This window comes from Xenorhabdus vietnamensis (assembly GCF_002127535.1).
Taxonomy (GTDB): domain Bacteria; phylum Pseudomonadota; class Gammaproteobacteria; order Enterobacterales; family Enterobacteriaceae; genus Xenorhabdus; species Xenorhabdus vietnamensis.
The window spans coordinates 1-57,671 of the sequence record NZ_MUBJ01000018.1 but is presented as its reverse complement, the minus strand read 5'-3'; the positions used below and the strand labels follow the sequence as shown (position 1 = coordinate 57,671).

The following is a 57,671-nucleotide window of genomic DNA, read 5'->3' as shown; positions in this document are numbered from 1 at the left end:
AATATGGTTCCAGTTTTGAAAAGAATGAAGAGATTAGAATTGACACCAGATATGATTTTTTCCATATCTGGTGTCAAAGAATCGACTATTTTAAGGTCTTTCTGCTTTTACTGTTTTTCCGCGTAATAGTTTCCTGACCCAAAAGCGGTTTGGATGTAAAGCCGCTAATGTCTCATCATCAAGTGGCAGGGCTTCTCCAAAAATCTGACTAGCCAGTAATTCTGCACTTAAGGGGGCGGAACATAAGCCCCGCGAACCTAATGCACCAAGAACAAATAAACCAGAATAACAAGGAGATTTTTCAATAACCTTATTAGCATTTATTTGCTGAGATAAGTTTGCATATTTATCCATAAGTTCACTGAAAACAGGAACGTTCCCAACCATTGGCATATGATCCCGAATGACACACCGTATACCCTGACGGGATTTTTCTTCTGAAATATCAACTTCCTGTGTCCAGTCAACATCAGGAAAACATTTTAGTAAACGCTCACGGTTTTCTTGTTGTTCGATAGAAGAATATTGTGTATCCAACTGATTGCGCTGATAACTGGCGCCGATACAGTGATATTGAGTATGAGGATTAACGGGTGTCATATAGCCATCGTAACACAGCACGCTTTTCAATTGGCGCAGGCTATTTGTGGTTGGAATATGACTCACCTGACCCCGGACAGAGGTAACAGGAAGTTTTTTAGTTTGTTCAAATTGTGGCAGGCAGTGACCATTGGCAATAATGACAACATTGTGATTTTTGCACTGTAGGTTTTCCTTGTCTTCAATTTGTAACTGCCAGCCGCTTTCACTTTGAATGAGTTGCGTTACTTTATGATTAAAATAAATCTGCATTCCACGCTGTTCAGCAAGTTTAATTACTGCTTGGGTGAGTTGTGCTGGGTATAACCACCCTCCTTGTGGATAGTGAATACCATCATAATTCACATCTAATCCACTTACGTGGCTTAATTGGTTGCGATTCATACCAAGTGCGATTTCTTCTGGCCATGCTGTTCGTAGCATTTTGCTAATTTTACTCGCACTTTTTTCATCATAAGCCAACTGGCTGACACCACACCATTGATAATCAAACAATACATTTTCGTCAATTAATTGCTCATACTGACGGCGAGCAAAAGTAAATGCTGATGTAAAAAAACGTTCTAGTGGATCATCATTTCCATTCAATAAGGGATAAATGGCTCCTTGTTGATTGCCTGATGCATTCTGAGCTGGCTGATCATCCTGACAATATAGCGTGACTTTGGCACCGCGGCGTAATAGAGCAAGTGCGGTCAGTGCGCTGGCAACACCGCCGCCAATAATTGCAATATCATCGGTATGAAGAGCAGCTTTGCGAGAAAACCATGGTGTGTCGGTTAAGGGAGTTGGGTCATTTAATGGAGATAAGATACCAGTCAGCATCTCCCTTTTACGCCCGAATCCTTTGATTTTGGTGACATTGAAGCCTGCTTCCTGTAATCCCCGACGGACTATACCAGCAGATGTGAATGTTGCAAATGTACCTTCAGGGCGGCAAAATTTTGCCATTGCAGCGAACAACTGTTCACTCCACATCTGTGGATTTTTGGAAGGAGCAAAACCATCTAAAAACCAGGCATCAACTTTGCCTGTCAGGTTTGAACTTATCTTCGGTAATAAATCATTTACATCTCCAAACCAAAGATCCAGAGTGATAGCTCCATTAGCCAGAATCAATCTATGACAGCCAGCTAATGCCAAAGGCCATTGTTGGCATAATTGTGCAGAAAACTCTTTAAGTTCAGGCCAGCGTTGGTGTGCTGTTTTCAGGTCATCTGGTTTTAATGGATATTTTTCAAAACTGATATAATGGAGTCGTTTTAATGCAGCTTCAGGGTGTTGTTGCCTAAAATGTGAAAAAGATCGACAAAGTGTCAAAAAATTCAATCCAGTACCGAATCCTGTTTCTGCAATAACACACTCTGAACGAGAGTGTGTATTAAAGCGTTGAGGAAAATGATTACCTTTCAAAAATACATATAAAGTTTCTTCTAAACCATCTTGATTTGAAAAATAAACATCATCAAACTGCTCTGAAATGGGGGTGCCCTGCTCATTCCAGCTTAAAGTTGCGCTGTTGATAGTACGGTTTTTCACAATAATGCCTGTACTGTTGATAACAATAATATGAGGATTTTAATGGTCTTCATTTGTTTGTACCACCTATGATAGGGCTTCAGAATTGAGTCCAGATCAATTTTTTCGTGAATTTTTAACCTGATCGGACTTGTTCAGCGTACAAGTGTACGCTAAAGTGCGGATAAATAAATCCCGCAGGCAAACATATTGATGAGGTAAGCAATGAAACGTGCAGTAATCACTGGTCTGGGTATTGTTTCCAGTATTGGTAATAACCAGAAAGAGGTGCTGGAATCTCTGAAAGAGGGCCGTTCCGGGATAACTTTCTCAGAAAAATTTAAAGAAATAGGAATGCGCAGCCATGTTTGGGGAAATGTAAAGCTGGATACTACCGGTTTGATTGACCGCAAAACCCTACGTTTCATGAGTGATGCATCTATTTATGCTTATCTGGCAATGGATGAGGCGATCAAAGATTCAGGCCTGTCCGATGAACAAGTTTCTAACTTCCGCACTGGCTTAGTTGTTGGATCAGGAGGCGGTTCTCCTTATAACCAAGTCGCTGGCTCAGATGGTATGCGTGCTCGTGGATTGCGTGGCGTTGGCCCTTATATGGTCACGCGTGCAATGGCTTCTGGCGTATCAGCTTGTTTAGCAACACCATTTAAAATCAAGGGAGTCAACTACTCCATCAGTTCTGCCTGCTCAACTTCTGCACACTGTATCGGTCATGCCGTTGAATTAATTCAGCTTGGCAAGCAAGATGTCATTTTTGCTGGAGGTGGTGAAGAATTAAGCTGGGAAATGGCTTGTGAATTTGATGCAATGGGAGCACTTTCTACTAAATATAATGAAACACCAGAACAAGCCTCCCGTACTTATGATCAAGATCGCGATGGTTTTGTGATCGCTGGCGGTGGCGGTATTGTTGTTGTTGAAGAGTTAGAGCATGCATTGGCACGTGGCGCGCATATTTATGCTGAGATTGTTGGCTATGGGGCAAATTCAGATGGTGCAGATATGGTCGCTCCTTCTGGGGAAGGTGCTGTGCGTTGTATGAAGATGGCCTTAGATGGTATTGAAGGTGGAGTCGATTACATCAATACCCATGGAACTTCGACACCAATTGGTGATTTGAAAGAACTGGAAGCCATTAGAGAAGTTTTTGGCGACAATACACCTGCCATTTCTGCCACTAAAGCGATGACAGGACATTCATTGGGTGCAGCGGGTGCCCATGAAGCGATTTACAGTTTATTGATGTTGGAGCATGGAATTATTGCACCAAGCATCAATATTGAAAACTTGGATGAAAAAGCACAGGGCATGGATATTATCACTGAACCAACCGAACGCGAGCTAAGAACAGTAATGTCCAATAGCTTCGGGTTCGGTGGTACAAATGCATCCCTAGTGATGCGCAAGTATTCAAACTGATTTTTATGTACTGAAAAATTTATTAATTGTAATGAAAGCCAATCCATTGATTATGTGGATTGGCTATTTTAATTAGGGTGTCATGACATTATTGCGATGTTTCTTAATGATGCGTAAAACCGGTGGGATAACAATCACCATTACCGCCAGAACCAGCAAAATTTGAGCAATATTACTACTCCACAGGATCTCAAAATCTCCATTGCTGATTGATAATGCCCGTCTTAGGTTTTGTTCCAGCATTTCACCTAAGACAAAGCCTAAAATCAGTGGTGACATCGGAAAATTCATTTTTCGGAGTATGTAACCGAAAACGCCTAATCCAACCATCAACATAAGATCAAACGTGGTACTGTGGACGGCATATACTCCGACTGCGGAAATGATGGCGATTGAAGGAACCAGAAACCACGTTGGAATATGCAGCATACGCGTGAATAACCCAATCATCGGGATATTCATAATCAATAATAATACATTGGCGATCAATAAAGCAGCAATAAGCCCCCAGACGATATCAGGTTGTTCTGTGAACATAGTGGGACCGGGAGTGATGTTATAAAGCGTCAAAGCTCCTATCATTACTGCTGTTGTACCTGAGCCGGGTACACCGAGAGTCAGCATGGGAATGAATGAACCACAAGCTGACGCGTTATTAGCGGCTTCTGGCGCAGCTACACCTCGGATATCACCTTTGCCAAATGAATCACTGTTACCACTGATTCGTTTTTCTGTCATATATGTGATTGCGCTGGCAATTGTAGCGCCCGCACCGGGTAATATCCCTACGAAAAACCCAATGAGTGAAGAACGTAAGGTTGGCCCCACACAAGTTGCCGCTTCTTTTCTATTGAATAGTAAGCGTCCTGTTTTTTTAATTACTTTTTGACCTGCTGAAGTACTTTCCAGCATTAATAATATTTCACTGACTGAAAACAGCCCGATAACGACAACGATAAATTGAATGCCATCGGAGAGGTGTACGTTATTAAAGGTGAAACGATAAACACCTGTATTGGAATCTACACCTACAGTTGCCAAGCCTAGGCCAATTAAGGCTGCAAATAGTGATTTTACGGGATTCTGGCTCATCATGCTGCCGAGACAGGCGATAGCAAAAACCATCAATGCAAAATACTCAGCAGGCCCAAATGCCAAAGACCATTGTGCAAGAAGGGGGGCAAACAAAATAATTCCAATAATGGCCAAAAGTGAACCACAAAATGAACTGACGGCGGAGATAGAGAGGGCTACCCCTGCTCGTCCCTGTTTTGCCATTGGATAGCCGTCAAGGGCTGTCATGATAGCGGCCGCATCTCCTGGTACATTCAGTAAGATTGAAGATATTCGGCCCCCATATTCGCAACCAATGTAAACGGTTGCCAGTAATATTAAGGCAGATTCGGCAGGCAATTTTAGTGCAAAAGCCAGAGGTAGCAAGATCGCCACCCCATTTATGGGGCCAAGGCCGGGCAATAATCCAACAACAGTACCGATAAAACAACCAATTAGCGCAATGAACAAGTTTTTGGGCACTAATGCGACTTCAAAACCCTGGCTCAGATATACCCAAGTATCCATTGTTGTCTCCTTAACTAAGCCAACTGCCAATTGGCAGAGTGACATCTAACAGGCGATCAAAAACAAAAAAGAGTGAACTACCGAGGAATAGACCAGAAATAATTGCTGCAAAGAGTGTGGCGTTAAAGAGTAAAGCCACACAGATAGTCAATAATGTGGTTGCTAATGGAAAACCCAGCCACTCAAATGACCATGCATAAATGGCTAATGAGGCAATCAATAAAACTAAGCGACGTAATACTTGTAGTGCCGGCCAGTGGGCGGTATCAGGTTTTTTCAATAGCAACAGTAAAGCACAGAGTGCCATTAATGAAATAATAGCGATTGGAAATGGGCGGGGGCCCAGAGGCTCGTAACTGTATTCGCTATGGATCCCCCATCCAATGACCAGCCCTATTCCACATAGCACTAGCCATACGGTAGCAAAGATACGATCACTCATGATGCCACCCCTGTTATTTTGCTAAACCAAAGGATTTAGCCATTTCATGGTATTGAATAACTTGTTTTTTCACATAGTCATCCAGCTCTTTGCCGGTCATATTGAATTCAAATAACCCGCGCAGTTCACGTTGTTTTTTGAATTCATCAGTTTGTTGGAGTTTTTTAAAGGTATCCACCCACCATTCATATTGTTCATCAGAAACTTTTGGCCCCATATAAAAACCACGAATGACAGGCCAGACAAGGTTATAACCCTGCTCTTTTGCTGTTGGAATATTTGCTAGATCACCGCCTAAGCGTTTATCTGCATAAACAGCGAGTACGCGGATTTTATCGCCATTGAGATAAGGTAACGTTTCACTCAGATCACCGGATACGACTTGAATATGATTACCCAATAGAGCAGTAATCGGTTCACCGCCACCTTCGAACGCGACATAGCGCATTTTGCGGGGATCAATACCAACCTCTTTTGCCAGTAATGCTGTTTTCATCCAGTCTTGACTGCCGATAGAAGCACCTGCCCCAAACACAATACTACTGGGAGCTTTTTTAAAAGCATCCATCAAATCTGTCAGGGTTTTGTAAGGAGAATCATGGCGTACAGCAATCATACCGTAGTCTGTACCGACACTGGCCAGCCAGCGCACATCATTTACGTTGTAGCGCCCAAACTTTCCTTGTGCAAGATTCAATAAAGATCCCCCGGAAAAGGCAACGATAGTACCGGATTCAGCAGGTCGTTGGGCAATAATGGCATTATAGGCAACCGCACCAACACCTCCGGGCATGAATGTCACCCGCATGGGAGACTCTATGGTTTTGGTTTCCAATAGTGAAATTTGGACGAGTTTGCAGGTTAAATCGAAACCACCACCGGGTTTGGCTGGTGCAATACATTCAGTTCTGTTAGGAGCAGAAGTTGCAAAAGCGCAGGCACAAATAAGCAGGTTTGCAGCGGTTAATAATGTTTTGAAAGTTTTCATTTTGATTCCTCACATAGCACCAGTAAAGGATATGAATGACAAGTTTCCGGCGCATATTTACTTATAAAATTGAAACCTTTCAATTACCTTTCATTAACAAAAAGAATTGTCTGGATGTGACTTTAGTCGCTTAATTTGCGTAGAGTTTCGCATAGTTGTGTTAATAAATTGTTTGCAATCATGTTTTTTGTTAACTCGTGTACAATTGTTAAATCTTAATATTGCAATTGAGTAATATCTCCGCTTTATTCCTCTGGTTGATTTTAACAATAGGCATTATTCATGCGTCTTTTATTGGTTGAGGATCATCCGGAGTTATCACATTGGTTACAGAAGGCCTTGAATAATTCTGGATTTGTGGTTGATTTGGCTGAAGATGGCATTGTGGCAGATCAGTTTTTACAGACTGAAAATTATGCTTTATTGATTTTGGACGTTGCTTTACCCAGATTGGATGGGTTATCTCTGCTATCACGCTTACGTAAGCGTGGTCAAAACTTACCTGTATTGTTATTGACCGCCAAAACAGATGTTACGGATCGTGTGAAGGGGTTGAATTCCGGTGCTGATGATTATCTGACCAAACCCTTTGATTTTCAGGAGTTGGAAGCCCGTATTCGCGCGTTATTGCGTCGTGGTACAGCTATACAGCAAGAAACACAAAAATTCGGTTCATTAGCTTATGAAGACAAAGGGTATTTCATATTGAATAATGCCCCATTGGTACTGACACCCAGAGAATTATCTGTTTTAACAGCATTATTTCATCGTCGAGGGCGTCAGGTCTCTAAACAACAATTGTTTGAGCAGGTGTTTTCTCTATCGGATGAAGCGAATCCACAAAGTATAGAGCTTTATGTCCACCGGTTACGGAAAAAGTTACTTAATAGTAATGTAGGGATCAGAACATTGCGTGGGTTGGGATATCAGTTGGAGCTGCTGGAATAATGAATTGTCTGAAAATACCACGGTCGTTATTTCACCAATTGTTGCTGTTCTTTGGAGTACCGTTACTATTACTGGGCTGCGCTTCTGTTTATAGCCAGTATGTCAGTGTAAGTAATGCAGCAATGTTGGCTTATGATAGAACACTGCTTGCATCAGCAAGAACAGTCGCTGAACGTTTGACTATCCGGAATCAGAATTTGATCGTCGATGTGCCTTATGTTGTCCTGGACAGTTTTGAACGCAATACGAATGATCGCCTGTACTATCAAGTTATATCTCCCGAAGGAAAAACGATTTCTGGTTATAGTGACCTTCCTCGAATACCGCAGCATATCCAGCGTTCACCCTTGTATACGGCACTGGCATATTTTTATGATGCGGAATATCAGGGGCAACCTATACGTGTGGTGGGCTTATATCAGCCCATCAATGAAAGCGGTACAATGGGGATGGCATTGATATTGGTGGCAGAAACGGTAATTTCCCGCCAATATATGGTTCATCAATTACTGTTCTCTTCGCTGGTTAATCAAGGGGTTGTCATATTACTGGCATTGTTCCTTGCTTATATCCTGCTCAAGCTACTGCTTAAACCACTGCGAAAACTCTCAGGCCTGATTATCCGTCGTTCTGCTAATGATTTGACACCATTGCCAAATGTTTTACCGTGGTCTGAACTGTCTCCATTGCTTCAGTCATTTAACCAATATATCGAGAGACTGAAATTAATGGTCGGACGCCAAGAGCGATTCAGTGCGGATGCTTCCCATCAATTAAGGACACCTTTAACGGTATTGAAAACACAGGTTGCTGTAGCGCGTGGTGATCAAAATCAAGACCAAAGGGATAACATACTGACGGCAATTGATAAGAGTTTGGATAACATGATCTTGCTGACTAATCGCTTATTACAACTTTCACAGCTTAAAGTGCATGAAAAAGAAGCAATACAAAATTATCAGCCAGTTAATATCGTGGAATTGTTGCAACAAACCTGTTTTTCCCGCTTACAACAAGCAGAAAGTAAAAATATTGACTTAGGCTATGAAGGGGAAGATGCCTTGTGGATCAAAGGTGATCCTCTATTGCTAACTGAAATGTGCGCCAATTTGCTGGATAATGCCATCAAATATACCCCACAAATGGGAATGGTGACGGGAAGGGTTAGCATCATGCCGGATAAAAAATACGGCTGCCTTGAGATCGATGATTCAGGGCCGGGTATCTCCCAAAAGGATATTCATCAATCGTTCATGGCGTTTAATCGCCTGGACAATTCAGCCGGGCTGGAGGGCGCAGGATTAGGGCTGACCATAGTTAAAGAAATCAGCCTCTATCACGGTGCTACTCTCCAGCTTTTACCCAGTGAAGTATTGGGCGGTTTACTGGTGCGAATTTTGTTCAGGCTTTCTGCGAGTGAGCGGGATGCGTAATTGTTGTGCGAGTATCACTCCCGCCAGAACAATGATCCCCCCGATTAAGTGATAACTGTGCATCTCTTCATGGAGAACCAGAATAGCAATGATGGCAGTAAATACAGGAGCCAGATTCATAAAAATAGAAGTCATGTTTGCACCAATGCGAACGAGACCCTGTACCCATAAATAGGGGGCAATAATTGATGCAGGAATACCAGCAAACAGAACAAGGGAAATATTATCGGTCGTTAACTGAATATTGTCGGCCATCATAAAATTGGGCAAAAGCAATAAAACGCCAAACCCAATTTGTACATAGAGTGATTGCCAATTAGGTAATGGAATTGCCCAGCGTTTGGTTAAAACTCCATACAGGGCGTAAGAAGCTGCTGCGATAAACATCATTATTTCTCCGATGCTCATACCATGTTGCAATAGGAAAGAGGGTTCTCCTTTGCTGACCAGCCATACAAGGCCGAATAAAGACAGAACAGTGCCAAGGGTAATACCAACAGTGGGGGCAACCCGCAAAACAAAGATGCTGATAATGACGGTTAATAATGGTATCAATGAAGTGAAAATTCCAATGATTGTTGCATTGACAGTACAGGCTGCGTAGTACGCCAAACTTTGGTTAAGCACCATGCCCAGTGATCCCAGAATCAATAATTTCCACCAATATTGAGCAACAATTTTCCGCTGCTTCAGAACCGGCAATAAGATAAAAGGCGTTAAAACCAGAAAGGCAATGAACCATCGATAGAAAGCAATTGCAGCAGGTGCAATAAGGGTGGCTGCCGCTTTACTGACAACGGCATTGATTGACCAGATCAGTACAGCGACGAGGGGAAACAATAGATTCTTCATTGAGCTAGACTATTTGTGTAAGAGTATCGTCCATTTATTTTAGCAATGACCGATTTATTATATATATTGATAATCAGACAACAGATATGGCAATTAAGACAAGATTTATATCCTTTACTATTTTATGGATAAAAGATTACGGGAGTAAAAATGATAGGGTAGATGGAGGTAACCAAGCTATGTTTCAGCCAGTGATGCCGGATACACTCTCTTTTCGTGATGAAACATTGAATGCTGATACTGAATGTCGGTTACATACACATTCTTTTGGTCAACTAATTTATGTCGTTTGTGGCGTCATGGAAACACAGGTGGAAAAGCAACGTTTCCTTGCCCCTCCGGAATTTTGTATCTGGATACCGGGAAATATTGCTCATTCGAGTTATAACCGGAAGGCGTTAAGATTTTGGATAATTGATATTTCTTCTCAATGGGCTGATATCTTACCGCAAGAGCCTTGTATTATTCGATTGAGCGGTATTTTCAATGCCATTATGGTGGACTTTTTTGAACGAAAAATCCGGCAGCCGGAAACAGAAAAAGATCGACGTTTAGCACAAGTATTGGTTGATCAGTTGGAGTTGTCACCAAGGCAATGTACCTATTTACCTTCCTCAAAAGATAAGTTGCTCGCTCCTATATTACAGGTACTAGAATGCAATCCAGCGGATAATACCCCTTTAGCTGAATGGGCAAAAAAACGTTATACCTCAGAGAGAACTTTATCACGGCGTTGTAAACAAGAGTTGGGGATGTCATTTAGTGAATGGCGGCAGCGGCTGCGTTTTCTGCATGCCATATCCTTATTGGAACAGGGTAAAAGTATTAATGAAATCGCATTTGATGTGGGCTATGGCTCATCATCGGCTTTTATTGCTATGTTTCAGCAGATTGCAGGTACAACTCCCGAACGTTTCAGAAAAGGCTGACCTGATAAAAACTATATAGCCGTTAACGATGGGTTAAAAAAGCGATGATTTGAAAGATGAAGGTATATAGGTTTTATGTGGATAAAGTGGCAGAATAGCGGATCACGCCCATTTAAGCTATTGGATGAGAAAAGTGAAAATTCTGGTTGATGAAAATATGCCTTATGCTGAACAACTCTTTCAGCAATTGGGTGAAGTGCAGGTAATTCCAGGGCGGCCAGTGCCTGAGGGAGTTCTGGAAAATGCCGATGCCTTTATGGTTCGATCTGTCACTAAAGTCAATGAATCCTTATTACAAGGCAGTTCGGTGAAATTTGTGGGAACTGCCACTGCGGGAATGGATCATGTTGATCAGCAATGGTTGTCTCAGGCTGGGATTGGTTTTTCCGCAGCCCCGGGGTGTAACGCAATTGCTGTGGTTGAGTATGTATTTTCAGCGTTGATGTTATTGGCTGAGCAAGATCAATTTCAACTCAAAGATAAAACTGTCGGTATTGTTGGTGTTGGCAATGTCGGAGGACGCTTGGCTGATCGACTGGCAGCTTTGGGTGTGAAGACTCTATTGTGCGATCCGCCCCGTGCAGATCGTGGCGATGAAGGGGATTTTTGGCCTTTAGAAAAATTGGTGAAAGAAGCGGATATTCTGACTTTTCATACACCTCTTAATCAATCTGGGCCATATCAGACTTATCATTTGGCTGATGCAGAATTATTTTCTGCATTACCGGACAACCGAATTTTAATTAATGCCAGCCGAGGTGAGGTGGTTGATAATCAAGCATTACTTTCCGTACTGCAAAATGGGAAAAAATTACGTGTAGTGCTTGATGTTTGGGAACCTGAGCCTAACCTTTCTTTACCTTTGTTGGCTTTAGTTGATATTGGTACTCCTCATATTGCCGGTTATACCCTGGAAGGCAAAGCACGTGGTACAACTCAGGTTTTTGAGGCTTATTGTGAGTTCTTGGGAGAACCTCGCAAGACTGAGCTGGCTGATCTGTTGCCAACACCTGATTTCAGTCAAGTTACGGTGCAGGGAGAAGTGACACAAAGCGTCCTCAAGCGTTTGATGCATTTAGTGTATGATGTGCGCCGTGATGATGCACCCTTACGTCAGGTTGCGGATCAGGAGGGCGCTTTTGATCAATTACGCAAGCACTATCCAGAACGGCGGGAATGGTCTTCCCTGATAGTGCATTGTAATTCAGCAGAGAGCGCTCAATTACTGTCCAGAATTGGATTTAATGCAAAAGTAATTTAATACAGGCAGGACCCTGCCTGTCAGCAAAATAAGAGAAGTGGAGAAAACCAACATGTCAGAAGGTTGGAATATTGCGCTTTTGGGTGCAACAGGCGCAGTAGGTGAAGCGATATTGGCGTTATTACAGGAGCGTCAATTTCCGGTTGGTGAACTGCATCTTCTTGCCAGTGAACAAAGTGTCGGAAAGATTCAGCGTTTTAACGGAAAAAATTTTACTGTTTGTGATGTGGCAGAATTTGACTGGTCACAGGTACAACTCGCTTTTTTTGCCGCGACGATGGAAATAACAGCACAGCATATTGAAAAAGCAACAGAATCTGGTTGCTTGGTGATCGACAGTAGTGGCTTGTTTGCGACAGAGCCGGATGTGCCTTTGGTTGTTCCTGGCGTTAACTCACACGCATTGGCTGAATATCGTAACCGTAATATCATTGCGGTGGCAGATAGTTCAACAAGTCAGGTTCTGACCGCCATCAAGCCATTGATCGATGCGGCTGGAATTGCCCGTTTACAGTTGACCAATATATTGCCGGTTTCCGTCCATGGCAAAGCAGCTATTGATGAACTGGCAGGGCAGAGTGCTCGCTTATTAAATGGCATTCCACCGGATGAAGGGCGTTTCATTAAACAATTGGCTTTTAACTTGTTGCCTTTATTACCTGATGCAGAAGGTACAGTGCGTGAAGAACGCCGTATTGTCGATCAGGTTCGCCGGATATTGCAGGATGAAGGGTTGCCTGTTTCTGTAAGCTGTGTCCAGTCTTCTGTTTTCTATGGAATAGCACAGATGGTAAGTGTGGAAACACTGCGCCCGGTTGGTATAGAAGAAGCTCGTGGTGAATTTGAACGCTTTGAAGAAATTAAAGTCTCAGAAGAAGGTGATTATCCGACTCAGGTAACAGATGCTTCAGGCAATGATGGTTTGAGCATAGGTTGCCTGCGCAATGATTACGGTATGCCCGAAATGCTGCAATTTTGGTCAGTTGCCGATAATATCCGTTTTGGTGGCGCATTAATGGCGGTTGAAATTGCAGAAAAACTGGTGCAGGAGCAATTTTACTGATGTCTGATACAGAGCTGAGTCAGTCTGTGCCAGAGGCAAAGAAAGTGAAAATTGCACTGGGGATTGAATATGACGGCAGTCGATATTATGGTTGGCAACGCCAGCAAGAAGTGAAAAGTGTACAGGAATGTTTGGAAAAAGCCCTGTCGAAAGTAGCTAATGAGCCAGTTGCAGTTTTCTGTGCGGGCAGAACAGATGCAGGGGTACACGCAACCGGGCAGGTCGTCCATTTTGAAACCTCAGCGCAACGCAAAGATGCTGCATGGACAATGGGGGTGAATACGCATTTACCACCAGCTATTGCAGTACGTTGGGTCAAAACGGTGGATGATGAATTTCATGCTCGTTTCAGCGCAACAGCTCGCCGTTATCGCTATGTGATTTTCAACCATCGCTATCGTCCGGCGGTATTGGCGAGGGGTGTTACACATTTTCATTATCCATTGGATGAGAAAAAAATGCATGAAGCTGCACAGAGCCTGTTAGGAGAAAATGATTTTACTTCTTTCAGGGCGGTGCAGTGCCAGTCCAATTCACCGTGGCGTAATATAATGCATATTAACGTTAGTCGGCACGGGCATTATATTGTTGTGGACATTAAGGCAAATGCTTTCGTTCATCACATGGTACGCAATATTGTCGGCAGCTTGCTGGAGATTGGCTGTGGTAATCAGGACATTGGCTGGATGGCTGAATTATTGGCACTGAAAGATCGAACAAAAGCGGCAGCAACAGCTAAGGCTGAGGGCTTATATTTAGTTGCCGTGGATTATCCTGCGTGTTTTGGTTTACCTGAACCCATTATGGGGCCGCTATTTCTGGAAAATGATTTAGCTTCTGGCGAATGATTTAATCTGACATTTTCGGATAATGACAAGGATGTTTGGTCATAACGAGGAATATTATGGAGTTTTTGACTCATTTTGTTGATTTTGCGAAATTCATTGTCGATTTTATTTTACACATTGATGCTCACTTGAAGGAATTGGTTAGGGATTATGGTAGTTGGGTATATGGCATTTTATTCCTGATCGTATTTTGTGAAACAGGTTTGGTAGTTACGCCATTTTTGCCGGGAGATTCCTTGCTATTCGTGGCTGGTGCACTATCCGCATTAGATTCCAACGATCTTAATGTACACATCATGGTAGCCTTGATGATTACAGCCGCGATTATTGGCGATGCTGTAAACTATACCATCGGTAGAATTTTTGGTGAGAAACTGTTCACTAATCCAAATTCAAAAATTTTTCGCCTGAGTTATTTAGAGAAGACTCATGAGTTTTATGAAAAACATGGCGGGAAAGCAATAATTTTGGCTCGGTTTGTGCCAATTATTAGAACGTTTGCACCGTTTGTTGCAGGGATGGGGAAAATGTCTTACCGCCACTTTGCTGCTTATAATGTAATCGGTGCATTTATCTGGGTGCTATTATTCACTTATGCGGGTTATTTATTCGGTGATATGCCAGTTATACAGGAAAATCTGAAATTATTGATTGTTGCAATAATCTTTATTTCTATTCTGCCCGGTGTAATAGAAGTTTGGCGTCATCGCCGTGCTGCATCAAAAAAAGCGGCAGGTAGTACAGTAGATAGATAGTAGATAACCGTAAACAGGTTTGAGCAGTTTTTTATCCACACTGCAATAGCATTGTGGTTTAATGGCACGTAAAACAAAAGCTGGCAGCAGCCAGATTCAGACGGAAAGGTTCATTAATGAGCTGGATTGAAAAGATTCTAAATAAAAGCAAAATTATGCAAACTCGTAAGGCAAACATACCTGAAGGAGTTTGGACAAAATGCGATAGTTGTGGTCAGGTACTTTATCGTGCTGAATTAGAGCGTAATCTTGAAGTGTGTCCCAAATGTGACCATCACATGCGCATTTCAGCCCGTAATAGATTGAATTCATTTTTGGATGAAGGCACTGGCACAGAATTAGGCAGTGAGCTGGAACCTAAAGATATCCTGAAATTCCGCGATATCAAAAAATACAAAGATCGCTTAGCTGCTGCTCAGAAGCAGACGCAAGAAAAAGATGCGCTGATCGTGATGAAAGGTCAGCTGCATAATATGCCTGTTGTGGCAGGTGCCTTTGAATTTAATTTTATGGGCGGTTCAATGGGTTCTGTTGTTGGTGCCCGTTTTGTCCGTGCTGTCGAACAAGCACTGGAAGATAGCTGCCCATTCGTCTGTTTTGCTTCCAGTGGTGGGGCTCGTATGCAAGAAGCCCTGATGTCACTGATGCAGATGGCAAAAACCAGCGCTGCGCTGGCGAGAATGCAAGATCGTGGTTTACCTTATATTTGCGTTCTGACCAATCCAACAATGGGTGGGGTGACAGCAAGTATGGGAATGCTTGGTGATATCAATATCGCTGAGCCTAAGGCATTGATTGGTTTTGCGGGTCCTCGCGTAATCGAGCAGACCGTGCGTGAAAAATTGCCGGAAGGTTTCCAACGCAGTGAGTTCTTATTGCAGAAAGGCGCGATTGACATGATTGTACCTCGTACGGAAATGCGTGATAAAGTTGCCAGTCTGCTTGCAATGTTGACTCACAAACCGCAGCCGGGCACAAAAGCAGAGTCAGTAGAAGAAGACGTTGTTGAATCTACTGAGGTCGAAGCTGATATAAACATCAATCCTAATAAAGAAGATGTCTGATATTTTGCAAATTCCTCAAGCCACGTCGCCGCTGATGGTGTGGCTTTCCTACTTAGGAAACCTGCATGCCAAAGCCATTGATATGGGGCTTGAGCGTGTAGGTAAACTTGGTCGCCAATTAGGCTTATTGAACCCAGCACCCAAAATCATCACGGTGTCAGGCACCAATGGCAAGGGAACTACTTGCCATACCCTTGAATCTGTTTTTCTGGCAGCAGGGCTTAAGGTCGGTGTATATAGCTCCCCACACTTGGTTCGCTACACTGAGAGAGTACGTATTCAGGGTAAAGAACCAACGGAACAAGATTTCTGTCGTGTATTTGCAGAGATTGAGGCCCAGCGTGGCGACATCTCATTAACTTATTTTGAATACGGAACATTGGCAGCATTACAGCTGTTTAAAGAAGCTGATCTTGATGTTGTGATTTTGGAAGTTGGGTTGGGTGGTCGTCTGGATGCCACCAATATCGTTGATGCTGATATTGCAGCAATCACCAGCATTGCATTGGATCATACCGATTGGCTGGGTGCTGATCGCGAACACATTGGTCGTGAAAAAGCCGGCATCTTTCGTCGCGGGCATTTTGCTGTTGTAGGTGAGCATGATATGCCTCAGTCAATTGCTGATGTTGCGGATGAATTGGGGGCGAAGCTCTTTCGTCGCGATGTTGATTGGCACTTCTCACAAAATAAAAATAGCTGGAATTGGCTAAGCGATAACCGGCATTTCAATGAGTTGCCTTTACCCAATCTTCCGTTGGCGAATGCTGCAACTGCGATGGGAGTGATCCACTGTTTGTTGCAGCAGGATGACAAAGTCAGCCGAGCCATTAATGAACAGGCAATCCATGCAGGACTGAGAAATGCCCAATTGCCGGGGCGTTTCCAAATTGTCAGGGAAAACCCGCTGATCATTTTGGATGTTGCCCATAATCCACATGCAGCAGGCTATCTGGTACAAAAATTGGCAGAACTGCCTCGTTCAGCAGACAGTAAAATTCGTGGTGTAGTTGGCATGTTGGGAGATAAAGACATTGCGGGTACGCTTGCTTGTCTTTCTCAACAGATTGATGAATGGTACTGTGCATCATTACATGAACAGAGGGGAGCAGAAGCTGGAGTCTTGTCTGGGCATCTTATGCTCGCCCGCACATTCTCCAACGTGGAGGCAGCGTGGCAGCAGGCCATAGAAGATGCATCGGTGCAAGATATCATAGTGGTTTGTGGCTCTTTCCACACTGTCGCGCATGTTATGGAGACATTGGAGGGGGGCAAGGAAGATGGCCAGTAAATTTCAAAATCGCTTGGTTGGAACCATCGTTCTTGTTGCATTGAGTGTGATTGTCCTGCCTATAGTTTTTGATAGCGACAAGAAATATAACGACGGTAAATTTGCTTCGATTCCTTTGGTGCCAAAATCGGGTAATGAAGAGAATATTGACTCGATCCCACCATTGACACAAAACATGCCGCCCACACCGTCTAAAGGTGCTGCGGAAACAATGCAACTACAGGATCAAGCGTCAGACACAGGCATGCCGTCTACGGTGAAATCCGAAATATCTCCTCCACGAGAGGTACTTCCTCCACGAGAAATACCGCCTCAGCGGAAAGAGGAAATTAAACCACCGGTCAAACCTGAACCTCGTATTGAAAATAAACCAGAAACTAAATTGAAGTCAGTAGAGCAAGCTCCTCAGGCAACAGCATATGTTGTTCAACTTGGCGCATTAAAAAATGCGGGTAAAGTTGATGAGATATTGGCGAAATTGCGCCTTTCGGGGCATCAGGTATATACAGTCCCTTCTTCTCCGGTACAGGGGCAGTTAACACGAATCTATGTTGGGCCGAATGCGTCAAGGCAGAAGCTGGAATCCATTTTATCCGAATTAAGGGAAATCACGGGGTTACAAGGACAGATCAAAAACTATAAGCCATAACCAATTGGCGCTTCGTGGGGAGCTGAAAGCTTCCCATGATCACACCACAAGCTCTACCATGGAGTTTATAAGGGTTAAGTATGACAGGTGATTTTCCATTGTGGAAACAGCAGTTAAAGATTGACCCATCACAGCGAATGCAGTTTGTTTACTTACCGAAAATAATTTTCAGTGGAGTGATAAATCTACTACGCAAACGTTTTCGTTTTCTGTTAGAATGCGCCCGACCTGAATGTTGGGAGCCTGTTTTTGGATTAAAATATGGTCTGGATTGATTATACGATTATTGCCATCATTGGTTTCTCGGCACTGGTTAGCTTGATCCGTGGTTTTGTTCGCGAAGCGCTCTCCCTGATAACGTGGGGCTGTGCTTTCTTTGTCGCAAGCCACTTCTATACTTACTTGGCGGCGTATTTTACCCGTCTTGAAGATGAACTGGTGCGTAATGGAATAGCGATTGCTATCTTATTCATTGCAACACTGATTGTTGGCGCGGTAGTAAACTATGTAATTGGTTCACTTGTTCAGCGAACTGGCCTGTCAGGTACTGATCGGGTTCTGGGGATCTGTTTTGGGGCCTTGCGCGGCGTCTTGATTGTGTCTGCTATTTTGTTTATTGCAGATTCTTTCACGCCACTTCCCAAAAGTCAGGATTGGCAACAATCACAATTGATCCCACAATTCAGTCAAATCATCAGGTGGTTTTTTGACTACCTACAAAGTGCGTCGAGTTTCCTGCCGGAGAGATAATGCTCTCCGCTTAGCTGATGAGGAAAGGCTACATGTGCGGTATTGTCGGTATCGTCGGTTTTACACCGGTTAACCAGTCGATTTATGATGCATTAACGGTGCTTCAGCACCGTGGACAAGATGCAGCAGGCATTGCAACTATTGATGGTAACAATGGGTTTCGTTTACGTAAGGCTAATGGGTTGGTCAAAGATGTGTTTGAAACGCGGCACATGTTACGTTTACAGGGAACCATCGGAATTGGACATGTTCGTTACCCTACGGCGGGCAGTTCCAGTGCATCTGAAGCGCAACCTTTTTATGTGAATTCTCCTTTTGGTATCACGTTGGCGCATAACGGCAATCTTACAAACGCACATGAATTAAAAAAAATGCTGTTTGAAAATGCCCGCCGTCATGTCAATACCACTTCAGATTCTGAAATCCTACTGAATGTTTTTGCTAATGAGTTAACCCAGTTTCCATATTTTCCATTAGAGCCTGATGATATTTTTTCAGCAGTCGCAAAAATGCACAAAAAAATTTGTGGTGCTTATGCTTGTGTTGCCATGATCATTGGGCATGGATTAGTCGCTTTTCGTGACCCGCATGGTATTCGTCCTCTGGTGCTGGGCAAAAAAACCTTGGAAGATGGTCGTAATGAATACATGGTGGCATCAGAAAGTGTGGCACTGGACACATTGGGTTATGAGTTCCTGCGTGATGTGGCTTCTGGTGAGGCGATTTATATCACTGAAAACGGGCAATTGTTTACTCGCCAATGTGCAGAAAATCCATCATTAACCCCTTGTCTGTTCGAATTTGTTTATTTCGCTCGTCCGGATTCCTTTATTGACAAAATTTCGGTATATAACGCACGATTACGGATGGGAAGGAAACTGGGTGAAAAAATTGCCCGTGAATGGGAAGACTTGCATATTGATGTTGTTATTCCCGTACCGGAAACGTCTTGTGACATCGCCCTGGAAATCGCCCACATTCTGGATAAACCCTATCGCCAGGGCTTTGTCAAAAATCGTTATGTCGGGCGTACTTTTATTATGCCGGGTCAACAGGAACGACGTAAATCGGTTCGTCGCAAACTGAATGCCAATCGTGCTGAATTCCGGGGTAAAAATGTTTTGCTGGTGGATGATTCCATTGTGCGTGGAACCACGTCTGAACAAATTGTTGAATTAGCGCGTGAAGCTGGAGCCAAGAAAGTCTATTTTGCTTCGGCAGCACCGGAAGTTCGTTTCCCGAATGTTTATGGCATTGATATGCCGAATGCCAATGAATTGATTGCCCACGGGCGGGAAGTGGATGAAATTCGCCAGATCATTGGTGCTGATGCTCTGATATATCAAAACCTCCAAGATCTTGTTCAGGCTGTACGGGAAGAAAACCCTGATATTGAAAAATTTGAATGCTCCGTATTCGATGGTATTTATGTCACGAAAGACATTGACCAGATTTACCTCGACTATCTGGAAAACTTGCGTAAAGACGATGCCATGAAAGTACGTGGACAGGGCGAAATAGAGAATCTGGAAATATATAATGAAGGATAATATTCTTATTATCATTTAGTTATAGTCAGAATCTCAGAGGAAAACATGAAGAAATTGATTGTCGGGCTGACCGGGGCAAGTGGTGCGATTTATGGTGTCAGGTTACTGCAAGTTTTGCAGCCAGTAAAAGGCATTGAAACGCATTTAGTGATCAGCCAATCAGCTCGGCAGACACTGGCATTGGAGACAGACTATTCCCTGCGAGATGTACAGGCGTTGGCTGATGTTGTGCATGATAATCGTGATATTGCTGCATCCATTTCCTCTGGTTCCTTTAAAACATTGGGGATGGTGATTTTACCTTGTTCAATAAAAACCCTATCAGGGATTGTGCATAGTTACACTGACGGTTTAATCACCCGTGCCGCAGATGTTGTTCTGAAAGAAAATCGCAAGTTAGTGCTGGGGGTGAGAGAAACCCCCTTACACTTGGGGCACCTGAGATTAATGACGCAGGCCGCAGAAATCGGGGCGGTGATAATGCCGCCTGTTCCCGCCTTTTATCATCGCCCTGAACATATTCAGGATATCATTGACCAAACGGTTAATCGTGTGTTGGATCAGTTCAATATTGATTTGCCAGAAGATCTGTTCAGCCGCTGGCAGGGTGCTAGACCCATTGGGTATAGCACTTAACCTCAGTAATCTTAGTTACAATCTTAGATAGGAATAACGTTTAATCTATTAGAATGATTTCTATTCGATTAATCCCTCTTCCTTTGTTTTTCCTTGAAATTTTGATCTTTCCGATTTCTTTAGTATTGGAAACATGAGTGCCGCAACATAACATTTTTATGTTACGGCATTGCCAATACCTTAGCTCATCTTCTGTCGTGAAGGTAATTTCATTTTCCAAGAAAATGAAATTATTGACTTGCTCTTCAACACGAACTTTATAATTATTTTCAGGGTCACTCTATCCCTTATTGATCTTCCAAGATTATAAGATTCCAGTTTAATTTTAATATCCCGGCATTGTTTTTATCTGAATGCGTTTTTATCTAAATAAACTGTTCTCTTAATAATAAGAAGAAATGCTGCTGTAAACAGAACACAGCAGCACCTCATCAAATCGGCAGATATATCAAATTAGCAAGGATTGTTTTTTGCTTTTATCACATCTTGCAAGGCTTCTTCTAATTGAAAATAACGGAAGCCAAATCCGGCTTTTTCCAGTTTCTCTGGAATGGCTTGTTGGCCACCTAAAACTAATTCTGCGGCTTCCCCCATCATTGCTTTCAATACAAATTCAGGAATGCGCATAAAGGCAGGGCGATGTAAAACACTTGCGAGTGTGGAACTGAAATGCTCATTATGAACAGGATAAGGGGATGTCATATTAAAAGGACCATATAACTCAGGTGATGCCAGTAGGTAATAGATACCATTAACCATGTCATCAATGTGTATCCAGGGCATGTATTGCTTGCCACTACCGATTGCCCCACCTAAACCTAACCGAAACAGCGGCAGCATTTTTTGCAGTGCCCCACCTTCCGGAGCCAGCACGATACCTGTACGTAACAAGCATACACGGGTTTTGTCGCTTTTGGCTTGTAAAGCAAGTTGCTCCCAACGTTCACAAAGCTGATGGGCAAATTCATTGTGAGGAGGATCATTTTCGGTAACCACCGATTGTCCCTGATCACCGTAATAGCCGGCGGCTGAACCAGAAATAAATACAGATGGTGGAGATTCACTGGTTTTGATTAGTTTGCTCAGCTGTTCTGTGAGTAGCCAGCGGCTTTGGCAAAGTATTTCTTTTTGCTTCGGTGTCCATCGTTTATTGACAATAGGTTCGCCGGCAAGATTGATCACGGCATCAAAACCGTTTAGATCGCGCAGCTCATTTAGCGTTGTCCAACATTCAACGCGATCAGAAAACAGAGAATAGACCTTTTGTGGTGAGCGACTCAAAATGGTGATGGAGTGGGGGAGCGAAAGTAATTGGCGGGTCAAGCGACAACCAATCAACCCTGTTCCTCCCGTAATTAAAATACGCATAGCCACCCCCTGAGATAATAATAGACAATTGCATATTGACTATAACAAGGAATGGCTTAAATGGTAGCGAAACATGCTGTTATCTGTTAACAATGTCAAGTTTTGTGGTGAAATATATCGCCATTAACTGAATTTTTTACATGTATCTGATTCAGGCATCTTTATAGGCTGTTTGGGTCGCAGGGCGTTGACTGATCTTATCCAACCATTTTGCAACCGCAGGATAATCCTGCAAATCGACTTTTTGGTGTTCATGGCATTTCGCCCATGGGTAAGTAGCAATATCTGCGATGCTGTATTCATTTCCTCCAAGGTAGGCCGTTTTTTCCAGTTGGGTATTTAGCACCTTATATAAACGTTTTGATTCTTCCACATAGCGTTGAATGGCGTAAGGTACAACTTCTGGGGCATAGCGATTGAAGTGGTGATTTTGACCGAGCATTGGGCCGAAGCCAGCAACTTGCCAAAATAGCCATTGCAATTGTTCGGTACGTTCACGTAAGTCTTTGCTTAATAGCCGATCTGTTTTGTTTGCCAGATAAAATAAAATGGCCCCTGATTCGAAGATGGAGACAGGTTCTCCGCCGTCGGCGGGTTGATGATCGACAATAGCCGGGATCTTGTTATTGGGTGCAATGGCAAGAAATTCAGGTTTGAACTGCTCTCCAGTGCTGATATTGATGGGATGAAGAGTGTAAGGAATACCGGTTTCTTCGAGAAAGAGGGTAATTTTATAGCCATTTGGAGTAGGGGCATAATATAGGTCTATCATATAAACTCCGTTAATAATAACTCACTGAAAAATATAGCGGTATTACATTACCATCGTTTGTCTGTAAAATGTTATAAATTTCTTGTGATAGCGTTGGTGGATTTATTTTAGTCAATTATGGTAATTCTTATCTGTTTTAGCCTCCTTAACCGGGGCATTACAGTAAAAACTGGCATACAACTCATTAATAAAAGGTTTTTAGGATGGTGCAAGAAAAATCAGCAAATATTGAATGGATTGACATCGTTAATGAAGACAATCGAGTGATTGCGCAATCGACTCGCCAACAGATGAGAGCGCAGAACTTGAGGCATCGCGCTACTTATATTGTAGTGCATGATGGTATGGGAAAAATTCTGGTTCAGCATCGTACAGAAACAAAAGATTTTTATCCGGGAAAATTGGATGCAACGGCAGGTGGGGTCGTTATGACAGGGGAAACTCTGCTGGATGCCGCTCGTCGAGAAGCTGAGGAGGAGCTGGGGGTTGCAGGTATTCCTTTTGCCGAACATGGCATTTTTTATTATGAAGAGCAAACTTGTCGTATATGGGGTGGCCTGTTCAGTTGTGTGACTCATGGCCCATTTGCATTACAGGAAGAAGAAGTAACAGCGGTTTACTGGTTAACACCAGAAGAAATTACAGCCCGTTGTGATGAATTTACTCCGGATTCTTTGAAAGCACTGTCCCTTTGGTTATCGCGTAACAAGCAAACGGAACTGTCCTAGTATATTTTATCGTTTATATGACTCTCTTTATAGAGAATTAAACAATGATTTAAAGAGGGAGAGATATATTTAAAATATATCTCCCTTATTTTTAATTATTTTTATTTTATGAGTCTATCTATTAAAATAATGTGACAGATAAAATAAATTAACAATGGTAACTTTGCTTAATAAAATGCATTAGATATGATTTCAAATGAAATCATATGCAAAGACACAACGGAAATTGATTTAAATTATATTGCAATTGCATAAAAATTAATTTCTTTCAATTCATTTATATAATTCAATAAGTTACTTTTATGATTTTTTATTTTTAATGATAAACAATAAAAAATAAATTTTAAAATAAAATAAAAAATCAAATACTACTCGTTGCAAGATGAATGAATCCATTCATTACTCCGTTAAGATTAATAGCACTAAGGGAGTTACCATGTCTTATTATGACAATTTCAAAAGACTTGATGATTTAACAATCGCTTTTACTGGAAGTACATCTAATAATGCGAAAATTTACGGTAATGGATTAAATCAGGTAGAGATTATTGTTGGTGTTAAAATAATCGATGAAAATGATAAACCCGTGACGATGACACAGGATGATTTGAAAAACAGCATTTTTTTATGCGACTATACGACTGGTGATGGGATTAGCAATAATGGAAGCAGCAGCACCTGGAATTACTCTTATAATGAAAATGATTATACAACCGCAGTGAATTATTCTAATGCCAGTAGTTTCTTTACACCTTCTGATGACGGCTCTGTCGGTTATAATTATCTTAAGTTATATATTTATTCTAAAAGTCCCAGTGATGGAAAAGTATTTGCCGCAGGGATTAATATTCCTACTATTGGTACATTCAATACAACGAAAACTGGCACCAATACACCAAATGGACCAAATGGTACAGGTTCGAAATTTGTTAAACCTGCTAATGTTACCGTTTCTGCTTTAACACCTTATAGTTATCAGACAGGTGATTTTTCATTTAATCTAGACGACCAATCTTTAAGTAATTCAAGTGATCAAGGTGCAATTCTTTATAATGTAGTGTGGCGAAATTTTTACTTAGATATCCAGAAAGAAGGCTATCGTATCGTCAAAATAGAATCTAATAACAGCTCTGGATATCGTTTCACGAGTGATTATAGCGGCTGGTGGGTTTGTCAGGGGTTTGATTTTTCTGCCGAGTATGGAAAAGGCGAGATGAAAAAATCAGTCAGTATTGTTTTTGGTAAATATACATTTGGTGTTTCTGGAAATATAAATAGACAAAAAGGTATTTGTTTTTCCGCGATCCATGCTACCTGTACCGTTCCTACCGGATATTCCTCGAAAGGCACTACGTCAGTCACTATCTACGATCAATATGGTAATAAATCAAAGCCTATTATTGCCCAAGATGGGGATAACCTAAAAATACAAGGTATGGGTTAATAAAAATATAAAACAAAGAACATGCAAAGGAAACCTAAGAATGAAAGACGATATCTGTATTCAAAATCACTTACCACAAATGGTATGTGAAGAAATTGAAAAAAATCTTCCTTTAATGACTTGTGGCTTGATTATCAATTTACATACTGAAAGTGAAGTTGATACATTAAATATTCATTATGAATTTTTTGAAAATAAAGCACTAAACCAGAAAGAATCTTCTTTGCTTCCTGAAAATGCCCTAAATATAGGGAGCAGCATGGGAGTTGTCAGTCATATGATTTTTACTCATTGTGATGACAATGCTGACGATTTATCAATGTATCAGGAACAGAGTAATCAGCTGGGTCTTTGTTCTATTGTCGTATTATGGCCAAGTGGTCGCTGTGTAAATATTGATCCAGAAACGCATTTTTCTTTTGAAGGCCGTCCTTATATTTTGGGAAAATACGATTGTTATTCTTTAATTCGCGATTATTATCATTCCAAAGGAATTATCTTATCTGACTATTTGCGAAATGATTATTATAGCAATCCCAATATTTTTGCTGATAAATCGCCAAACGAAGGATTTATTCAAGTCAATATTGATGATATTAAAATTGATGATATGCTGATATTTGATATTCCTGATTCAATATTAAAACATGCGGGTATCTATACTGAAGATAACATGCTTCTTCATCATTTACCACCGGGTAAGAGTGTCTATATGCCTTTTACAGAGAAATGGAGAAAAAGAATTGATTCTGTCTGGCGGCATAAACAATTAGTTAAATGATATAAATCATCTCTCATTTGAATCGTAATTGAAACATCATGCTCTTTGTATAAAGAGCATGATTTATTAAAATTAAAAGTTAAGGTATGAAACATGAATAATAGTTTTAACACTCAAGCTTTTAACTTCCTCAGTGCCTCAGAAGGTGGCGTTGATCCTCGTACAGGGTTATATAATTTAAGCCTTCCTCTAATGAAAGTGACGGCAAATAATTTATTAGGGCCTGAATTAAAATTATCGTTAAATTATTCTCCTCTGGAGAATATGAATCAGGGATTAGGAATTGGTTTTACGTTAGGGCAAACGATTTTTAATAGCAGCACGAATCAATTACAGCTAAGTACAGGGGAAAACTATAAAATCGTCCCCGGTACAACTGATGCCCGTGATAAAAAAATTGATAACTTCCAATTCTCGTTTACCAATGGTGAAAATGAAAGTGCAGGTTATGATATTCAATATAAAAATGGGACTTATGAGCATCTGTCCTTAATCGGGGGCAATTTTTATGCCGCGGATCTGATCCAATCCCCCATCGGGCGGAAAATTACACTTAACTGGTCATACACCGGGCAATTTATTCAGTTATTCACCGTAAAAGATGAACTTAGAACGTTATGCTCTTTCAATTATGATAATTCTGTCATTTTAACCTTATGGCCTGAAACACCTGATAGTTATCAGCTAGAATTTGTTTTACTGGGAAGTGAACAACTTACTGAAGTATTACTTCACGATAATGATTCTCCTCTTTCATGGCAATTCGGTTACGAATATGTTGGCCCCGGAGGAAGTATCAATGCCATTACTTCAGTAAAATATCCGACGGGTAAAGAAGAAAAAGTGGTTTACAACTCGACGGAAGGAATGCAATTCCCGGATAATTCCGGCTTGGCGCCTTTACCTTATGTGATTGAATTTACGCAGCTACCGGGAGGTGGTCAGCCCGCTAATATTAAAAATTATGAATATACCACAACGAATTATTTAGGTTATGCCGGTGATTTTGGTCATTGGAGTGCAGATAGTGATTATACCTATACAACATTGACAGATTATATTTATGGTTCAACAGAATATTTTCTCGATGAACAAGGAAAACCGGCTATTTCAATTCAGCGTTCCTATAACAACTATCACTTATTAATCAATGAACGCCATGAACGTCAGGCGTGTGTAACAGAAAATACGACTGATTATTACGCTGAAAAGGGGGTTTTCTTTGATGATCAACCTAAACAGTTTCTTCTGCCTAAACAGAGCTCGATCATTTATATCGATGCTGATCAGAATCAGCGAACAGAAATTACCACAACTGAATTTGATGAATATGGCAACCTTACGCTGAAAATTACGCCTGATGGTACAAGAACAGAAGTCAGCTGGTATAAAGCCGAAGGTGAAGAAGGATGCCCGCCAGAACCCAATAACTTTGTCCGGTTTATGAAAAGTTCTGCCACTGTTTCTATGCAAATACCCGGTATACCCACTCCACCTATACAGGAAACCCGCTATACCTATGCGACAATAGGTGATTCCTCTTTTATTGTTCAGATTTCGGAAGCATTTTATAGCGATAATAAACGTCTTCATCAGAACACGACTGAATATCAGTCTCAGCTCAATAGTCAGGAATTCGGCAGAATAACCGGAACAAATAATATTATTTATTCTGAATCGAGTGATAGCTATCAATCGTCCCAACATATTGATTCTCAGGTCAGTGAAGATGTATTAGCTCAAACCAGCACATTGACAGGCTATGACAATATCCAAACTTCATTTTCACGCAACTATTGTGCGAAAAAAGGACTTTTACTCAATGAAAAAAATGTGCAGCAAGTTGAAACCCATTATGAATACGATGTATTAGGGCGGATTATCTCCCGTACTTATAACCCTGATTCATCCTATGAAAATAAAACACGCTGGCAATATGAATTCTCAAATCAATCGCTGTTAACAACGGAAATTGATGCGAAGGGAAATGCCATCCGTCACCATTTTGATGGTTTAGGGAACCTGATTCAGCAACAAAAAATGGAAGTGAACGAAGGGAAGTGGTTTGAGATCAAAAATTACCAATTTAACTCATTGGGTGAAATCAACACGGGCACCGGCTACGACTGGCCTGATGATGCGCAGCCAAAAAACAGCCATTCTGTGACAGCAGAAAACCAATATGATGGCTGGAGTAGCCTCGCTGTCACGCAGTATAGCGATGGCACAACCAATCATCAGATCAATCATCCGGTTGATATGCAAAGTATCGTTTATAAAACAGGGCAATCAAATTCGGAAAATAGTGAAAGTGGCCATGTAACAATTACTTATGATGTTAACCATAGGCCTTTAACCCTCTCACGCACCACAGTTTCAGGTACAGAAGACGGGCAACGGCACTTTGTTTATGATGGCTTAGGGCGTTTATATCAGGAAATCAATGAAGTCGGAGCAGTTGTAACGCGTATTTATGATGACTACCATCGCGTCATAAAACAGATTCAACCTGATAACACCGAAGTGAACATCACTTATGCACCGTATTTAACCGGAAATTATATTAGTGCTATTTCAGTGAAAGGCAAAAATGCGCAGAGTGAAATTAAAACCTGGGATTTGGGTACACAGCAATTTGATAGCCTTGGCCGACTGACTGAGCGTGTCAGTGGAGGACGATTATATCAATATCATTATGAAGGCGGGGCAACAAAGCCTGCGCAAGTCATCACACCAGCCGGTGAGCAATTAGAATACACTTATATTCCCGAACTGAATAACGTCGTTAATCAGTTTACGGCTAATGGTATAACACAACAGTTTACTTATGATCGCATCACCGGGCTTTGCGTATCCGCAGATGTATCAGGGGGGCAACGCACTGTTAACCATTGGAATGGTGCCGGAAAACTTTCTGCGGAACAATTTTATAATCAGACAGAGACGTTAAAAGAAACCGCTTATCAATGGACTCTGATGGGGCAGCTTATAAACTTTACCGATATTTCACAAAAAACCACTTATTACACTCGAAACTCAGTCGGCCAGATCACTCAAATACACGATGATAGCTTGAACTGTGCGCTGGGTTATGATCCTTTAGGGCAACAAGTGTCCCAACTCACTCAAAATACACAAACACAAGAGAGTTTACAGACCATATTGGGTTACGATGACTTTGGGCGAGAAATCAGCAGGGAGATACTGAATAATCAGGGAAGTAGTATCAAACTCTCACAATCATGGCGTGAAAATGGTCAATTGGCGACAAGAGAAACCTCTCAGGACGGAAACGCTGTTCGTACAGAAAACTGGGAGTATGATATTTGTGGCCGAATGACCCGCTATCAGGCCAGCGGGCAGTACCTCTCTGATAGTTACGGTATGCCGATTGCTGAACAAACGTATAGCTACGATGCTTTGAATAATGTGTCGCAAGTTGTCACAACACAGCCTGATGATTCAAAAGATATCGCAAGTTATTGGTATGAAAATACTGATGACCCAACCCAGCTAACGAGAGTCACACATTCCCACCCAGGCTATCCGTCTGAAATTGCCTTATCTTATGACGCTAATGGCCGTATGCTCAAAGATGAGGCCGGACGCACACTGACTTATGATGCTTTAGGGCGGCTGACTCGTGTTCAGCAGGATGATACTGGCTGTGAATATGGTTACGATGCGTTCAACCGCATGGTGACACAAAATATTAATCAGAATAATCTGCATGAACTGTATTATCGCGGCACTGAATTAGTTAACGAAGTGCAGGTTGAGCAAAATGAAACATCTCGTCTGGTTAAGCTGGATCAACAGTGTCTTGGCGTTGCCGCGAATGATGAGTTAACACTGTTGAATGGTGATCAACACAACAGCCTGTTATGGTCCCAACCAACAGGACAAGGTGGAGAACTGCACGGCTGGACACCTTATGGTGAAGGAAGCAGCGCATCGTTACCTGTCGGATTTAATGGTCAACGTGCTGACCCTGTCAGTGGCATGTATCACTTAGGTAATGGTTACCGTACTTATAATCCGGTTTTAAGGCGCTTTAACAGCCCGGATAGTTTCAGCCCATTCGGTGCGGGAGGGATTAACCCATATGCCTATTGTCTGAATGACCCCATTAATCGCCTTGATCCAACAGGTCATATCAGCAGTCAGGCAATTGCCGGGATCGCGATGGGTGTTATTGGCTTATTGGCGACGATATTCACTGCCGGTGCTGCCATTGCGGCTGCCGGTGGCGTGATGGCGGCTGTCGCGGCGGCGAGTACAACCTCTCTTGTCACCGGCTCAGTAGCGGCAGTTTCCGATGTCACGGCAATTGTCAGTGGTGCATTAGAGGATGCCAGCCCGGAAGCCTCTTCTGCATTAGGCTGGGTATCGATGGCGACCGGTTTCGTCGGATTAACCACTGATCTGGCAAAAAGTGCCGGTAAGTTCGCCAAGAATACGAAAAATGCCATTCAGGAAGCACGGGGTCGGTTATATCGGATCCAGCAGGAAGGGTTATCGGGACGCGGAGCCCCCGCAGCAGCCAAAGCCTGGAAAGCCGAAGATGCAATGACTTTCTATCGGGCAGATGACAGAAGCCCTGACCAAATCCGCCAAGCAGGCGGTTTTTATCCAAGAAGCGCAGATTCAGCAGACACAATCAAAGATAGATTCAAAACAAATTTCAGCCAAGATGGCGGGACACTATCTCAAAATCATGTGAGATCACCAAACCCTGATTTTGTTTCATTTGGTACAGATCTTGAATCAGGTGGATATGCGGGAACACGTAACTACCTTTATAAAGTAGAAATTCCGGGAATGAAAGAAATGCCGATTACGCCGGGGGTGATGGGAACAGCAACGGTGGGGAGGATTATGCCAGTAAGTGCCCCCAAATTACTGCTGACAGGGGATAATGTGGCTTCTTCACAATTTATTGCAATGATGCCGAAGAGAACATCTGAAGCAACATTCGCAACCCCGGTTCCATCAGACTATATTACGGGTTATCGTGCCAGAGGGGCAGAAGGGTCACAATTTTTAGACTTCAAGATTTGATATCTGGCGGATTTGACTAATAAGAGCACCCGTATAAACGGGTGCTCTTAAATATCTTAAGCGTCTTTTTTGCTTGTTATTTCATTAAGCAATGCTTTACCAACAAATTGAATATCAGGTTGTTGCATAATGGAGAGATGAGTACCCTTGATATCAATAATGGTTAACTGTGCTTGTGGAATGACCTTATGCCAGCCGAGACTGACACTATTTGCAGTGTCAGTTTCTTGTTCTGTTGCCCTGAATAGGGTGATGTTAACGTTGGCAGGGCATACCGATGGGACATGATAATTAGCCGCAACCGAGATATTGTGATACAGGAGCAGGTGCTGTCTGACATTTTCAGGAGTAATACCATTTGGCAGCAAATTGTTCTCTTGCGCCAATATTAATAATGCCTTGAAATCACGTTTAAGCACCAGTTCATCGATTGCCTTTTGCAGGTTATCAGGGAGGTTTTCTGGTATGTTTTCCACGAAAAGGATTGTTTCATCAAAAACAAATCCAGCCTCTTTATCCGCCTGTGTGAAGGTATCTTCGTAGCTGGCATGGGAGTCAAGAAGCCCAACAAAACGCACGGCTTCACCTTCCGCAATCATTTGGCAGGCCATTTCATAGGCGATAGACCCCCCAACAGACCAACCAGCGAAGCAGTAAGGCCCCTGAATCTGTGCCTGACGGATGCATTCAACATATCCTTTAGCTCTGTCTTTCAAGTTGATTGGGGTATCTTCTTCCTCTGGTACAATATTGGCGACAAGTCCATAAATTGGTATTTCTTTGTCATTAATATGAGGGGCAAGATCGTAAGCATAATCAATGTTTCCCCCGACAGGATGAACCAAGAACAGTGCAGGTTTGGCGCTGTCTTTATGATTACCTTTGTGATCCTTTTTACGATTGTCTTTGCGATTATCTTTGCGAATAGTCACTAAATTCGTCTGTTGGGTAAGGGTGTTATCTGACTGAATAAACGCGACGAATTCACTAATGGTTGGATATGCAAGAAAATCCCGCATTGCAACATCGATATCCAAGACTTGGCGCAAGCGTGCAACAATTTGTAAGGTTAACAGTGAGTGACCACCCAACTCGAAGAAATGATCATGGCGTCCGACCCGTCCTATACTGAGGCACTCTTGCCATACTTTGGCCACAGTATTCTCCATTTCTCCTATCGGAGCCTCATATCCTTGCGTAATGATGGCGGATTCATCCGGTGCAGGCAAAGCTTTACGATCCAGTTTACCGTTGGCGGACAGCGGGAAGGCATCCAATATCACAAACGCACTGGGGAGCATGTTTTCCATCAGGCGTGTGCTCAGGTACTCACGCAGTTGGGAAGGGGTGAGAGTGACGTCTGATTGCGGGATAACATAGGCCACCAGACGCTTGTCACCACTCTCTCCTTCCCGGGCGATAACGACCGCATCACTGACATTTTCGCAGGTCGCCAATTGCGCTTCGATTTCACCCAATTCAACGCGGAATCCACGGATCTTAACCTGAAAATCATTACGTCCCAGATACTCAATCATGCCATTTGGCAACCAGCGTCCCAGATCACCTGTTTTGTACATGCGCGCATCTGGTTGCCTGCTGAATGGATCAGAAACAAATTTTTCTGCCGTCAAATCGGGACGGTTTAAATAACCACGGGCAACGCCGGCTCCACCAATATGAATTTCTCCACCCACACCAAGAGGAACCGGTTGTCCGAGTGTATCCAGAATATAAATGCGGGTATTGGGTAATGGGCGGCCAATCGGAATATTATCGGTGATATCCCAGGACTGCTTGTTATCCGGTGTTGATGCTTTATCCAGCGTTAATGTTGTGACGATAACCGTCGTTTCCGTCGGGCCATAGGAGTTAATCCAACGGCAAGACTGTGTTTCCGGCATAGATTGCCAGCTCAACAAATGGCGTAACTCAGCTTTTTCACCGCCGACGATAACTGTGTGCAGATATTGGCCGAAACCACTGCGTTCCATCATCATCTCTTGTACCCATTGATGCCAGAAAGCCGTCGGCATATCCATGATGGTGATTTTCTGCTCATTCAATAGATCGACAAATTCTTCATCCGGCACGCGGATATGAGCAGGACGCAGAACCAACGTTGCACCGGAGGCAAGGGTCGGGAATATATCCGATACTGAGGTATCAAATGCCACGGTTGCAAATTGCAGGATGCGATCACCCGGTTGAGGCTCGCTGGTCTTGCGCTGGGCATGAATAAAGTTCACCACATTGCGGTGTTCCAGCATGACGCCTTTCGGTTGTCCGGTTGAGCCAGAAGTATAGATGATATAAGCCAGATGATGTGGCTGGAGTCCTGTTTGGCTGGCATCAGGGTTGTGTACTGGCTGTTTTGCCACGCTATCACGATGAATTTCCTCATCCAACAACCAGACATTCACACCCTGTATCGGTAAGCGTGCCTGTAAATGTTGCTGGGTCAACAGTAACACGGGTTTGCTGTCCGATAACTGATAGGCCAGACGATCGACAGGATATTCTGGATCGAGTGGAACATAACCTGCACCCGCTTTGAGAATACCGTACATGCCAATGATCATGTCCAGACTGCGGTCAGCACAGATAGCGATGCGATCATCCGGACGCACACCCGCAGCAATCAGTTGGTGTGCCAATTGGTTGGCATGGCGGTTCAGTTCCGCATAACTCAGTTGCGTATCATCAAACACCAGTGCAGTGGCATCCGGTGTACGTTCTGCCTGTTGTTCGAACAGTTGATGGATCAACATATCCTGCTGATAATCCATCTCAGTCTCGTTAAAATCCTCCAATAATTGGCGACGTTCTGCCAGTGGCAGGATGTCGATTGATTGGATTGGTTGTTCAGGGGCATGTTGCAGTGCAGCCACAATACCTTTCAGGGCAGCATTGACATAAGCATTGATGCGTACAGGATCAACTTTCTGGCTGCATTGCGCCGTGAGTTCGAATCCGTCATCAAAATCATCTACGTCCAGTGATAACGGATAATTACTACGCTCCTCACTTTCCAATTCCTGAATACCTTCCCAGGCTGGTGAATCTGATTGCTCTTCATCACGTGGGCTATGACGGAAATTAAGCAAGCTGTTAAACAGTGGCAATGATGCCTGAACGCTACTGCAACGCTGAGCAATCGCCAGCGGTGTCTGTTCATGATCCAGCAACTCGCTCAGGCGTTGATAAGTTTCCTGTATCGCCTGCTCAACTGTGCGCCCTTGTAATTGAATACGGACTGGCAGGGTATTGATAAACATACCAAGCACTTGAGAAGCACCCATGCCACCCTGTAACCGGCCCAGCAGAACCGTACCAAACACCACATCATCACGACCACAGCATTGTGCCAATACTTGTGCCCAAGCCACATGGAACAGAACCGCTGAACTGATGCCTTGCTGGCGGGCGCAATCACGGATCTGCTGTGCCAGTTCGTCATCCAGCGTGAAAATATTTTCCACTATTTTATCGTGTTCATCGTATTCATCGCGGTTATTCCCCTGTACATCAAGCAATGCGAACGGCAGGGTCGGCTCTTCCACATCGCCCAGTAACTGCTGGAAATAGGCTTTATGTACTTCAATCGGAACTTTACGAATTTGGGCAATAAAATTGCGGTAAGGCAGGGGAGCCGGCAGGCTATCTTCTTCACCCAAGATCAATGTTTGCACTTCGCTGAAAATGATTTCCAGCGACAGATGGTCACAAACCAGATGGTGATGCAGCAGGCCCAGCCACCACAGACCAGATTCAGGATCTTTGGCAATGTGAGCTGCCAACAGTGGCGCTTTGGTAATATCCAACCGTATTGAATCAGGATCAGTCAGGCGCTGTAACTGCGTTTCGGCACTTTCTCCGGCTGATAATGTGACTTCAATAATCGGCAGTGGTGCATGGCGATGGACAACTTGCACGGGTGCAGGCAGTTCTTGCCAGTGGAAAGCGCTGCGCTGAATATCATGGCGATTAATGACCTGTTGGAGCGCCTGCAAGAAACTATCCAATCGCGTGCGGCTGTCAAAGTTCATCAGAATGTTTTCGAGATAGGTATCGCCTTTTTCTTCCAGTAAATGGTGGTAAAGAATACCTTCCTGCAATGGCCCAAGTGGATAAATATCCTGAATATTGGCGACGCCGCCCGGTACACGGGCAACAATTTGGTCAATTTGTGTCTGAGTTAATTCCACCAGAGGCAGCATATCCGGGGTAATGTTCTGACTGTCTTCGTGGATCAGGTTAGGTGGAATAGCCAGTGGATCAGCATCTTGATCACTATCCTGATTCAAGCGGGCGCTCATGGCAGCCAGTGTTGGCGCAGAGAAGACCGCGCTGACATCAATCGATAGCCCTTGCTGACGCAACTGTTCAATCAGGCTGACAACCAGCAATGAATGGCCGCCCAGTTCAAAGAAATTATCATGGCGTCCGACCTGTTCTAATTCCAAAATAGATTGCCAGACTGCTGCCAGTTTCTGTTCTGTTTCTCCTTGCGGTGCTTCGTACCCACGGCTGACGGTGGCTGAGCGATCTGGCGCAGGCAGTGCCTTGCGATCTAACTTACCGTTGGCAGACAGCGGGAAGGCATCCAGCATAACAAACGCACTGGGTAGCATGTATTCCATCAGGCTGGAACTGAGTTGTTCGCGTAAATCTGCCGGTTTCAGAGTGATGCCGGTTTGTGGGATCACATAAGCGATTAAACGTTTGTCACCGGTTTTTTCCTCACGGGCAATGACTACAACATCTTTAACGCCTTCACAAGCAGCCAGTTGCGCTTCGATTTCGCCCAACTCAATGCGGAAGCCGCGTATTTTGACCTGAAAATCATTGCGTCCCAGATATTCGATATTACCATCAGGCAGCCAGCGTCCCAGATCGCCGCTTTTATACAAGCGGGCATCGGCTTTTTTGCTGAATGGGTCAGGTACAAAACGCTCTGCCGTCAGATCCGGACGATTCAAATAACCGCGGGCAACACCGTTACCTCCAATATGAATTTCTCCGCTGACGCCAATGGGGGCAAGTTGCCCTGATTTATCCAGAATATAGATTTGAGTATTGGCGTGTGGATGACCAATCGGAATGGTGTCGGTGATGGGGTAGGTATTATCACTTAAAATCAGATTCGTGGCCGTAACGGTGGTTTCAGTCGGGCCATAAGAGTTGATCCAACGGCAGCGCTGTGTTTCTGGCAGAGATTGCCAACTTACTAAATGACGAGATTCTGCTTTCTCACCGCCAACAATGACCGTATTCAGGTAAGGGCTAAAACCCATGCGATCGGCTTTCATTTCCTGTATCCATTGATGCCAGAAAGCAGTCGGCACATCTATGATGGTGATCTTATGCAGGTTTAGAAAGTCGATAAACTCTGCATTTGGTACACGGATATGTGCAGGGCGCAGGACTAAAGTCGCTCCCGAAGCCAGTGTCGGGAAAATATCAGACACTGAAGTATCAAACGCAACGGTTGCAAATTGCAGGATGTGCTCGCCTAATTTAGGTTCGCTTATCTGGTGCTGGGCATGGATAAAGCTCGCCACATTGCGGTGTTCCAGCATCACGCCTTTAGGCATTCCAGTAGAGCCGGAAGTATAGATGATATAGGCCAGATGATGCGGTTCAAGTCCCAATTGGTGAGTATCCGGATTATGGACTGGCTGTTTTGCCACGTTATTCTGATGGGTTTCATCATCCATCAACCAGATGGGTAAGTCGTGTGTTGGCAAGAGTCCTTGCAAATGTTGCTGGGTGAGCAATAAAGCAGGTTTGCTGTCCGATAGCTGGTAGGTCAGGCGTTCGACGGGATATTCCGGATCGAGCGGAACGTAACCAGCACCCGCTTTAAGAATACCGTACATGCCAATGATCATGTCCAGACTGCGGTCGACACAAATTGCCACGCGATCATCGGGACGCACGCCGGACGCAATTAGCTGATGGGCCAGTTGGTTGGCCTGCTGGTTCAGTTCGGCATAACTCAATTGGTTTTCACCAAAGATCAGCGCAATGGCATCAGGCGTTCGTTCCACTTGCTGTTCAAATAATTGGTGAATTAAGGCATCTTGCGGATAATCGACGGCGGTATTGTTAAATGTTTCCAGCAATTGGGTACGTTCAGTCAGTGACAAAATGTCGATTGACTCAATGGCCCGTTCTGGTGCCTGCCGCAGTGCGGCGACAAGACCTTCCAGAACTGTATTCATGTAGGCATTGATACGGGCCGGATTAATTTGCTGGCTGCATTGTGCGGTAAGCGAGAATCCATCGTCAAAATCATCCACATCCAGCGACAATGGATAGTTACTGCGTTCTTCGCTCTCTAGTTCGTCAACACCTTCCCAGGCGGTTGAGGCCGTTTGTTCATCATCACGTGGGCTATGGCGGAAGTTCAGCAGGCTGTTAAACAGCGGTAATGGTGCCTGAATACCACTGCAACGTTGGGCGACGGCCAGAGGTGCCTGTTCATGTTCCAGCAATGCACTTAACTGCTGATAAGTTTCCTGTACTGCCTGTTTAACGGTACGTGCCTGTAATTTAACGCGGATAGGTAAGGTATTGATAAACATACCGAGCACTTCGGATGCGCCAACTCCACCTTGCAGTCGTCCCAACAAAACTGTGCCAAATACGACATCGTCTCGTCCACTGCATCGCGCCAGTACTTGTGCCCATGCAACATGGAAAAGTGCGGCAGAACTCATACCCAGTTGACGGGCGCAATTACGGAGATTGTGGGCGAGTTTGCTGTCCAAAGTGAAGACGTTTTCCACTATCTCATTGAGGTTGCTACCTTGTACATCAAGTAATCCAAACGGTAAGGTAGGCTCTTCCACATCTCCCAATAATGCACGGAAATAATTTTGGTGAACTTCCAGCGGCACATTGCGGATCTGCGCGATAAAGTTCCGGTAAGGCAATGGCGTTGGTAGATTCTCGCTTTCTCCCAAAAGCAGGGCTTGTATTTCACCGAATATCATATCCAGTGATATGTGATCACAAACTAAATGATGATACTGCAAGGAAAGCAGCCACTTATCGCAGGATGGTTCTTTAGCAATCTGAGCTGACAATAATGGTGCTTTGGTAATATCCATCCGTATTGAACGGGGATCGGTAAGGCGACGCAACTGTGCTTCCGGAGTTTCTGTTGTGGATTCGTCTGTCGATTCTGCCGATAAAGTCAGTTCGGTAATAGGCAGTGGAGCATGACGGGAGACAACCTGCACGGGTTTGAGAAGTTCTTTCCAATAAACAGCACTGCGCAGGATATCGTGTCGGTCGATAACTTGCTGGAGTGCCTGTAAGAAACTATCCAACCGTGTCCGGCTGTCGAAAATCATCAAATGGTTGTCCAGATAGAGGTCACCTTCAGTTTCCAGCAAATGGTGGAATAAAATACCTTCCTGCAATGGCCCTAATGGATAAATATCCTGAACGTTGGAAACACCGCCCGTGACATGGGAAACGATTTGGTCAATCTGGTTTTGGGTCAATTCCACCAGTGGCAGCATGTCTGGCGTAATGACAGAACTGTCTTCTTTGATCAGATTAGGTGGTACTTCCTGTATGGTGGTAGCCTGGTCACTATTATGATGAATGAGTGCGCTCATTGCGGCCAGTGTCGGTGCAGAAAATACCGCGCTGACATCAAGGGACAGACCGTGTGGGCGGAGTTGCTCAATCAGATTGACCACCAACAATGAATGCCCGCCCAGTTCAAAGAAATTGTCCTGACGTCCGATTTGTTCCAAATTCAGCAGAGATTGCCAGATTTCTGCCAGTATTTGCTCGGTTTCTCCTTGTGGTGCTTCGTACTCGCGGCTGACGATAGCAGAATGATCAGGCGCCGGCAGCGCTTTGCGATCCAGCTTGCCGTTGGCGGACATCGGGAAAGCATCCAAAATAACAAACGCACTGGGCAGCATATGATCCATCAATCGGCTGCTCAGTTGCTTACGTAATTCAGCAGGGCTGAGTGTAACCCCCGTCTGTGGAATCAGATAAGCGACCAGCCGCTTGTCACCCAGGCCTTCTTCACGGGCAATCACCACGACGTCGCTGACGCCTTCGCAGGCAGCCAATTGCGTCTCAATTTCTCCCAGCTCAATGCGGAAACCGCGTATCTTGACCTGAAAATCGTTGCGTCCCAGATATTCAATCATGCCATTGGGCAGCCAGCGCCCCAGATCGCCGGTTTTGTACATACGGGCGCCTGCGTGTTCGCTGAATGGATCAACAACAAATTTCTCTGCCGTCAAATCAGATCGTTCCAGATAACCCCGGGCAACACCTGCGCCACCAATATGGATCTCGCCACTGACCCCGACAGGAACGGGCTGACCGTGAGTATCCAGAATATAAATTCGGGTATTGGGCAGCGGGTAACCAATCGGGATGATGCCTTCGAAATGCAAGGGATTTTTGTTGTCCAGTTCCAGTGTCGTGGCAATCACGGTGGCTTCCGTCGGGCCATAGGAGTTAATCCAGCGGCAGGATTGGGTTTCCGGACTGGACAGCCAATTCATTAAATGCCGGTATTCTGCTTTCTCACCACCCACAATAATGGTGTGCAGGTAAGGGCTGAAACCACTGCGGCCGGCCATCATCTCCTGTACCCAGTGATGCCAGAAGGCGGTCGGCATATCCATGATGGTGATCTTCTGCTCGCGCAAGAAGGTGACAAATGTCATATCCGGAATTCTGACATGCGGCGGACGCAGAACTAGCGTGGCGCCAGATGCAAGGGTCGGGAAAATATCAGACACTGAGGTGTCAAATGCCACGGTTGCAAATTGCAGGATGCGATCACCCAATTCAGGCTCGCTGGTCTGGTGCTGGGCATGGATAAAGTTCACCACATTGCGGTGTTCCAGCATCACGCCTTTAGGCATTCCGGTAGAGCCGGAAGTATAGATAATATAGGCCAGATGATGCGGTTCAAGACCCAATTGGCTGGCATCCGGATTATGCTCTGGCTGTTTTGCCACGCTATCCCGGTTATTTTGATCATCCAGCAGCCAGACCGGCGTGTCCTGTATTGGCAAGCGTGCTTGTAAATGGTGTTGAGTCAGCAATAACACCGGCTTGCTGTCTGATAGCTGATAGGCCAGCCGTTCGGCGGGATATTCCGGATCAAGGGGAATATAGCCGGCACCCGCTTTCAGGATACCGTACATGCCAATGATCATATCCGGGCTGCGCTCAGCACAGATTGCGATGCGGTCATCGGGGCATACGCCGGAAGCGATCAGGTGATGAGCCAACTGATTGGCATGGCGGTTCAGTTCCGCATAACTCAGCTGGCTATCGCCAAACACTAACGCGGTGGCATCAGGTGTCTGTTCTGCTTGTTGCTCGAATAGCTGATGAATCAGCATCTCTTGCGGATAGGCCAGTGCCGTATCGTTGAAATCCACCAACAATTGATGACGTTGTTGTGGTTGCAGCAGTGGTAAATCTTCCACTCGCAGAGAATCATCCTCAACCATTGCAGCCAGAAGGGTTTGCAGGTAACTGGCGATACGTTCAACGCTGGCATGGTCAAATAAATCACTGGAATATTCCAAATCCCCCACTAAGCCATTTTCAGTATCATTCATGGAGAGGGACAAATCGAAATGAGAGCTGTCTTCGGTCAGATTGATTTCACTGATAGTCGCATCCGGCAACTCTATACTTTGCTGTCCCGGCGTATTATCTACTGACATCATGACCTGAAAAATCGGGCTATGGCTGAGACTGCGCGGTGGTTTCAGCGCTTCAACCAACTGTTCGAATGGTAGATCCTGATGTGCGTAAGCTTTCAGTGCATGAGCTTTAATCCTAGCCAGCAAAGTACTGACCGTTGGATTGTCGTCCAACTGTACCCGTAGAGCCAGTGTGTTGACAAAAAATCCAATCAGCGACTCTAATTCGCGGTATTGCCGATTGGCTACCGGTGTGCCTATCACCAAGTCCTTCTGCCCGCTGAGGCGTGAAAGCAGGGTGGCCCATCCTGCCATCAGGGTCATAAACAATGTTGTCCCGTGGCGTTGGCTGAGGTGTCTTAATCCTGCACTCAACTCCAATGGCAGGGCGATATCAACGCGTCCTCCTGTGTAACTTTGTTTCTCTGGGCGTGGCCTGTCAGTTGGCAGTTCCAAAAGTACGGGAGCACTCTGTAATGCATCACGCCAGAAATTTACTTGTTTTTCCAGCACTTCTCCCTGTAACCATTGTCTTTGCCACAGCGCATAGTCAGCATACTGGAGTGTCAGGGCAGGCAGAGGGTCATCCTGACCTTGGCTGAATGCATGATAAAGCGAGGAAAGTTCATGCATCAGAATATTGAGAGACCAGCCATCAGAAATAATATGATGCTGAGTTAACAGCAGGATATGTTCATTTTTTGCCACCCGCAGCAGACGGCCCCTGATCAGGGGGCCTTGTGCAAAATTAAATGGTTGACTGGTTTCACGCTGCGCTGTTTCTTCAATAACGATCTGTTGCTCTTCCGCAGGTAAGTGACTGAGATCTTCTATTGCCAGAGAGAAGCCGCTATCTGGCTCGCCGATGATTTGCTGGGCCTGGCCTTCTACCATCTGGATGGTTGTACGCAGAATTTCATGACGAGCGACAATTCTGTCCAGTGCTATTTGCAGGGCATCCAGATTCAGATAGCCTTGCAGGCGCAACCCCCCCGGAATGTGGTATGCCGTTTGTGCTGCCGGATCTAACTGCGCCAAGAACCACAATCGTTGCTGTGCCCAAGACAGGGGGAGAGTCTGCTGGTCTGCGCTTCTCGGTGCAATTTGCCTTTTTTCCCCGGCCTGACTATTTTTGATGCGTTCATTAATTTTTTTCTGGAGTACCGCTTGTCTTAATTCAAGCAGGCTTAGTTCTTTGTTACTCATTTAATTAATTATCTCCATTTAACAGGGCACGCAGTTCATCTTCAGACAAGTTCTCCAATTCTTTTTGCAGCGATTCGATATCTTCTTGTGCGAAAAAGGTTTCGATTTGTCTTGACGCGATAAGCTCAGCGAGCTCAGAAAGTTCTGGATGGGCAAATATGTCTTGGATAGACACTTCAAGATGGAATTCATCACGCAATCTTGCCATTAACTGGATGATTGATAAGGAGTTTCCACCCAAATCAAAGAAGCTGTCATGGCGTCCTATTTGTTCCAACCCCAACAAACCCTGTAGGATAGTGGCGATCTGCTGTTCGATTTCACCCTGAGGTGCTTCGTATTCACGGCTGGCGATAGCTGATCGATCCGGTGCTGGTAGTGCTTTGCGATCTAATTTGCCACTTCCGGTCAATGGGAAAGATTCCAGCATGACAAACGCGCTGGGCACCATATAGCTGGCCAGATGGGTGTTCAGTTGTTCACGCAGGCTATTGGCATCTGGCGTGAAACCGGATTGCGGTATGACATATGCCACCAGACGTTTGTCACCGGTTTCTTCTTCACGGGCGATGACCACAGCATCCCTGACGCTCTCACAGGCTGCCAGTTGTGCCTCAATTTCTCCCAACTCAATACGGAAACCGCGTATCTTGACCTGAAAATCGTTGCGTCCCAGATATTCGATATTACCATCTGGCAGCCAGCGTCCCAGATCGCCCGTTTTGTACATACGGGCTCCTGTTTGGTCGCTGAATGGGTCAGAAATAAATTTCTCCACTGTCATCTCTGGCTTGTTCAGATAACCCCGTGCGACGCCCAAACCACCGATGTGAATTTCACCACTGACACCAACAGGGGCAGGCTGACCAAGGGTATCCAGAATATAAATCCGGATATTGGGCAACGGGCGACCAATCGGAATGTTGTCATTGGTATACGGAACTTGCCTGTCATCTATCGTCAATGTGGTGACAATGACAGTGGTCTCAGTCGGGCCATAGGAGTTGATCCAGCGGCAGGAATGAGTGTCAGGGCTGGAGAGCCAGCTCATTAAATGGCGATGTTCTGCTTTCTCACCACCGACAATGATGGTGTGCAGGTAAGGGCTGAAACCACTGCGGCCTGCCATCATCTCCTGTACCCAGTGATGCCAGAAGGCGGTCGGCATATCCATGATGGTAATCTTCTGCTCGCGCAAGAAGGTGACAAAAGTCGCGTCCGGTACTCTGACATGAGGCGGGCGTAGAACCAGTGTGGCACCCGATGCAAGGGTCGGGAAAATATCCGATACTGAGGTGTCAAATGCCACGGTTGCAAATTGCAGGATGCGATCACCCAATTTAGGTTCGCTGGTCTGGTGCTGGGCATGGATAAAGTTCACCACATTGCGGTGTTCCAGCATGACCCCTTTGGGTTGTCCGGTTGAGCCGGAAGTGTAGATGATATAGGCCAGATGGTGTGGCTGGAGACCCATTTGGCTGGAATCAGGGTTATGATTGGGCTGTTTTGCCACATTAGTGCGGTGAATTTCGTCATCCAGCAACCAGACCGGCATGTCCTGTGTTGGCAAAAGCCCTTGTAAGTGTTTCTGCGTCAGCAATAGTGCTGGTTGGCTGTCCGATAGCTGATAAGCCAGACGTTCAGTCGGGTATTCAGGATCGAGCGGAATATAACCCGCACCGGCCTTGAGGATACCGTACATGCCAATGATCATATCCAGACTGCGGTCAACGCAAATTGCCACACGATCATCAGGACGCACGCCGGATGCAATTAACTGATAAGCCAGTTGGTTGGCCTGTTGGTTCAGTTCGGCATAACTCAATTGGTTTTCACCAAAGATCAGCGCGGTGGCATCAGGCGTTCGTTCCACTTGCTGTTCAAGCAATTGATGGATCAAGAGATCCTGCGGAATTTCGACGGCGGTATCGTTAAAGGTTTCCAGTAATTGAGTTCGCTCTTCTGGAGACAGAATATCGAGCAACTCAATTTTTTGTTCCGGTGCATGTTGCAAGGCAGTGACAATTCCTTTCAAAGCCATGTCCATATAGGCATTTATGCGTGCCGGATTAATCTGCTGATTGCATTGTGCAGTGAGTGCAAATCCATCGTCAAAATCATCCACATCCAGCGACAATGGATAGTTACTGCGTTCTTCACCACTGAGTATCTGCATGCCTTCCCAAGCCTGCGATTCAGATTGTGACTCATCATAAGGACTGTGGCGGAAGTTCAGCAGACTGTTAAACAACGGCAATGGTGCCTGAATTCCACTGCAACGCTGGGCAACGGCCAGCGATGCCTGCTCGTGATCGAGTAATTCACTGAGTTTCTGGTGGGTTTGCTGTACAGCCTCCTTAACGGTGCGATCCTGTAATCGAACGCGAATAGGCAGGGTATTGATAAACATACCGAGCACTTCTGAAGCGCCGACGCCACCCTGTAAACGTCCCAGAAGAACCGTACCAAATACCACGTCATCCCGTCCGCTGCATCGCGCCAATACTTGTGCCCATGCAACATGGAACAGTACTGCGGAACTCATGCCCAATTGACGGGCACAATTACGCAGATTGTAGGCGAGCTCGCTGTCCAGCGTGACAGTATTTTCTACTATTCTGTGAATGTTTTGTTCATTAATATCTTTTTCATTAATACCTTTTGCATTAACGTCTTTTTCGTTGAGATTACTTTCATTGAAATTGCTGCCTTGTACATCAAGTAACCCAAAGGGCAGGGTCGGCTCTTCGACATCCCCAAGCTGTTCGCGGAAATAAGTTTGATGAACTTCCAACGGCACGCTGCGGGTTTGGGCGATGAAATTACGGTAAGGCAGAGGCGTTGGCAGACTGTCGTTTTCTCCTAATATCAATGCCTGAATTTCATTGAAGATCATGCCCAAGGAAATGTGGTCGCAAACTAAATGATGGTGCAGCAAGGAGAGCAGCCATTGTCCAGACTCAGGATCTTGAGCAATATGTGCCGCCAGAAGCGGGGCTTTAGTGATCTCCATCCGTACCGTACGAGGATCAGTGAGACGACGCAATTGTGTTTCTGCATTCTCTTCTGCTGACAGTGTGAGTTCAATAATCGGCAATGGCGCATGACGATAAACGACCTGGACAGGTTCTGGCAGTTCTTGCCAGTACACAGCACTGCGCAGGATATCGTGCCGGTCAATTACTTGTTGAAGTACGTGGAGGAAAGTATCCAAACGAGTCCGGCTGTCAAATGCCATGAGCTGACTGTCCAGATAAATATCACCTTCTGTTTCCAGCAGATGATGGAACAGGATCCCCGCCTGTAATGGCCCCAGAGGATAGATATCCTGAATATTGGCAACCCCTTCAGGTACGAGGTTGACAATCTGGTCGATCTGGTTTTGGGTCAACTCCACCAGTGGCAGCATGTCTGGCGTAATAATCTGGCTTTCTTCGTGGATCAGGTTCGGCGGAATAATCAGTTCGGTAACACCTTGAGCGGTATTCTGATTTAAACGCGCGCTCATGGCCGCTAAGGTTGGTGCGGAGAAGACAGTGCTGACATCAAGGAATAGGTTATGTTGGCGCAATTCCTCGATCAGATTGACCACCAACAATGAATGCCCACCCAGTTCAAAGAAATTGTCCTGACGTCCCACTTGTTCCAGACCCAGCAGGGATTGCCAGACTGCCGCCAGTTTTTGCTCGGTTTCTCCTTGTGGTGCTTCATACTCGCGGCTGACAATGGCTGAATGATCAGGCGCCGGCAGCGCTTTGCGATCCAGTTTGCCGTTGGCGGACATCGGGAAAGCATCCAAAATAACAAACGCACTGGGCAACATGTGTTCCATCAAGCTGGTGCTCAGTTGCTCACGCAGACGGGCAGGATTCAGTGTGATGCCTGATTGTGGAATGAGGTAAGCGACCAGCCGCTTGTCACCCAGGCCTTCTTCACGGGCAATCACCACGACGTCGCTGACGCCTTCGCAGGCAGCCAATTGTGTCTCAATTTCTCCCAGCTCAATGCGGAAACCGCGTATCTTGACCTGAAAATCGTTGCGTCCCAGATATTCAATCATGCCATTGGGCAACCAACGTCCCAGATCACCGGTTTTGTACATACGGGCGCCTGCGTGTTCGCTGAACGGATCAACAACAAATTTCTCTGCCGTCAAATCAGATCGATCCAGATACCCACGGGCAACGCCTGCGCCACCAATATGGATCTCGCCACTGACCCCGACAGGAACGGGCTGACCGTGAGTATCCAGAATATAAATTCGGGTATTGGGCAGCGGGTAACCAATCGGGATGATGCCTTCGAGGTGCAAGGCGTTTTTGTTGTCCAGTTTCAGTGTTGTGGCAATCACGGTGGCTTCCGTCGGGCCATAGGAGTTAATCCAGCGGCAGGATTGGGTTTCCGGACTGGACAGCCAATTCATTAAATGCCGGTATTCTGCTTTCTCGCCACCCACAATAATGGTGTGCAGGTAAGGGCTGAAACCACTGCGGCCGGCCATCATCTCCTGTACCCAGTGATGCCAGAAGGCGGTCGGCATATCCATGATGGTGATCTTCTGCTCGCGCAAGAAGGTGACAAATGTCATATCCGGAATTCTGACATGTGGCGGACGCAGAACCAGTGTGGCGCCGGATGCAAGGGTTGGAAAAATATCTGACACTGAGGTGTCAAATGCCACGGTTGCAAATTGCAGGATGCGATCACCCAATTCAGGCTCGCTGGTCTGGTGCTGGGCATGGATAAAGTTCACCACATTGCGGTGTTCCAGCATCACGCCCTTAGGCATTCCGGTAGAGCCGGAAGTATAGATGATATAGGCCAGATGATGCGGTTCAAGACCCAATTGGCTGGCATCCGGATTATGCTCTGGCTGTTTTGCCACGCTATCCCGGTTATTTTGATCATCCAGCAGCCAGACCGGGGTGTCCTGTATTGGCAAGTGTGATTGTAAATGGTGTTGAGTCAGCAATAACACCGGCTTGCTGTCTGATAGCTGATAGGCCAGCCGTTCGGCGGGATATTCCGGATCAAGGGGAATATAGCCGGCACCCGCTTTCAGGATGCCATACATACCAATGATCATATCCGGGCTGCGCTCAGCACAGATTGCGATGCGGTCATCGGGGCATACGCCGGAAGCGATCAGGTGATGGGCCAACTGATTGGCATGGCGGTTCAGTTCCGCATAACTCAGCTGGCTATCGCCAAACACTAACGCGGTGGCATCAGGTGTCTGTTCTGCTTGTTGCTCGAATAGCTGATGAATCAGCATCTCTTGCGGATAGGCCAGTGCCGTATCGTTGAAATCTACCAACAATTGATGACGTTGTTGTGGTTGCAATAGCGGCAAATCTTCCACTCGCAGAGAATCATCCTCAACCATTGCTGTCAGCAGAGTTTGCAGATAGCTTGCAAGCCGTTCAATGCTTTCACGATCAAACAGATCACTGGCATATTCCAATTCACCAGCTAAACCGTTATCGGTATCGTTCATGGAAAGTGACAGATCGAAATGAGTGCTTCTTCGGGTTGATGGCAGTTCATCCAGCACTAAATCGGATAACTCAAGAGATTGTTGTATTGGTGTGTTATCCAGCGCGAGCATGACCTGAAATATTGGGCTGTGACTCAGGCTACGCGGTGGTTGCAGCGCTTCAACCAACTGTTCAAATGGCAAATCCTGATGCACGTAGGCTTCCAGTGCATGGGTTTTTATTTGCGTCAATAACGAGCTAACTGTAGGGTTATCCTCCAGTTTAACTCTGAGCGCTAACGTATTGGCGAAAAAGCCGATCAACGGTTCCAGTTCGCTGTGCTGTCGGTTAGCGACAGGCGTTCCAATGACGATATCTTGTTGACCACTGATGCGGGCAAGCAAGACTGACCAAGCAGCCAGTAAGGTCATGAATAGTGTGGAGCTGTGGCGTTGGCTCAATGTTTTTAAGCCATCACTTAATTCAGGTGAGAGGGTAAATGCTACCTGATCTCCGCGATAGCTCTGAACCGCAGGACGGGGTCTGTCTGTCGGCAGTTCCAGCAAAGCAGGGGCACCTTGTAGTGCTTCCCGCCAGAAATTGACCTGTTTTTCCAGCACCTCACCTTGCAGCCATTGCCGCTGCCAGAGCGCATAGTCAGCATACTGCACTGTCAGCGCAGGTAGTGGATCGTTTTGTCCATGAATGAAAGCGCGGTAAAGAGTTGCCAGCTCATAGATTAAGACGTTCAGTGACCAGCCATCAGAAATCATGTGGTGCTGGGTCAACAGCAGAACATATTCATCATTGGTCAGTTTCAGCAGTTGGCCACGAATTAATGGTTCCAGTGCAAAATCAAAGGGATGGTTAGTTTCAAACTCAGCGGCTTTATCAATGGCAGCCTGTTTTTCTGTCTCTGTTAACTGGCTGAGATCTTTAATGGTTAAACTGAAACCACGATCCGCATCGGCAATAACTTGCTGGGCTACACCATCCACCACTTTAATGGTTGTACGCAGAATTTCATGGCGGGTTACTATTCTGTCCAGAGTGGCTTGCAGTGCGTTCAGGTTTAGCTGACCTTTCAGACGCAAGCCTCCAGAGATGTGATATGCCGTCTGAGCAGCAGAATCTAACTGAGCCAGAAACCACAGGCGTTGTTGTGCCCAAGAGAGCGGAAGAGCTTGTTGTCGGCTGGCGGGCAATATCACCTGTTGTATTGGTTGCTGTATTGGCTGTTGTTCTGAATGATGCTCTGATTGATGTAATGAATGTTGTACTGATTGTCTGGCTGTATCCAGTGATTGCGCCAAATCTGACAAAATTGGACGAGTGAAGAGATCCTGCAAGTCCAACTTGGTGTTGAATACTTGGCGTAAACGGGAAGCCATTTGTACGGTCAGCAAAGAGTGCCCGCCCAGCTCAAAGAAATTGTCATGGCGTCCCACTTGCTCCAGACCCAGCAGGGATTGCCATATTTCCGCCAGTTTTTGCTCAGTTTCCCCTTGGGGTGCTTCATATTCACGGCTGGCAATTGCAGTACGATCCGGTGCAGGCAAGGCTTTGCGATCTAACTTACCACTGCCGGTCAGCGGAAAAGCGTCCAATATGACAAATGCACTGGGAATCATGTGCTCCATCAAATGAACGCTCAATTGTTCACGTAGATGAGAAGGTGTAAGAATAACGTCCGGCTGTGGTATCAGGTAAGCCACCAGACGTTTGTCGCCAGCCGTATCTTCACGGGCAATGACCACAACATCTTTGACCCCTTCGCAAGCAGCCAGTTGTGCTTCGATTTCTCCCAGTTCAATACGGAAGCCGCGTATCTTGACCTGAAAATCATTGCGCCCTAAATATTCAATGTTGCCATCCGGCAACCAACGTCCCAAATCACCACTTTTATACATGCGGGCATCGGGCTTCTTGCTGAATGGATCTGACACAAAGCGTTCTGCCGTCAGTTCCGGTCGGTTCAGGTAACCACGGGCAACCCCTGCGCCACCAATATGGATTTCACCGCTGACGCCGATGGGAACAGGATGACCGAGAGGATCGAGAATATAAATATGGGAATTGGCATTGAGACTGCCAATCGGAATATTACTGATGATGTTAGAAGAATACCCACCATTCAGTGTCAATGACGTCACAATGACAGTGGTTTCGGTCGGGCCATAGGTATTGATCCAACGGCAGAATTGAGTTTCCGGCAGAGACTGCCAATCCACCAGATGGCGGGATTCCGCTTTCTCTCCGCCAACAATAATCGTATTCAGATAAGGGCTAAAACCTGTACGATCGGCTTTCATTTCCTGTACCCATTGGTGCCAGAAAGCCGTAGGTACATCCATGATAGTGATCTTTTGCTGGTTTAAAAAGTCGATGAATTCTGCATCTGGTGCGCGGATATGTGCAGGGCGCAGGACCAAAGTTGCTCCCGCAGCTAGTGTCGGGAAAATGTCAGACACTGAGGTATCAAATGCCATGGTCGCAAATTGCAGAATGCGATCCCCTGATTGGGGCTGGCTGATTTGATGCTGGGCATGGATAAAATTCACCACATTGCGGTGTTCCAGCATTACGCCTTTAGGCAGTCCGGTTGAACCAGAAGTGTAGATAATATAGGCCAGATGGTGTGGCAAAAGACCTAATTGGCTGGCATCAGGATTATGTATCGGCTGTTGTGCCACGGTATTCAAGTGATTTTCATCATCCAACAACCAGACCGGAACTTCTGTCACCGGTAAAGTCGCCTGTAAATGTTGTTGGGTCAGCAATAATCTTGGGGTGCTGTCTGACAACTGATAAGCCAGCCGTTCGGCAGGATATTCCGGATCAAATGGAATGTAACCGGCCCCTGCTTTGAGAATTCCCAACATGCCAATGATCATATCCAGACTGCGCCCGACACACAGAGCCACACGATCGTCCGGGCGTATACCAAAGGCAATCAGGCTGTGTGCCAGCTGGTTGGCCCGCTGGTTCAGTTCTGCATAACTCAGTTGAGTATCCTGATACACCAAAGCAATGGCATCAGGCATTGATTGTGTTTGCTGCTCAAATAGCTGGTGGATCAGTTTATCTTGCTGGTAGGGGAGTGCTGTATCGTTAAAATTCACCAACAGTTGTTTGCTCTGTTGTGGCGTCATCAGTGGCAGTTCAGCGACTCGTTGGCTATCATCAGCCGCCATCGCCGCCAGCAATGTGTTTAAGTGGCTGACCATACGCTCAATCGTAGTGTGGTCGAACAGATCACTGGCGTATTCCAGATCACCCACTAAACCATTTTCAGTTTCATCCAGAGTTAATGTCAGATCAAAGTAAGAGCTGTCCCTGATTAATGGCCGCTCATCCAACACCAATCCCGGCAGTTCGAAATGCCGTTGTCCCGGTGTATTATTTGTTGCCAGCATGACCTGAAAAATTGGGCTGTGGCTCAGGCTGCGAGGAGGTTGCAGGGTTTCGACCAGTTGTTCGAAAGGCATATCTTGGTGAGCGAATGCATTGATTGCTTGTTTTTTCACTTGTGCCAACAGTTCACTGACACTGGGGTTATCATGCAATTGAACACGTAATGCCAATGTATTGGCAAAAAAACCGATCAAAGGGGCTAATTCAGGTTGTTGACGATTGGCGATGGGAGTACCAATCACAATATCATCCTGACCACTGATACGGGAGAGCAATGTAGCCCATCCGGTCAATAAGGTCATGAACAGGGTGGTTCCGTGACGTTGGCTGAGATCTTTTAAACCCGCCTGTAATGTCGGGGAGAAATCAATATTAACGCGTCCACCAGTATAGCTCTGTTTTGCTGGACGCGGCCGATCAGTGGGTAATTCCAGAAGCGCGGGAGCGCCTTGCAAAGTGTTGCGCCAGAAATTAACCTGTTTTTCCAGCACTTCTCCCTGTAACAAATTTTTTTGCCAGAGAACATAATCAGCATACTGAATTGTCAGGGCTGGAATAGGATCTGGCTGCCCTTGACTGAATGCACGATAAAGCGTGGACAGTTCTTGCATAAATACACTGACTGACCAACCATCAGAGATAATATGATGTTGAGTTAACAGCAGGATATGTTGATCTTCTGCCAGTTTAAGCAGCCGTCCCCGTGCCAATGGGCCATTAGCAAAATCAAAGGGGTGATTTGCTTCAAGGTGGGCCACTTTTTCGATTGCGGCCTGTTGTTCTGACAGCTCTGAAGATAATTGGCTGAAATCTTCTTGTATCAGGGGAAAGCCACAAACTGTATTACTGATGGTTTGCTGTGCTTCATCCTCTACCGTCACGATAGTCGTACGCAAAATTTCATGGCGTGCCACAATGCGATCCAGTGCCGCTTGAAGGGCATTCAGGTTCAGTTCGCCTTGTAGGTTCAATCCCACGGACATATGGTATGCCGTTTGTGCGGCAGGATCTAATTGAGCAAGGAACCATAAGCGTTGCTGTGTCCAGGATAATGGCACACCATTATCACGCGACTGGATCGTGATTTCTGTTTTTTGAGTAGACTGGCGGGTCAGTTTTGCTGATCTGGCTAACTCAAGTAGTCTTCTGCGTTCAGCTAATGGTAGAGATGAAAGCTCGTTATTGTTCATTTGATTATCACCACTCAAAACAATGTAAAGTAAAATCTAATTCATTGATTTATAAATATCGTGCAGAGACTCTGAATCGAATTGCAGTAATAGAGAGTCGATAATGCATTCTTCAAGCTGACAGAGGATTGGATGGGAAAACAGTTGATGAATGGATAATTCAACATCAAATGTTTTTTTGATTTTCGACTGTAGCTGTAGCACTAACAGAGAATGACCACCCAATTCAAAGAAATTGTCATAACGGCTTATCCGATCCAGTCCCAATAGTTCTTGCCAGATGGCAGCCAATTGCTCTTCGGTTTCGCCTTCTGGAGCCGCATATTCGCGGGTTGACATGGCTGAGTGATCGGGCGCTGGCAGAGACTTGCGATCGAGTTTTCCATTTGGAGAGAGAGGAAAGGCCTCCATCATCACAAATGCGCTCGGTATCATGTAATCGGCGAGATTTCTGCTTAATTGCTCACGCAGTTGAGAAATGCTTGGCGTGCAGTCTTTATTCGGGATCAAATAGGCTACCAGACGTTTATCTCCCACTCCGTTTTCACGGGCGATCACCACAGCTTCGCGAATACCAGCGCATTGGTTCAGGCTGGTTTCAATCTCGCCCAATTCAATGCGTAATCCGCGAATTTTGACTTGGAAATCGTTGCGTCCCAGATAGGCGATGTTGCCATCCGGTAACCAACGTCCCAGATCGCCCGTTTTATATAGACGAGCATCAGGATCAGCACTGAATGGATCGGTAATAAAACGCTCTGCGGTCAATTCAGGTAAATTCAAGTAACCGCGTGTCACTCCGACACCGCCGATATGAATTTCACCGATTACCCCGATAGGAACAGGCTGGTTATGTTTATCAAGCAAATAGATCTGGGTATTGTCTATCGGACGGCCAATTGTTATTTGAGATTGAGTGTGATGGTTATCTTGCTCGATCAAAAGGTCGGTGGATGCCGTTGACCAGATAGTGGTTTCTGTCGGCCCGTATAGATTCCACAGACCACTGACTTTTTCTCTTAAACGCTGTGCCAGTTCGTAAGGCAATGCTTCCCCACCGCTTAATGCCTTGATTTTCGCGCCTGTCCAGCCGGAATCGAGCAGCATTCGCCAGGAAGTGGGGGTCGCTTGTACAATTTTGATGTTATGTGATGCAATTAATTCTTCTAATTGCTTAGGATCTTTAGCCGCCAGTGATGGTGCTAAGACAATGCGGCTGCCGCTGAACAAGGGCATATAGAGTTCCAGACCAGCAATATCGAAACCAATGGTTGTGGAGGCGAGCATCGTATCACTGGCAGTAACTTGTAATATTTCCTGCATTGAGAGCAGCAGGTTAACCACACCAATATGTTCTACCATTACTCCTTTGGGTAAGCCCGTTGAGCCGGAAGTGTAGAGAACATAGGCTAAATGGCGCGACGTTAGCCCCAAACGAGCGGCTTCTAAGTTATCGTTGGCTTGGTGAGCGATGTTTGCCTGAATGGTTGGATTATCCAAAAACCAGACAGGAATTTCAGTCGCGGGCAGTTTTTCTTGCAAGCCCAGATGAGTCAGCAGGATCACAGGCTCACTGTCTGACAAAACATAGGCGAGCCTATCGGTCGGATATTCAGGATCGAGTGGCACATAGGCTGCACCGGCTTTTAAGATTCCCAGTAGGGCAATGACCATGTCCAGACTACGTTCCGTGCAGATGGCAACGCGATCATCTGGACGAATGCCCGCTTCAACAAGGGCGTGAGCCAATTGGTTAGCTCGCTGATTTAACTCCATATAACTGAGTTGAGTATTACCATATAGCAGCGCAGTTGCAGTCGGGCTGCGTTCTACTTGTTGTTCAACAAATTGATGAATTAAAGCGTGTCGTGGGAAAGGTTTTTCTGTGTCGTTAAAATCATGGATGACTTGCTGACGAGTCTGCTCATTCATCAATGGCAAACGATTAACTGACAGTTGTTCGTTATCCGCTATGGCTTCCAACAGAGTCAAGAGATTCTGCATAAGCTGGGAAATGAATTCAGCATCAAATATCGCAGTGTCATAATGAAAGGCATAACCGATTTGGTCACCGGCCTCTAAGACATTCATCATTAATGGAACAGGGACATCGGCATAGAAAGGATATGGAAAAGGCCGCAACTCTGCATTTCCCCACTGTACCGTGCCATTGTCATTTTCCGCCATCCAGAGTGCAGTCAGGTCGCCAATATATCTGGCTTTTTGGAATATCATGACCGTTTGGAAAACGGGGTGAACTTCTGCATTGCGTTGCAATTTCAGTTGTTCCAGCACCTTAGAGAATGGATATTTCTGGTTTTCAATACCCTGACGGATGGTTTTTGTTGCTTGTGTGATATGTTCTTGTACCGACATATCACCGTTTATCTGGCAGCGTAAGGCGACCGGGTTAATAAACTCACCAACCAATTTTCCCCAGCGGGCACGGCCTCTTCCCGGCATGATAGAACCAATAATGACGTCATCCACTTCGGTATAACGGCTCAGGAGGATTTGGTAGGCGGCCAGAAAGATAGCAAACAGGCTGTTATCATATTTGGGTACCAGCGCTTGCAGTTTATGGGACAGCGACTTGTTAATTATTTTATTTAAGGATATTTTCCCGGCAGTGGGGAGGGGGCTGTTTTTAGGCGGCCATTGTGATACGGCTAAATTGCCCGACAATGTATTCTGCCAGAATTGTTGTTGTTTTTTTGCGCTGGCACTTTGTAACCATTTTTGCTGCCATTCCACATAATCATGGAAACTATTTTCAGAAGCAGGCTCCAGAGGTTTTCCAGAAAGCAGCGCATCAAGTTCATCCAGCAGTATCCAATAAGACCAACCATCAACGGCCAGATGATCAAAGGTCAGCACCATTACGCTTTCTTGTGGATTACACTGATACCAACTGGCATAAACCCGCAGCGGGTGTGCGAGATCAAACGTGTGCCAGCAATCGTCCTGAACACGTTGTTTAAGAGTTTCTTCGCTAAGATGTTGGGCATCATGTACTGTGAGTGTGATTTTAGAACTGTCTGTGATGCAATAACCCAATTCGCCGTGATATAGTCCAAAACTTGCTCGTAGCATCGGATGTCTTTGCACCAATTTATTGAGAGCTTCTTCTAGACACTTAGCTGTTAAGCCCTTAATACGAGCACAAAATGCACTATTATTTTGACCTCGTTTGTCGGGGTCAATTTGATATTGAAACCAGCGGCTGCTTTGAGCTTCCGACAAAGGAAATGATTTCAATTTTCCAGGGTAATTCATTCTATAGCTCCCTTTTTATGGGTACATTAAAAATAAAAACATGAGAACTGATAAAACAAAAAATCACACTTGAGTTTAAATTGATAAAAATAGGCCAAAGAAATAGGCGATAATCCTATTCCTGTTAAAAAAAGTACTATTTTTAGTACTGTTTGGCATAAATAGTTATGTATCCATAACAAGCGACATGAAAATAGCTGACCATTCTAATAAAAAAGAACAGTCTTATTTTTCATGTATGCTTAATTCCATTTCATTTATAAATTAAATTATGTTCCTTGCGATATTAGATAATCTTACATTAAATTTTTTTATTACACATTGCTAATAATGTTTTTATAATGTGTCTAATTTTATTATAGGTATTATGTGTTAAAACTTATTGTTAATGGTGATTTTATGTTCACGTCGTCACTCAAAATCTATTGGGTGTATAAAGTGAAATAAGAGCCTAGTAAAATAGGCTCTTTGCTATGAGCTTTATTTCATTCTATATCATTTTATTTCAACTTCATTGTTTGCGATTATATTTTAATCGACTATATCCTTCATTTTTAATCTTACGTTAAAATTTGAAATTTATTGAGTGTAATGATTTTTATTGCTTATTTCTTTAATATGGCCATCCTCTAATTTGATAATACGGTCGGCAATATCAAAATAAGCATCATCATGGCTGATAATTATGACAGTTTTACCACCAGATTTTAATTCAGGCAGTAGCTCAGTATAGAATAAGCGTTTAAACACCGGATCTTGGTCGGCTGCCCACTCATCAAATAGATAAATAGGACGGTCTTCTAAATAAGCTGATACTAAAGCCAGCCGTTTCCGTTGACCCGCAGAAAGATTTGTTGTGGAGAATCCACCATCAACAATTTTAACTTTGTGCGCCATGTTTAATGCTTCAATATAATGCGTTGCTTTTTCGGTGACATTCATATCGCTGTTTAGTAATTGCTCAAATAGATGGTAATCAGAAAAAACAGCGCCAAAATGTTGACGATAATGCTCATTATTAGAAGGCGTTACTTGTACACCATTTAATGAAATAGAGCCGGATTCTTGTTCAAACAGGCCAACAAGCAACATGGCAAGCGTTGTTTTTCCACTACCGTTGCCACCGACAATAAACACAATTTCACCTTGCGATATTTTCAAACTCAATGGGCCGAGTGCGAATTGGCGATCTTCTTTATCGGTTGTGTAATGGTGAATAACATCTTTCAGTTCAATCTCTATTGGTTGTTGATTGTTGAATGGGCTAGGGCCTTCAATCTGTACGGACAGTGCTTCTTCCAGCTGGCTGTCAAGGCGACGCATTTTATTCAATGAGACTTCCGCTGCCCTCAGTTCTGGAATTGCGCCGATAACCTCACTAATCGGGCCTGATAAGAAGAGAACAAGTAGTGATACAGTAACTAGAGTTGATGGTTCTTGAGGGATCCAAATTGGAATAACAAAGACGATTAAGCCAATCATGACATAGAATGTAACAGCACTGGCGTTAATGACCCAGGCATAGCTGGTATTTGCTTTAATACAGATATCTTGGAAGACTTTAGCTGCCGGAGCAATCACTTTATCGATAAAAAGGTTGCCTTTTTGTTTATTGAGTTGCAGCTCTTTGCTGCCATCAATCAGACTTTGGAAATTAAGGTATATCTTATCCACTTGATCACGCATTTGTGTCATTAATTTTAATGGATGTTTTTCCCACCAATAAAACAGATACATTCCGACAAGACTGAATACAGCCAGAATGAGAAACAGTTGCCAAGACATCCAGGCTAAATAACCAAAACAGGCTATGATTAGGGTGATGTTACCAAAAACAGACGGTGCCAACATAAAGGAATGTACGAAAACATCGACGTCTTTGGTTAAAACTGCCAGTAAGCCATGTCGTCCAAGTTTATGCAGCTTTTTTAATGGTGCACGCAAAATTTTATTACTTAAACTCAGGCGTAATGAAAAAATCGTGGATTGAGCTAAATGAGATAATGTAATTTCTGATACAGTTTTAGTAATAAAAAAAATAAAACAGATACCAAAAAAGCTCCAAAGGAATGAGGTTAGGTTAATCTTTTCTGTTACTCCTTGACTGATCATCCCAACTATCGAAGCACCGGCAAACCCACTAATTAATGCGCTTATTGTCGATACTAGCAGTAATACCCAAGATTGACGATATAAATAAGCTATTAGAGTCATAAAAAACAAGCCATTGTCGAAGGTTATAATTAATATGAAAATTCATATATCTTTCTACTCAATCCATTATGGTTGTTTTTTTCTGATGAAACTGCAAGCGTGATTTATAGCATGGCAATATTAATAAATATAATTGTGATAAAAACTAATGACGGTGTTAATAATAACACAATATAATTACATGAGTGAACTATATGGGTAATATTATTTGATAAATAATATAATTTATTTGGTGTCTATGAATAATAGGAATAACTGTTAATAAAATATTTCTATTGTTTTAAATTTCACTGATCTTTGCTGAATGTTTTCATTAATAGATTAATTATGTATCTATACCCGTCGTAATTGAAGATGCTTGATTTTTCATTCATATCAGCGCAGGATCGCGCCCATGAAAATTAATCTGACAGATGCCCAAAAAAAAGCCCT

Annotated in this window: 31 protein-coding genes; 19 read left to right on the top strand and 12 right to left on the bottom strand. The window is 44.6% G+C overall.

Annotation, left to right across the window (positions count from 1 at the left end):
- Positions 1 to 90: 90 nt before the first annotated feature.
- On the bottom strand, positions 91 to 2,139 hold the full coding sequence (gene mnmC / locus Xvie_RS25140) for a bifunctional tRNA (5-methylaminomethyl-2-thiouridine)(34)-methyltransferase MnmC2/FAD-dependent 5-carboxymethylaminomethyl-2-thiouridine(34) oxidoreductase MnmC1 (protein WP_086108314.1): 2,049 nt from the start codon (positions 2,137 to 2,139) through the stop codon (positions 91 to 93).
- 204 nt (positions 2,140 to 2,343) lie between these two features.
- Here mnmC and fabB point away from each other — a divergent pair, with 204 nt between their 5' ends.
- Entirely contained in the window at positions 2,344 to 3,558 is a 1,215-nt protein-coding gene (gene fabB / locus Xvie_RS25145; RefSeq protein ID WP_086108315.1) for a beta-ketoacyl-ACP synthase I, read from the top strand.
- A gap of 72 nt (positions 3,559 to 3,630) precedes the next feature.
- On the opposite strand, the gene Xvie_RS25150 is transcribed toward fabB, so the two are convergent.
- From Xvie_RS25150 to Xvie_RS25160, 3 genes are read right to left on the bottom strand one after another with little or no spacing between them, the layout of a single operon-like run.
- Positions 3,631 to 5,139, bottom strand: coding sequence for a tripartite tricarboxylate transporter permease (locus tag Xvie_RS25150; RefSeq protein WP_086108316.1), 1,509 nt, complete (start codon positions 5,137 to 5,139; stop codon positions 3,631 to 3,633).
- Between the two features lie 10 nt (positions 5,140 to 5,149).
- A complete protein-coding gene (locus Xvie_RS25155) occupies positions 5,150 to 5,581 on the bottom strand; it encodes a tripartite tricarboxylate transporter TctB family protein (protein ID WP_086108317.1) in 432 nt (143 codons plus the stop codon).
- Positions 5,582 to 5,594: 13 nt separating this feature from the next.
- Positions 5,595 to 6,569: a Bug family tripartite tricarboxylate transporter substrate binding protein gene (locus tag Xvie_RS25160; protein WP_422645939.1), complete on the bottom strand. Its 975-nt coding sequence runs from the start codon at positions 6,567 to 6,569 to the stop codon at positions 5,595 to 5,597.
- A gap of 282 nt (positions 6,570 to 6,851) precedes the next feature.
- On the opposite strand from Xvie_RS25160, the gene tctD reads away from it, so the two are divergent.
- Both tctD and Xvie_RS25170 read left to right on the top strand, forming a co-directional pair.
- Positions 6,852 to 7,517 carry a transcriptional regulator TctD gene (tctD, locus tag Xvie_RS25165; RefSeq protein ID WP_086108319.1) on the top strand — a complete coding sequence of 222 codons (666 nt, stop codon included), beginning with the start codon at positions 6,852 to 6,854 and terminating at the stop codon, positions 7,515 to 7,517.
- The gene (locus Xvie_RS25170) at positions 7,517 to 8,950 is read left to right on the top strand and encodes a sensor histidine kinase (protein WP_086108320.1); all 1,434 of its coding nucleotides are present in this window, start codon (positions 7,517 to 7,519) and stop codon (positions 8,948 to 8,950) included. Before tctD ends, Xvie_RS25170 begins: the two co-directional genes overlap by 1 nt.
- Here Xvie_RS25170 and Xvie_RS25175 read toward each other — a convergent pair.
- Positions 8,900 to 9,802 (bottom strand): DMT family transporter, encoded by a 903-nt coding sequence (locus tag Xvie_RS25175; RefSeq protein ID WP_086108321.1) that lies wholly within the window; start codon positions 9,800 to 9,802, stop codon positions 8,900 to 8,902. The genes Xvie_RS25170 and Xvie_RS25175 overlap by 51 nt on opposite strands.
- A 179-nt stretch (positions 9,803 to 9,981) precedes the next feature.
- Here Xvie_RS25175 and Xvie_RS25180 point away from each other — a divergent pair, with 179 nt between their 5' ends.
- From Xvie_RS25180 to Xvie_RS25235, 12 genes are all read left to right on the top strand, one after another.
- A complete protein-coding gene (locus Xvie_RS25180; RefSeq protein ID WP_167376236.1) occupies positions 9,982 to 10,731 on the top strand; it encodes an AraC family transcriptional regulator in 750 nt (249 codons plus the stop codon).
- Between the two features lie 133 nt (positions 10,732 to 10,864).
- Positions 10,865 to 11,992 (top strand): 4-phosphoerythronate dehydrogenase PdxB, encoded by a 1,128-nt coding sequence (gene pdxB / locus Xvie_RS25185; RefSeq protein WP_086108323.1) that lies wholly within the window; start codon positions 10,865 to 10,867, stop codon positions 11,990 to 11,992.
- A gap of 52 nt (positions 11,993 to 12,044) precedes the next feature.
- Positions 12,045 to 13,055 (top strand): aspartate-semialdehyde dehydrogenase, encoded by a 1,011-nt coding sequence (locus Xvie_RS25190; RefSeq protein WP_086108324.1) that lies wholly within the window; start codon positions 12,045 to 12,047, stop codon positions 13,053 to 13,055.
- Positions 13,055 to 13,903: a tRNA pseudouridine(38-40) synthase TruA gene (gene truA / locus Xvie_RS25195; protein ID WP_086108325.1), complete on the top strand. Its 849-nt coding sequence runs from the start codon at positions 13,055 to 13,057 to the stop codon at positions 13,901 to 13,903. The genes Xvie_RS25190 and truA overlap by 1 nt, the downstream gene beginning before the upstream one ends.
- 56 nt (positions 13,904 to 13,959) lie before the next feature.
- Positions 13,960 to 14,658 (top strand): DedA family protein, encoded by a 699-nt coding sequence (locus Xvie_RS25200; protein ID WP_086108326.1) that lies wholly within the window; start codon positions 13,960 to 13,962, stop codon positions 14,656 to 14,658.
- Between the two features lie 116 nt (positions 14,659 to 14,774).
- Positions 14,775 to 15,722 (top strand): acetyl-CoA carboxylase, carboxyltransferase subunit beta, encoded by a 948-nt coding sequence (gene accD / locus Xvie_RS25205; protein ID WP_086108327.1) that lies wholly within the window; start codon positions 14,775 to 14,777, stop codon positions 15,720 to 15,722.
- The gene (folC, locus tag Xvie_RS25210) at positions 15,715 to 17,013 is read left to right on the top strand and encodes a bifunctional tetrahydrofolate synthase/dihydrofolate synthase (protein ID WP_086108328.1); all 1,299 of its coding nucleotides are present in this window, start codon (positions 15,715 to 15,717) and stop codon (positions 17,011 to 17,013) included. Before accD ends, folC begins: the two co-directional genes overlap by 8 nt.
- Positions 17,003 to 17,662: a cell division protein DedD gene (gene dedD, locus Xvie_RS25215; RefSeq protein WP_086108329.1), complete on the top strand. Its 660-nt coding sequence runs from the start codon at positions 17,003 to 17,005 to the stop codon at positions 17,660 to 17,662. Before folC ends, dedD begins: the two co-directional genes overlap by 11 nt.
- A gap of 80 nt (positions 17,663 to 17,742) precedes the next feature.
- The gene (locus tag Xvie_RS25220; RefSeq protein ID WP_086108330.1) at positions 17,743 to 17,937 is read left to right on the top strand and encodes a hypothetical protein; all 195 of its coding nucleotides are present in this window, start codon (positions 17,743 to 17,745) and stop codon (positions 17,935 to 17,937) included.
- Positions 17,924 to 18,412: a colicin V production protein gene (gene cvpA / locus Xvie_RS25225; protein WP_086108331.1), complete on the top strand. Its 489-nt coding sequence runs from the start codon at positions 17,924 to 17,926 to the stop codon at positions 18,410 to 18,412. The genes Xvie_RS25220 and cvpA overlap by 14 nt, the downstream gene beginning before the upstream one ends.
- A gap of 32 nt (positions 18,413 to 18,444) precedes the next feature.
- A complete protein-coding gene (gene purF, locus Xvie_RS25230; RefSeq protein WP_086108332.1) occupies positions 18,445 to 19,962 on the top strand; it encodes an amidophosphoribosyltransferase in 1,518 nt (505 codons plus the stop codon).
- Between the two features lie 45 nt (positions 19,963 to 20,007).
- A complete protein-coding gene (locus Xvie_RS25235) occupies positions 20,008 to 20,598 on the top strand; it encodes a UbiX family flavin prenyltransferase (protein WP_086108333.1) in 591 nt (196 codons plus the stop codon).
- 40 nt (positions 20,599 to 20,638) lie between these two features.
- Here the strand turns inward: Xvie_RS25235 and Xvie_RS25240 are convergent, their stop codons facing one another.
- The 3 genes from Xvie_RS25240 to Xvie_RS25250 all read right to left on the bottom strand — a co-directional run bounded on the left by Xvie_RS25240 (position 20,639) and on the right by Xvie_RS25250 (position 22,738).
- Positions 20,639 to 20,752, bottom strand: coding sequence for a hypothetical protein (locus tag Xvie_RS25240; protein ID WP_086108334.1), 114 nt, complete (start codon positions 20,750 to 20,752; stop codon positions 20,639 to 20,641).
- Between the two features lie 299 nt (positions 20,753 to 21,051).
- A complete protein-coding gene (locus Xvie_RS25245) occupies positions 21,052 to 21,966 on the bottom strand; it encodes a TIGR01777 family oxidoreductase (protein WP_086108335.1) in 915 nt (304 codons plus the stop codon).
- Between the two features lie 151 nt (positions 21,967 to 22,117).
- Complete coding sequence (locus Xvie_RS25250) at positions 22,118 to 22,738, bottom strand: glutathione binding-like protein (RefSeq protein ID WP_086108336.1); 621 nt, start codon at positions 22,736 to 22,738, stop codon at positions 22,118 to 22,120.
- A 203-nt stretch (positions 22,739 to 22,941) separates the two neighbouring features.
- Here Xvie_RS25250 and yfcD point away from each other — a divergent pair, with 203 nt between their 5' ends.
- The 4 genes from yfcD to Xvie_RS25270 all read left to right on the top strand — a co-directional run bounded on the left by yfcD (position 22,942) and on the right by Xvie_RS25270 (position 30,752).
- Positions 22,942 to 23,466 (top strand): NUDIX hydrolase YfcD, encoded by a 525-nt coding sequence (gene yfcD, locus Xvie_RS25255; RefSeq protein ID WP_086108337.1) that lies wholly within the window; start codon positions 22,942 to 22,944, stop codon positions 23,464 to 23,466.
- 436 nt (positions 23,467 to 23,902) lie between these two features.
- Positions 23,903 to 24,910, top strand: a complete 1,008-nt coding sequence (locus Xvie_RS25260; protein ID WP_086108338.1) for a hypothetical protein — start codon at positions 23,903 to 23,905, stop codon at positions 24,908 to 24,910.
- Between the two features lie 40 nt (positions 24,911 to 24,950).
- Positions 24,951 to 25,691, top strand: a complete 741-nt coding sequence (locus tag Xvie_RS25265) for an NlpC/P60 family protein (protein ID WP_086108339.1) — start codon at positions 24,951 to 24,953, stop codon at positions 25,689 to 25,691.
- A 93-nt stretch (positions 25,692 to 25,784) separates the two neighbouring features.
- Positions 25,785 to 30,752: an RHS repeat domain-containing protein gene (locus Xvie_RS25270; protein WP_086108340.1), complete on the top strand. Its 4,968-nt coding sequence runs from the start codon at positions 25,785 to 25,787 to the stop codon at positions 30,750 to 30,752.
- Between the two features lie 56 nt (positions 30,753 to 30,808).
- On the opposite strand, the gene Xvie_RS25275 is transcribed toward Xvie_RS25270, so the two are convergent.
- The 4 genes from Xvie_RS25275 to Xvie_RS25290 form a co-directional block, all read right to left on the bottom strand.
- Complete coding sequence (locus Xvie_RS25275; RefSeq protein WP_086108341.1) at positions 30,809 to 41,668, bottom strand: non-ribosomal peptide synthetase; 10,860 nt, start codon at positions 41,666 to 41,668, stop codon at positions 30,809 to 30,811.
- A 4-nt stretch (positions 41,669 to 41,672) separates the two neighbouring features.
- On the bottom strand, positions 41,673 to 51,749 hold the full coding sequence (locus Xvie_RS25280) for a non-ribosomal peptide synthetase (protein WP_086108342.1): 10,077 nt from the start codon (positions 51,747 to 51,749) through the stop codon (positions 41,673 to 41,675).
- Positions 51,750 to 51,785: 36 nt separating this feature from the next.
- The gene (locus tag Xvie_RS25285) at positions 51,786 to 55,025 is read right to left on the bottom strand and encodes a non-ribosomal peptide synthetase (protein WP_086108343.1); all 3,240 of its coding nucleotides are present in this window, start codon (positions 55,023 to 55,025) and stop codon (positions 51,786 to 51,788) included.
- 579 nt (positions 55,026 to 55,604) lie between these two features.
- Positions 55,605 to 57,239 carry a cyclic peptide export ABC transporter gene (locus tag Xvie_RS25290; RefSeq protein WP_086108344.1) on the bottom strand — a complete coding sequence of 545 codons (1,635 nt, stop codon included), beginning with the start codon at positions 57,237 to 57,239 and terminating at the stop codon, positions 55,605 to 55,607.
- Between the last annotated feature and the right edge of the window lie 432 nt (positions 57,240 to 57,671).

Bases quoted from the DNA above. Each gene is read 5' to 3' on its own strand.
- fabB (WP_086108315.1), top strand. From the start codon at position 2,344: ATGAAACGTGCAGTAATCACTGGTCTGGGTATTGTTTCCAGTATTGGT.
- Xvie_RS25150 (WP_086108316.1), bottom strand. From the start codon at position 5,139: ATGGATACTTGGGTATATCTGAGCCAGGGTTTTGAAGTCGCATTAGTG.
- Xvie_RS25155 (WP_086108317.1), bottom strand. From the start codon at position 5,581: ATGAGTGATCGTATCTTTGCTACCGTATGGCTAGTGCTATGTGGAATA.
- Xvie_RS25160 (WP_422645939.1), bottom strand. From the start codon at position 6,569: ATGAAAACTTTCAAAACATTATTAACCGCTGCAAACCTGCTTATTTGT.
- tctD (WP_086108319.1), top strand. From the start codon at position 6,852: ATGCGTCTTTTATTGGTTGAGGATCATCCGGAGTTATCACATTGGTTA.
- Xvie_RS25170 (WP_086108320.1), top strand. From the start codon at position 7,517: ATGAATTGTCTGAAAATACCACGGTCGTTATTTCACCAATTGTTGCTG.
- Xvie_RS25175 (WP_086108321.1), bottom strand. From the start codon at position 9,802: ATGAAGAATCTATTGTTTCCCCTCGTCGCTGTACTGATCTGGTCAATC.
- Xvie_RS25180 (WP_167376236.1), top strand. From the start codon at position 9,982: ATGTTTCAGCCAGTGATGCCGGATACACTCTCTTTTCGTGATGAAACA.
- Xvie_RS25190 (WP_086108324.1), top strand. From the start codon at position 12,045: ATGTCAGAAGGTTGGAATATTGCGCTTTTGGGTGCAACAGGCGCAGTA.
- truA (WP_086108325.1), top strand. From the start codon at position 13,055: ATGTCTGATACAGAGCTGAGTCAGTCTGTGCCAGAGGCAAAGAAAGTG.
- Xvie_RS25200 (WP_086108326.1), top strand. From the start codon at position 13,960: ATGGAGTTTTTGACTCATTTTGTTGATTTTGCGAAATTCATTGTCGAT.
- accD (WP_086108327.1), top strand. From the start codon at position 14,775: ATGAGCTGGATTGAAAAGATTCTAAATAAAAGCAAAATTATGCAAACT.
- folC (WP_086108328.1), top strand. From the start codon at position 15,715: ATGTCTGATATTTTGCAAATTCCTCAAGCCACGTCGCCGCTGATGGTG.
- dedD (WP_086108329.1), top strand. From the start codon at position 17,003: ATGGCCAGTAAATTTCAAAATCGCTTGGTTGGAACCATCGTTCTTGTT.
- Xvie_RS25220 (WP_086108330.1), top strand. From the start codon at position 17,743: ATGACAGGTGATTTTCCATTGTGGAAACAGCAGTTAAAGATTGACCCA.
- cvpA (WP_086108331.1), top strand. From the start codon at position 17,924: ATGGTCTGGATTGATTATACGATTATTGCCATCATTGGTTTCTCGGCA.
- purF (WP_086108332.1), top strand. From the start codon at position 18,445: ATGTGCGGTATTGTCGGTATCGTCGGTTTTACACCGGTTAACCAGTCG.
- Xvie_RS25235 (WP_086108333.1), top strand. From the start codon at position 20,008: ATGAAGAAATTGATTGTCGGGCTGACCGGGGCAAGTGGTGCGATTTAT.
- Xvie_RS25240 (WP_086108334.1), bottom strand. From the start codon at position 20,752: ATGTTATGTTGCGGCACTCATGTTTCCAATACTAAAGAAATCGGAAAG.
- Xvie_RS25245 (WP_086108335.1), bottom strand. From the start codon at position 21,966: ATGCGTATTTTAATTACGGGAGGAACAGGGTTGATTGGTTGTCGCTTG.
- Xvie_RS25250 (WP_086108336.1), bottom strand. From the start codon at position 22,738: ATGATAGACCTATATTATGCCCCTACTCCAAATGGCTATAAAATTACC.
- yfcD (WP_086108337.1), top strand. From the start codon at position 22,942: ATGGTGCAAGAAAAATCAGCAAATATTGAATGGATTGACATCGTTAAT.
- Xvie_RS25260 (WP_086108338.1), top strand. From the start codon at position 23,903: ATGTCTTATTATGACAATTTCAAAAGACTTGATGATTTAACAATCGCT.
- Xvie_RS25265 (WP_086108339.1), top strand. From the start codon at position 24,951: ATGAAAGACGATATCTGTATTCAAAATCACTTACCACAAATGGTATGT.
- Xvie_RS25270 (WP_086108340.1), top strand. From the start codon at position 25,785: ATGAATAATAGTTTTAACACTCAAGCTTTTAACTTCCTCAGTGCCTCA.
- Xvie_RS25275 (WP_086108341.1), bottom strand. From the start codon at position 41,668: ATGAGTAACAAAGAACTAAGCCTGCTTGAATTAAGACAAGCGGTACTC.
- Xvie_RS25280 (WP_086108342.1), bottom strand. From the start codon at position 51,749: ATGAACAATAACGAGCTTTCATCTCTACCATTAGCTGAACGCAGAAGA.
- Xvie_RS25285 (WP_086108343.1), bottom strand. From the start codon at position 55,025: ATGAATTACCCTGGAAAATTGAAATCATTTCCTTTGTCGGAAGCTCAA.
- Xvie_RS25290 (WP_086108344.1), bottom strand. From the start codon at position 57,239: ATGACTCTAATAGCTTATTTATATCGTCAATCTTGGGTATTACTGCTA.